Origin of the sequence: Deinococcus koreensis (genome assembly GCF_002901445.1) — a bacterium.
Lineage (GTDB): Bacteria > Deinococcota > Deinococci > Deinococcales > Deinococcaceae > Deinococcus > Deinococcus koreensis.
The window spans coordinates 166,214-223,884 of sequence record NZ_PPPD01000001.1; the positions used below are offsets into that span (position 1 = coordinate 166,214).

A 57,671-nucleotide genomic window follows, 5' to 3' on the forward strand; every position below is an offset into this window, starting at 1 on the left:
AGCAGCCGCGATCCGGACAGCGGCCTGCGCTGGATGTCGGCCTCAGACCTGCCGCGCGAGGGACGGGCCACCCTGCAGGCCATCGCGCGGGGCGGGCCCTTCCGCTACGCCAAGGACGGCGTGACCTTCGGCAACCGCGAGCGCGTCCTGCCCCGGCAGCAGCGCGGCTACTACCGCGAGTACACCGTCCCCACGCCCGGCGAGGGCGACCGCGGCGCCCGGCGCATCGTGTGTGGGGGCCAGAGGGCCACCAGCACCGCCGAGTGCTACTACACCAGCGACCACTACGCCACCTTCAGGAGACTCCGCCCGTGATCCAGGTGTTCGATGAGGCCCCCAACGGCCTGCAACCCGCCCCACACGATCCCCGGATGCTCGCCGCCGGCCATCAGGTCGCCGTGCGCGAGATCAATTTCAGAGACGTCCACGACAAGGAGTCGCTGATGCTGGCCTTTCTGCGTGGCCTGGGCCTGTCGCAGACCTTCGGGCGCAACTGGGACGCCCTGTACGACGTCCTGACCGACCCCGAGTCCCGGCCCGCCAAGTCGGCCGTGCTGCTCTGCAGTTACGCCTCGTTCCGAAAAAAGCACCCTCACCTCTCGGCCGATCTGGAGAGGGTGATGCTGGACGCCCAGGCCACCGCCGCCGAAGCCGGCCGCAGCCTCTGGCTCCTGCTGGAGGAACCCGACAGCGACACCCGGCACTGGTAGTCCCTGAAGAACATGAGTATTCCCACAACTGGTCGATCCGAATTGCTGAGGCACGGATCGACCAGGACTTTCTCTATCTGGCTCTCATAACTCCCGCAGCCTGTTCTTCACGACTGGGTGGCCGGTATGGCACCCCCTCCTCCCCCATCGGGTAAAGATTGGAGAGGGATGAGAACTTGTGAAAGATGAGCACTGAATGTCGTACGATTAATCCACGAACCGCTTCTGAGTTCGCCCGCAATTTACAGGGCGCCCGAAAACGGCGCTCTCATGGGCCGTTATGACCTCTGTCTTTTAGTCGGTCACCTTAGACAGAGCGAGCGAATGGTGAGACCCGCCCAGGAAGGAGGCTTCATGAAGAGAGGCAAGCTCCTACTCCCCGTTCTCACCATGCTCGCTCTGGCGGGGTGTTCGCAGAGTGGAACGCCCACCGCTACCACACCGGCATCCGCGCCTACAGCAGCAGGGCGCCCGAATATCAAACCCCTTTCTGCTGGCACAGGAGACGCCACGGTTGGTGGTACCCAGACAGCTACGGTCACGCTCAGCGGCTGCGCGAATACGACTATCGACCGCACTGTGCGTTACAGGATCACTGGCAAGCAGGACGGCACCGCTACCATCAAGTTCCCTAAGGGGTACATCTATTCCGGCGGAATCTGGATCGCCTCGCCTCCGGTCAATCTGACAAATGCCAGCACTTACCAGGTCTTCACGGTTGCCCCCCGCCCTACCGCCAGTGACGCGGCCCAGAACATTGATGTTACCCTCACCCTCACGATTGGCAGCCACGTCACCGCAAACGCGTCGGCTGACGTTTCGGTAGCTCCCGCCGACATCTCAAACACCAATGCTACGGGCTCGAAACTGACGATTGCGACCAACGCTTACGCCGTTATCGGCACCAGCATCACCGCTTGCGCCCCTCCAGTCGCTAACAACACTGCGCCGGAACTGACCGTGCCAATGGGAATGATGCTTGAAGCGACGGCTGCTTCTACGCCGGTTACTTTCGCGCCGGCCCCTACCGCCTTCGACACTGAAGACGCTGCTTTGAACCTCCCCCTGACCATCAGCTGCACGCCTGCCACCGGCAGCGGCTTTGCGGTGGGCACCACGACGGTTTCCTGCTCAGTCACGGATTCAGGCAAACGTCTGAACGGCAGCGCCGATTCGGCCGGGCCTAAGACCACCACCCTGAGCTTTCCCGTGACTGTTACCGACACCACGAGACCTCTGGTGACAGTGCCCGCGAACATCAGCATTGAGGCGACCAAGCCACAGGGCGCGGACGTAACCTTTGCCCCAGCCACCGCTACTGATCTGGCCAGCGGCGCTCTGACCCCTACTTGTGACAAGGCTAGCGGTGCCACCTTTCCTGTCGGTGTGACGACTGTCACCTGCTCGGCCACTGACGGCGCTGGTAATACCGGCACCGGCACCTTCACCGTGACGGTCACGGACACCGCCAAGCCCGTTCTAGCCACACACCTGGACGTCACGGCTGAAGCCACGAGCGCATCCGGCGCCCTGGTAACGTTCACCAACCCCACTGCGACTGACATCGTGGACACCACCCCGACGGTCAGCTGCGCCCCTGTCAGCGGCGGCACCTTCGCACTGGGCAGCACGGCCGTCAGCTGCACCGCTACCGATGACGCGGGCAACAGCAGCTCCAGCATCTTCAATGTCATCGTGCGCGACACCACCGCCCCGGCACTGGCCCCGCATGGCGCCGTGACGGCCGAAGCGACCAGCTCGGCCGGCGCCACCGTGACCTACACCAGTCCCGCGGCGAGCGACGCTGTGGACGCCACCCCGACGGTCAGCTGTACGCCCGCCAGCGGAAGCACCTTCGCGCTGGGTGCCCACACGGTGAGCTGCACCGCCACCGACGACGCGGGCAACCACAGCTCCAGCACCTTCAGTGTGACGGTGGCCGACTCCACGGCCCCGGTGCTGGCCGCGCACGCGAACATCACCGCCGAAGCCACCAGTGCTGCTGGCGCCGTTGTCACCTTCACCAACCCCACCGCGACCGACGCCGTGAGCACGCCTAACGTCAGCTGCACTCCGGCCAGCGGCAGCACCTTTGCTTTGGGCACGAACACCGTGACCTGCACGGCGACGGACGGCGGGGGGAACGAAGCCACCGGCAGCTTTACAATTACCGTTCAGGACAAGACGCCGCCCACCTTGCACCTGCCCAGTAACCTGACGCTGGAAGCCACCAGCCCGGCCGGCGCCATGGCGACCTTCTCCGCCACCGCCAGCGATCTCGTCTCCGGCAATGTTGCGGTCAGCTGTGAGCCGGTCAGCGGCACGACCCTGGCTGTGGGCAGCACGACCACCGTGGAATGCTCGGCCACCGACGGCGGTGGCAACAAAGCCACCGGCAGTTTCACGATCGCCGTGGTCGATACCACCAAACCTGTCCTAACCCTCTCGGATGACCTGATCAGGGAAGCCACCGGGCCCATGGGCGCCGCCGTGACCTTCAACACCTCGGCCAGCGACCTCGTGTCTGGAAATGTCAGCGTCAGCTGTAACAAGACCAGTGGCGCCACCTTCGCGCTGGGCACCACCCCCGTCACATGCTCGGCCACGGATGATGCGGGTAACACCGCCAGCGGCAGCTTCGATGTGACCGTGCAGGACTCCACCAAACCAGATCTGACCCTCTCCGACAACCTAATCAAGGAAGCGACTGGGCCTGCGGGCGCTGTCGTGACCTTCAGCAACACCGCAACTGACCTCGTTGATCTCACCGTGACTGTGGTCTGTACCCCGATCAGCGGCAGCACCTTCGCCCTGGGCACGGAGAGGGTCGATTGCTCGGCCACCGACGACGCGGGCAACAAGGCCACGGGCAGCTTCACTGTCGAAGTACGCGACACGACCGCGCCCCATCTAACCGTTCCGACGAACCTGACTGAAGAGGCAACCGGGCCCAGCGGCGCCGTCGTCACATTCATCACTAGCGCCACCGATCTGGTGGACGGCCCGGTCGCGGTGAGCTGTACCCCAGCCAGTGGCGGTACGTTCGTCCTGGGCGACACGACGGTCAACTGCTCAGCTACCGACGACGCAGGCAACAAGGCCTCCGGCAGCTTCAAGGTCATCGTTCGGGACACCACTCCGCCCAGCCTGAGCCTGTCTGGCAACCTGTCCGCAGAGGCCACAGGCCCCGGCGGCGCCTACGTCAGCTTCACCAACACTGCGCATGACCTTGTGGACGGCAGCGTCACAGTGACGTGCAAGCTTGGTACCACGACAATCAGCAGCTCCCACACCTTCGCGCTGGGCACCACCACAGTCGATTGTTCGGCCACCGATGCTCACGGCAACCCTGCCAGCGGCAGCTTTAATGTTGTTATCGAGGACAGAACTGCCCCTTCCCTGCGCCTGCCCGCCGCCATTTCACTGGAAGGCGACACCCTCGGTGGACGGAACGTGAGCTTCACGCCCAGTGCGACAGACCTCGTGGACGGCCCGGTCGCAGTGAGCTGCGACAAGGCCAGTGGAAGCCTCTTCCCCGTCGGCACTACCACCGTCACGTGCTTGGCGAAGGATGGCCGCACACCCGCCAACTCCGCCACGGGCAGCTTCACAGTCACCGTGCAGGACGCCACCAACCCTGTCCTAACCCTCCCGGGCAACCTGACCGCAGAAGCCACGGGCCCTGGTGGCGCCGCTGTCAACTTCAGCACCTCGGCCACAGACCTCGTCTCGGGCACCGTCAGCGTCAGCTGTGACAAGGCCAGCGGCGCCACCTTCCCGCTGGGTACCACCACCGTGACCTGCTCGGCAACGGACGGCGCAGGGAACAAAGCCACCGGCAGCTTCGAAGTCAAGGTGCAGGACACCACCGCGCCTGTCCTGGCCGCGCACGCCAACGTCACCGCCTTCGCCACGGCGAACGGTGTCGCGACCGTGACCTACACCAATCCCACGGCTACGGATGCGATCAGCACCCCGACCGTCTCCTGCACCCCGGCCAGTAGCAGCCCCTTCTCAGTCGGCACCAAGGTCGTGACCTGCACGGCCACCGACGCGGCGGGCAATGCCTCGACGAGCACCTTCAATGTGATCGTGGCCTACAACTTCACCGGCTTCTTCCAGCCCATCGACATGGGCAACGTCTACAACACCGTCAAGGTCGGCAGCGCCGTGCCCGTGAAATTCAAGCTGGGCGGCAACCAGGGCCTGAGTATCTTCGCGCCTGGCTTCCCCAACGCCACATCAGTCAACTGCTCGACCAGCACTCTGGACGACATAGAAGAACTCTCGGCCGCTACTGTATCCGGGCTCAGCTACGACGCCACCTCCGGGCAGTACAACTACGTCTGGAAGACCAGCTCGGCCTTCAAAGCGGGCTCCTGTTACCAGTTGAACGTCAAGTTTATCGACGGCAATACGCAGAGCGCCCTCTTCAAGTTCAAGTAAGCCCTCCGCCCTCCTGCGGCCGCTCCGGGACTTGTCCTGGGCGGCCGTTTCCTGTCGGGTGAACGCACCCCGGTGCGCCCGAGCGCCACCCAGGGCCAGGGATGAGGCCGGCTGTGTCCATCCAGAGCGACTTCTCATTCGACCGACAGGATCAGGAAGGGCGGCTCACCTACAGTTCTGCTCAGCGGGCCGGGGGCTGTCTCCGGCCGCTGTAACGCGTCGATTGACGATGCAGAAACGCGGCAGAGGGCAGGATCTGCCGGAGTAGCGAACCTCGGCATCGAGGTCAGGACGGGCTGGACAGTCCCGGAGGAGTAGCTGTTGATGATTTCGATTTCAAATCTGATGACCCCGAAGCTGGTCAGGGTGTCGCTCCAGGCATCGGCCACCGCGCTGCTGTCGCTGAGTCTGATGGCGTGTGCCGAATCCGGTCAGGCGACCGCCCCGACACCGCCCGGGGACGTGGTGACGCTGGGCGCCCAGCCGGGAACCGTGGTGTTGAGCGGCGTGCAGAACGAGGAGAGCGCCCCGCAGAGGGTGACGCTGACCAATCCGGGCTCGGCGCCGGTGCAGATCGACAGCCTGAGCTTCGGCGGCGCCAGTCCTGAGGCGTTCAGGCTCGCCTCGGTGCCCAGCCTGCCCCTCACCCTGGCCGCCGGGCAGAGCGTCGATGTTCAGGTCAGGCTCGCAGCCCGCGCCGTGACCTCTGTGACCGGGGACGTCCTGCGGGCCACCCTGCAGGCGCGGGGCACGGGGATCAGCGGCGAGGTGCCCATCAGCGCCCTGCGCGCGGCTGGGCTGGAGGGCAACTTTGAGCCCTCACTGGCGCAGATCGTCGACACGCTGGGCTACCGCCTGAACGTGGGGACGAACGCCCTGATCCTGGGCACCGATGCCATGCCGCGGGGCGAGGAAGTGAGTGCGCCGCTGTTCCGGCAGGCTGGCGCCGGGAAGGTCACCCTGCGGCCGGTCGCGCGCTACTCGCCGGACGGCCCCTCCCCCTTCGGCCTGTTCACCATGAGCGGCTCGGCGCCGCAGCTCAAGGCCCTGGGCACCCTGGCCACCGGCACGTATCAGACGCTGAATCCGCGGCTGGTCGAAGGTGTGTCCAGCGTCTCGTTCGAGAGCACGCAGAAATTCGGCATCTATCTGGCGGCCAACAGCTACGCGCCCCAGAACACCTACAGCCTGGACGCCGTCAACACCGGATCGACCAGACACGCCGTCCGCGTCTACCCGCTGCGGGATGCGGCCGGACAGCCGGTCGCCAACAGCTACCTGCTGGGCTTCGAACCCTCCCGGAATGGCGACTATCAGGACGTGGTGTTCATTCTGGAGAACGTGGTGCCCACGACCTATCCGTGAGGCCGGCGCTGACCTAAGCACTCTGCAAACCCGCCCATGACCGGGCCTGGCGTCCTGCCGGGCCCGTCGTCCGTGTGCGCCAGGCGGCCGATCCGCCCAGGCGGAGCGTCTGCAGACGTCCATGAGTCGGACTGTTGACGCTCCGTGCCGTCGACCCCCTGCACACGGCTCCTCTGGCCTCCGGAGGCTCAGAGTGACCGGCGCGCATTGAATCTTCATGAAGCTTGATTTTCATGAGGCCCGTGGGTGTACTGGACGGCAAGTCCTGGTCTGGCGCGAGCCCGGTGGTGGAGAGGCTCCACCGGTACAGCGGCTGCGCGCCCCCGGACTGCTCGGGCACCCAGGGGGGCGTATGTGGCACGGGACTTCGCGGAGCGCAGCGGCGGGGAATGGGCAGGGTTCGATGGACTCAGGACGGGCTGCACGCTGGCGCCCCAGGATGCGGCAGCTGTGGTGGGTGGGAGCCCTGGCGCTGGCGGGCTGCGCCCAGCCGGGGTCTCCCGGTCAGCCGGCGGGGGGCGCCGCCCCTGAAGCGGGCGGGGCCTGGACGTGGTCGCGCAGCGCGGAGCCCGGCCTGAGCGCCCAGGTCATCGACGCGGGCGACAACACGCTGAGTTACGAGGCCTGGACGTCGGCCACCAATGGCTGGGGGCCGATCGAGCGCGACCGCAGCAACGGGGAGGCCCGCTCCGGCGACGGCCGCACGCTCACGCTGGGCGGCCAGACCTATGCCCGAGGCTTCGGCGTCCACGCGAATTCCAGCATGAGTTTCGCCGTGCTGGGCCAGTGCCGCCGCTTCACGGCCGATGTCGGCGTGGACGACGAGGTGGGCAACCGGGGCAGCGTGGTCTTCCAGGTCTTCGCGGACGGCGCCAGGCTGTTCGACAGCGGTGTCCTGACCGGCGCCGACGGGGCGCGGCGCGTCGATGTGGACATCGCGGGACGCCGCGAGTTGCGCCTGGCGGTCGGTAGGGCCGGGAGCCCGGACTTCGACCATGCCGACTGGGCCGGAGCGCGGCTGATCGGCTGCGACCCTGCGGCCACGCTGCCCCCGGCGCCACCGCCACCGCCCCCAGGAACGGCCCCGACGATCCGGATCAACGCGGGCGGGCCGGCCCAGTCGGTCGGCGGCGTGAGCTGGACCGCCTGCGACGCCGCGGGGTGCCAGGGGTACGCCGAGGGGGGATTCGCCTACGCGCCGAGTCCGGCGCCCGCCATCGTTGGCGCCGCGGCGCCGGCCAGTGCCGCCCTCTACCAGAGCGAGTGGACGGGCGGGGAGACCCGGGGAGTGCCGGCTGGGGGCACGGCGTTCGCCCTGCGGGTGCCGGTGCCCAACGGCGAGTATCAGGTGCGCCTGCATTTCGCCGAGCTGAACAAACCCGCCGCGGGCCTGCGGGTCTTCGACGTCCTGCTGGAGCGTCAGCTGGTGCTGCAGAACCTCGATATCTTCCGCGAGACCGGGGGGCTGAACCGTCCGCTCGTCCGGAACTTCACGACCCGGGTTCAGGACGGCCGGCTGGATCTGGACTTCATCCGGCGGGTGGAGAACGCCAAGCTGAGTGCGCTGGAGATCCTTCCGGTCGGCACCGGCGGGACAGTCCCACCGCCGCCCGCCCCCGCGCCGCTGGCCTGGACGCCACGGGCCGCCGCGCCCAGCACCCTGTACGAAGGGCAGGGCGCCGCGCTGGGCGCCCGGCTGTATGTCTTCGGCGGCTACGACAGGAACCTCAACGGTCGGCCCATCGCCACCCGCGCCGCCCGCACCTACGACCCCGCCACCGACCGATGGGCAGCGCTGCCGGACGTCCCCGAGTTCCTGACCCACGCGGGCGTGGCCGTCGACGGCACCGCCCTCTACCTCGCCGGGGGCTTCCTGGGCGATCACCCCGGGCCGCATACCGACCACGTGTGGAAATTCGACACGTCGGCGAACACCTGGACGGCCATGGCCCCCCTGCCCGGCGGCCGGGCCGGCGGAGCCCTGGTGCGGCTGGGCCGCGACCTCCACTATTTCGGGGGCACCCAGCGCAGTGGCGGGCGCTACCTTCAGGACTTCGGCGACCACTGGACGCTGAATCTGGACTCGCCCGCCGGGTGGCGCCCGGCCGCGCCCCTTCCCAACCCGCGCAACCACCTGGGCGGCGTGGAGCTGGGTGGGCGCCTCTACGCCATCGGCGGCCAGCACCTCGGCAACGAGGCCAGCGGCAATCAGACCGACGTCCACGTGTACACCCCGGCGACCGACTCCTGGCGGGCCGTGAGTCCCCTGCCGCTGCCGCTGGGGCATATCACCTCGTCGACCCTCGTCTGGCGGGGGCGGATCGTGGTGGTGGGCGGCGTGACCCAGGGCAGCGGCAACGGCGGGATTGAGGGCCGCGAACTGGAGACGGTGCTCAGTTACGATCCGGCCACCGACCGCTGGACTGTTCTGACCCCACTGCCGGGGCCACGGCAATCCTCGGTGGCCGACACCATCGGTGACGCCCTGGTGGTCACGACAGGTTCCACCTCCGCCGGGCCGACGAACACGACCTGGATCGGGCGGTAGGGACAGGCGGCGACGGGGAGCACGGGACGGCTGTTCCGCCCGTGCTCCCCACAAGCGAAACCCCCGCGCGGGGCGGGGGCGGATCATTCCGTGCTGGTGGGACGTGTAGGACTTGAACCTACAACCCGCTGATTAAAAGTCAGCTGCTCTACCGATTGAGCTAACGTCCCTCACCGCGCCCGGTGCCCTGTGGGGCGTCTGGCAGCGGGTGTGAGTATACGGAGGGAGCCGGGAGCTGTCAACGTCTGAAGTTGGGTGGCCCGGACGGCAGCCGGGGCATCTTGCCGCCCGGCCCCTTGCCCTGCATCCGGCCTAGCATCTTCATCATGTCCTTCATCTGCTCGTGCATCTTGAGCAGCTTGTTGATGTCCTGCACGGTGTGACCGCTGCCCGTGGCGATCCGCTTGCGGCGCCGGCCGTCGATGATCTTCGGGTTGCGCCGCTCCTTGAGGGTCATCGAGGAGATCATCGCGTCGATGCGCTGGATCTGCTTCTCGTCGACGTTGAAGCCCTCGGGGAGGGCGCGGCTCATGCCGGGGATCAGCTTCATCAGGTCGCCCAGCGGGCCCATCTTGCGGATCTGGCGGAGCTGGGTCAGCAGGTCTTCGAGATCGAATTCGCCGGGCTTCTTGACATCCATGGCCTTCAGGTCGGCCTGCTGGGCGCGCTCGATGAGCCCCAGCACGTCGCCCATGCCCAGGATGCGGCCCGCCACCCGGTCGGGATAGAAGGGTTCCAGGCCGCTGATCTTCTCGCTGGTGCCGGCGAAGTAGATGGGCTTGCCGGTCACAGAGCGCGCCGAGAGGGCCGCGCCGCCACGCGCGTCGCCGTCCATCTTGGTGATGATCAGGCCCGTGAGGTTCACGCGCTGGTCGAAGGTCTGGGCCACGTTCAGGGCTTCCTGACCGGTCATGGCGTCCACCACCAGCAGGCTCTCGGTGGGGGTCATGGCGGTCTGCAGGTCGGCCAGCTGATCCATCAGCGCCTCGTCGATCTGCAGGCGGCCCGCCGTATCCACGATCACCAGATCGCGGAAATCGGTCTTGAGGTGCTCGTCCACGCGGCGCCGGGTCTCGGCGGGCGACTCGCCGTCGGCGACCTTGAGTACGGGCACGCCGACCTGCCTCGCCAGGATTTCGAGCTGGTCACGGGCCGCCGGGCGCTGGGTATCGGCGGCGACCAGCAGCACGCGCCGGCCCTTGCTCTTGTAGTGCGCGGCCAGTTTGCCCGTGCTGGTGGTCTTGCCCGCCCCCTGCAGGCCGACCATGAACCAGACGTTCCCCTCGGTCTTCAGTTCGGGCTGCGCCGCCTTGCCGCCCAGCGTCTGGATCAGCTCGTCGTGGACGAGTTTCACGACCATCTGCCCGGCGTTCAGGCTGCCCTCGACGGCCTGCCCCACGGCCTTCTCGCTGACCGTGGCCACGAAGTCCTTGGCGACGCCGAAGTTCACGTCGGCCTCCAGCAGGGCCATGCGGATCTCGCGCATGGCGGCCCTGACCTGCGCCTCGGTCAGCTGGCGTTCCTTCCCCACCCGGTCGAGGATGTCCTGCAACTTGTTGCCCAGCGACTCAAACATGTTCCGGAGGCTACCACGCGCCGGGAATCGGCTGTGTTACCCACGCTGCGTCATCCATACTGGAGGGACATGGGCAAGCTCGTCCGAGACCGCGTTCCCGAGCTGTTCGATGGTCACTCCCGACCGCTGGATGAGGTGGAGTACCGCGCCGCCCTGCGCGGCAAGCTGCAGGAGGAGGTGAGTGAATACCTCGAATCGGGCGAGGTGCACGAACTGGCCGACGTGCTGGAAGTGATGCAGGCCCTGGCCGGGCTGGACGGGGTTTCAGCCGCAGGGCTTGAGGACATGAGGAAAAAGAAGGCGGCCGAACGGGGTGCGTTCGATGCTCGCCTCTGGTGGACGGCAACCTAACGCCCGTTAGGCCCGCTGCGCTAAACTCCTCCCCATGTCGAAAGCAGTGATCGTGGCGGCGTCCCGCACGCCGACCGGGAAGTTTCTGGGCACGCTGGCGGACGTGCCGGCCGTCGAACTGGGCTCTCTTACCCTGCGGGAGACACTGCGGCGGTCGGGCGTCCCGGCGGAACTGATCGAGGAAGTCATCATGGGCCAGGTCGTGCAGGCGGGTTGCGGGCAGAACCCGGCGCGACAGGCGGCGCTGCGGGCGGGCCTGAGCGACGAGGTCGGCGCCCTGACGATCAACAAGGTCTGCGGCAGCGGCCTGAAGGCCGTGATCCTGGCCGCGCAGAGCATCCGGGCCGGTGACCAGACGGCCGTACTGGCGGGCGGCATGGAGTCGATGAGTGGCGCCCCGCACTTACTGCCCGGCGCCCGCAAGGGCTACCGCCTGGGCCACGCGCAGGTGCTGGACGCCAACACGCAGGACGGCCTGTGGTGCTCGATCAACGACGAGGGCATGGGCCTGACCGGCGAGCGCGTGGCCGAGAAGTACGGGATCGGCAGAGGCGAGCAGGACGCCTACGCCACCGTCAGCCACCAGAAGGCCATTGCCGCTCAGCAGGCCGGGCGCTTCAGCGACGAGATCGTGCCTGTAACAGTCAAGGGCCGCAAGGGCGACACCGTGGTGGACAGCGACGAGGGGCCCCGGGCCGACACCAGCGCCGAGACCTTGGGGCGGCTGAAGCCCGCCTTCAAGCAGGGCGGCTCGGTGACGGCCGGCAACGCCCCCGGCCTGAACGACGGCGCCGCCAGCCTGCTGGTTATGGCTGAAGAAGTGGCGCAGGCGCACGGCCTGACCCCGCTGGCCGAGATCGTGGACTACGCCACGGGCGGCCTCGCCCCCGAGTGGGTGATGATGACCCCGGTGCCGGCCACCAACAAGCTGCTGCAGAAGCTGGGCTGGAGCGTGAACGACGTCGATCTCTGGGAGCTGAACGAGGCCTTCAGCGTGCAGAGCCTCGCCGTGAGCCGCGAACTGGGTCTCGACCCGGCGCGCGTGAACGTGAACGGCGGCGCGGTCGCCCTGGGTCACCCCATCGGCGCGAGCGGCGCCCGCATCCTGGTCACGCTGCTGCACGCGCTCAGGCAGCAGGACAGGGAGGTCGGCGTGGCGACCCTGTGCATGGGCGGGGGCAACGGGCTGGCGCTGGCCGTGCGGCGGGTCTAACCGTCGAAAAGTCGAACCGTCGAACAGCGAATGCTTGTTGTGGTTAGACCTTTAGACCGTTCGACCTTTAGACTCCCTCCCATGCCCACCCTCTGGATCATCGAGAGCACGTACCTGAAGGGCGGCGACGAACTGGCCGCTGTGACGCCCCGGCACCGCGCCTGGCTCGATCAGCACTACCGCACGGGCGTGTTCCTGACGAGTGGGCGCAAGCTGGACGGCACGGGCGGCATTCTGGTCGCGCAGGCCGAGGGCCAGGACGAGCTGGAGGCCATCTTCAGGGACGATCCCTTCGTGCTGGAGGGCTGCAGCACCTACAGCTACACGGCCTTCACGCCGGTCAAGCGCGGCCGGGCGCTGGAGCTGGAAGGCGTGGCCCTGGTGGAGTGACATGATTTTCGTCCAGTCAAGAACCGTTATCGTGTGGGTCTACGCTGGGCTGCTGGCGGTCGTCCTGACGGGCATGATCTTCACGGATACCACTTCGTCCCCGGACGCCTTGCCGATCTTCGGCATCCTGGGCGTAATGGGGGTGCTGGTGGCGACCCTCAGTCGCCTGAGCGTCACCCTGAGTGACGACACCCTCAGCGTGTGGCTGGGCCCAGGCTTGTTCCGCCAGGCCATTCCACTTTCCGATATCGCCGGAGTGAGCGTGGTCAACATCTCCTCCCCTTTCGCCGTGGGTCTGCGTCTGCTGCCCGACGGGTGGCTGTACTCGCTGGGCGGCCAGGAGTTCACGGAGGTTCGTCTGATAGGCGGACGTCGCTTGCTGGTCGGTCTGGGAGCAGCTTCCGGTCTGTCGGAGGCAGTGCGCCGGAGCCTCCGACCTTGAGAGCAATCAGGAGTCATCTATGAAATTCGGAGTCATCGGAGCAGGGCAGATGGGCGGCGGTATCGCGCAGGTTGCGGCGCAGAGCGGATTCGACGTGGTCGTGCAGGACGTGGAGCAGGCGTTCCTGGATCGCGGCCGGGGCGTCATCGAGAAGAGCCTGGCGAAGCTGCACGAGAAGGGCCGGCTGAGCGACACGCCGGACGTGGTGCTCGGCTGTATCGCGTTCACTACCGACCTGCACGCCTTCGCGGACGCCGATCTGGTGGTCGAGGCGATCGTGGAGAACGAGACGGTCAAGGCCGACCTGTTCCGGCAGCTGGGCCACATCGTGAAGCCCGAGGGCATCCTGGCGAGCAACACCAGTTCGATCCCGATCACGGCGCTGGCGTCGGCTTCAGGCCGCCCGGAGCGCTTCATCGGGATGCACTTCATGAACCCGGTGCCGCTGATGGCGCTCGTCGAGGTCATCCGGGGCCACTCCACCAGCGACGAGACGGCGCGCATCGTGACCCGGACGGCCGAGCAGATGGGCAAGACACCGCTCTCGTGCAACGATTTCCCCGGCTTCGTGAGCAACCGCATCCTGATGCCCATGCTGAACGAGGCCATCCAGTGCGTCATGGAGGGGGTAGCCGAGAAGGAGGCCATCGACGGGATCATGCGGCTGGGCATGAACCACCCGATGGGGCCGCTGACGCTGGCGGACTTCATCGGGCTGGACACCTGCCTGAGCATCATGGAGGTGTTGCACAAAGGGCTGGGCGACGACAAGTACCGCCCCTCACCGCTGCTTCGCAAGATGGTGCAGGCCGGGCTGCTGGGCCGCAAGAGCGGTCAGGGCTTCTACACCTACTGAGCCGCCGTGCGGTGGCCTGCAACGAATCCTGAAGTCTAGACGTCTGGTTCTGCTCTGGCCGTACCTGAAGGTCACCTTAAGGTCTCGTCAATTTGGTGGATTCCGGAGTCAGGAGGGTTCCCCTATCCTGGACTCATGAACGTCATCCGCCACTTCAGCGATACGCGGACGGAACAGGGCCGCGTGCGGTTTCTGCTTCAGTCCGGCCGTGTCCACCTGACGGCGGAGGGACAGGGCTGGGCCCATTCTTCACGGCACACCAGCCTGGAAGAGGCCGCGACCTTCCTGGCGACGGTGGCGCAGGTGCCGGGCGGACTGTACCGGCAGGCCCTCGACGATCTGGAACGGCAGCTGCAGCTGGAGCAGGAATTTCACGGCGCCGCCTGACCTGATCGGTTTCCTGTAGGACACAGAGGCGTGCCCTGGAGAATGGGCGCCGCTGGCAGCAATCCGCCCGCGGCGCCCCTCGCCTTTGCCCGAGCGGCCGCCTTACACTGAGCCATGACCACCCTGCCTCCCCGGTCTGGGATTCATCCGGCAGCCGCCACCAGCCCCGCCGCCGAATACCGGACGACCACGCGCGAGAACCTCATCACCATGGCGCTGGGGTGGTGGCTGGTGGGCGGGCTGTTCCTCGACGGCTGGGCCCACAACCAGTTCGGCGAGACGCTGGAGACCTTTTTTACGCCCTGGCACGCGGTCTTTTACAGCGGGTTCCTGGCGGTGGCCGGCTGGTGCCTGTTCCTGGCCTCGCGGGGCTGGCGCCTGGGCCGGCGCGGACTGGCCGCCTTTCCGGCGGGCTACGCGCTGGCCGGGCTGGGCGTGCCGCTGTTCGGGGTGGCCGGCGCGGGCGACCTGCTGTGGCACACGGCCTTCGGTATCGAGGTCGGGGTGGAGGCGCTGCTCTCCCCCACCCATCTGATGCTCTTCGGGGGGGCGCTGCTGATCCTGGCCTCGCCGCTGGTGGCTGTCTGGAGCGCGCCCGTCGGCCGCTCGGTGCCCGGAGGCACGCGCTGGGTGGCGGTGCTCTCGGCCACGTCGCTGCTGGCCACGACGGCCTTCATGCACATGTACATGTGGGGCCTGCTGATGGTGCCGCAGGGGCTGGGCTGGGTGCAGACGCGCGGCGAACTGAGCGCCACCTTGCTCACGGCGCTGATCATGACGGCGCCCGTGCTGCTGCTGCTGCGCCGCTTCGCGCTGCCCTTCGGGGCCATCACCCTGATGTACACGGTGACGAACCTGGGCATGGCCCTGATGATCATGCCCGGCGACTGGCGGGTGCCGCTCGTGGCCCTCGCCTGCGGGCTGCTGGCCGACCTGCTGCAGGTCACGCTGAGGCCCTCGCCTGTCCGCGTGCTGAGCCTGCGGGCCTTCGCCTTCCTGTTGCCGCTGTGCGTGTGGGTGCCCTATCTGGGCGGCGCGGTGCGGCTGGGCCTGAGCAACCTGAGCCTGGAACTGTGGCTGGGCGTGGCCGTCATGGCGGGTCTGGGCGGCCTCGCCCTGAGCACCCTGATCGTGCCGCCGGCCCTGCCCCCCGAGGCCCTGGAGGACTGACCCGCAGCCGGCGCCCCTCTAACCGGCGCCTCTCTGACCGGCGCTGAGGCCCTGGGCGCCAAAGTGGCGCTGGCGTTCCCGGAAGGCGGCCTTCTGGGCGGGCGTGGTCTGCCCGTGGCAGTGCTCGCAGCTGACCCCTTCCTCGTAGAGCGGGTGGGTTCGCTGCCCGGGCGCGAGCGGCCAGCCGCACGAGTGGCACATCAGCGCGTGACCCGGCTCCAGCCCGTGCCCGACCGTCACGCGGCCGTCGAAGACGAAGCATTCGCCCTCCCAGCGGCTGCGCTCCTCGGGCACGTCCTCCAGGTACTTCAGGATGCCGCCGTGCAGGTGGTAGACGTCCTGAAAGCCGCGCTGGAGCAGCAGGCTGGTGCTCTTCTCACAGCGGATGCCGCCCGTGCAGAACATCGCCACGCGCCGGCCCTCCAGCTCGGAGCGGTGGTCGTCGAGCCACTGGGGGAACTCGCGGAAGGAGTCGATTTCAGGGTTCAGCGCCCCCTGGAAGGTGCCGGCCACCACCTCGTAGCGGTTGCGGGTGTCGATCACCACCACCTCGGGGTCGGCCAGCAGGGCGTTCCAGTCCTCGGGGCTCAGGTAGGTGCCCACCTCCTCCCGCGGGGCGACCGGCACCCCCAGGGTCACGATCTCGCGCTTGAGGCGCACCTTGAAGCGCCGGAAGGGCCGCTCCCGGGCGGTGGACTCCTTGGCTTCCAGATGGCTGAAGCCGGAGCCGCGCAGGAAGTCCCGCAGGCCAGTCACCGCCTCCAGCGACCCCGCCACCGTCCCGTTGATGCCCTCGGGCGCGACGATCAGCGTACCGCACAGGCCTGTGGCGCGCCCCAGCTCCAGCAGCCGGTCACGGAGCCCGGCGGGATCGTGGACGTCGTGGAACTGGTAGAGGGCCAGGACGGCGAAGGGGGCGGACGGGGCCTGGGGGAGCGGGGGCTGGGTCATCGGGGGCTGGGTCATGGGGGGCTGGGTCATGGGAACGTCACTGGCCTGGGGCCACGGTGAGGGACAGGATACCGGGCCGGGTGGAGTCTAGGTCAGGCGGCGCATTCTTCCCCACCCCGGCTCTGCTAGCCTCCTTGCCGTGAGCACGCTGCTGGCTGCCGAATCGCTCTCCGTGGTCTTCGGAGAGCGGCCGGTGCTGTCCGGGGTCGGCCTGAGCGTCTCGACCGGCGAGCGGGTGGCGCTGCTGGGCCGCAACGGGGCGGGCAAGACCACGCTGCTGCGCGTGCTGACCGGCGAGGTCGTGCCGGACGAGGGAACGGTGTGGCGGGAAGGCGGCCTGCAGGTGGCCGTGCTGGCGCAGCACCACGCGCACCCGGCGGGGGTGACCGTGCGCTCGCTCATCGACGCCGCCCACCCCTACCGCGAGCTGGAATCCGAGCTGCTGGCGATGGAGGCCGACCTGGGCGATCCGGCGATGCTCGACGCCTGGGCGGCCCTGCACGCCCGGCTGGACGATGCTCAGGCTTTTGCCTGGCCGACCCGCGCCGCGCGCATCCTGGGCATGCTCGACCTGACACGCTTCCTGGGGCGGGAGGCCGCCACGCTCTCGGGCGGGGAGCGCACGCGGCTGGCGCTGGCCCTGGCGCTGGCCCGCGAACCGGAGCTGCTGGTGCTGGACGAGCCGACCAACCACCTCGACATCCGCATGCGCGAATGGCTGGAAGGCGAGCTGCGTTCCTTCCGGGGCGGCGTGCTGCTGACCAGCCACGACCGCGATTTTCTGGACGCCGTGGCGACCCGTTCGCTGTGGCTGGAACACGGCGAGGCCCGCGAGTATCCCGGCGGCTATTCACGGGCCAGCACCGTACGCGAGCTGGAGCGCCGCACGCAGTCCCGCGCCGCGCGGCTGGGCGAGCGCGAGGCGGCGCGGCTGTCGGGCAGCCTGGAGCAGCAGAGCCGCTGGGGCCGGCGTTCCCGGGCGATGAAGACCCGGGCCGGGCGGGTCGAGGTGCCCGAGGCGCCCCTGCCCGAGCGGCAGCTGCGGATGCGGCTGCTGGCGGGTTCCTCGCAGGCGCGGCTGGTGGCCTGGGGCGAACATGTCTCGAAGAGTTACGGCGAGCGGGGGGTGCTGTTCGACGTGAACTTCCGGCTGCGCCAGGGCGACCGCGTGGCCCTGATGGGCGCCAACGGCACCGGCAAGACCACCCTGATGCGGCTGCTGGCCGGCGAGACCGCGCCCGATCCGGGGCCGCCCGAGCCGGTGCTGCGGCTAGGGGGCGGGGTCAGCGTGGCCAGCCTGGATCAGATCTGGCACGGCCTGAACGCGGGCGAGGGGCTGTACGCGCAGTTCGAGCGGCGCTTCGGCAGGGCCGCCAACACGCTGCTGGGCCAGGCCGGGTTCACGGCCGCCGACTGGCCCAAGACCCCGCATGTGCTCTCGGGCGGCGAGCGGGCGCGGGCGGGGCTGGCGCTGGTCAGTGCGCTGCGGGCCGACCTGCTGCTGCTCGACGAACCGACCAACCATCTGGACGTGGAGGCCCTGCAGGCGCTGGAGGCCGCCGTCCACGCCTACTCGGGCGCGGTCGTGATCGTCACGCACGACCGGCGCTTCGCGCGCGAGGTCAGCACCCGGCAGTGGCTGATCGAGGACTCCCAGCTGCGCGAGACCCAGGGCTGGGGCAGCCGCGACTTCCTCGACCCGGCCCGCACGCTGCAGGGCGATCCGCCGCCCCCGCCGCCCCGGCCCACGCCCCGGCAACGGCTGGTGCCGGTCGAGAGGCAGCTTCTCGACATCCGCGCCCAGTTCGACGCGGTGCCCCGGCCCAGCGGCCGCGAGGAAGCCCGCCTGCGTTCACAGGCCCACGCCCTGCAGCACCACCTGTACGAGCTGTACGCCGAAGCTTTCGGCGCCCCGCAGTACGACCTGCAGGTGCGCGAGCCGCCGCTGACCGTACGCGCCCAGCGCTTCGGCGATGGCGCGGCCGGTGGGGGAATGTTCTGGGCCGCGCACGACGAGACCTGCCCCCATCTTGCCTGGGACGGCGTGACCCTGCGCTGGAACGGCCATCCCCCGGCCTGGTACGGCGCGGCGCTGCTGGGCGGGACGCTGCGGGTGCTCTTCGAGCGCTGGAACGTGGGGCGGGCGCAGCTCGGCGAGGGCGGGCCGGTGGTCACGCGCCGGCAGTATTTCGAGCGGATCGGGCTCATCCGGTAGCGGGCTAGGGGGGCCTCCCCTCGGGCTCGCCGCTATGACTGAAGGGAGTGGCGCTGAAGGCTGTCTCACTCGCCCCCTGGCTTCCCCCTCCCCCTGCAGACAAGCCGGGACGCTGCGAAGGTGAGGGCCGGGAGGGGGGGTGGACGAAACCCGTGAGGGCTCTCCACGACGGCACGGCCTGACGGGGCAGTGGCCCGGGCATCTCACGACAGCCATTCCGAGGAAGGGCGTGAGGTTTCCAGCCACGCGCGCCTCTGCCAGCCCCTGCCCACCGGCCCGTCAGTCGGTTCAGGCGACCTGCCATCTGCCCTCCCCTCCCCCTCCGCTATACTTCCGCGCATGGACGACCTCATCAAAGGACGCCTCGGGGGCGACAGCGGATATGACATCCGCTGCGTGATCGACGGCGATACGATCAAGGGCCGCGCGGGCGGCAAGTTGCACGGCAAGGACATCGACCTGGAGATCACCGAGCGTGGCGTGCAGGGCAGCGTGGGCGCCGACTCCGTGAAGATCGAGCTGACCGACGGTGAACTCAGGGGCAATGTGGGCAGCCAGAAACTCACGCTGCGTGGCGTCGACCGGGTGACCGGCTTCATGGGCGAGCCCATCGTGGGCTGGAACGTGGTGGCGCAGCAGACCGGCGAGAAGCTGGTCGGGCAGCTGGGCAGCACGGTGCTGGGCCGCCCCTTCGAGCTGGAGCTGGGCAGCGCGCCCGGCTGGGTGGGCACCCTGGTCGCCGTGGTGGCCTTCTACGCCCTGGAACCCCGCGCGAGCGTGACCGTCGGGCGCTGACACAGCAGACCTGAGAGCCGCGCCGGGGACGCCGGGCGCGGCTTTTCATTGCTGGACGGGATGGGGCGCCTCAGCGGGCGAACAGGCGGTAGGACACGCCGAAGCGCAGGCGGGTGGTCTTGTCCGTGTTCTCGACACCGATGCTGACACTGGTGCGCGGATTGATGTTGTAGGCCGTGCTGAAGCTGGGCCGCAGCGACTGGAGATCCAGGCCGTTCAGGGTCGTGCTGACCCGGAAGGTGAAGCGGTTGTCCGGGGTGTTGTAGGTCGCGTCGATCAGCCCCCGCCCGCTCAGATCGACCTGATACTGCAGGTAGAGGTCGCGGGTCAGGTAGGAGCCGAGGGTCACGGTGGCCCCGAAGCTGCCGTCGGCGTTGGAGATCTGGGGCGTGAACCGGAACACGTTCAGCCCGAAGGCGCGGGCGATGGTGCGCTCGACCTCGCCCAGCACGTACAGGTTCAGGGCGGTCTGCAGGGCGCTGCTGCCCAGGGCCCCCAGGTTGCCGGGCAGGGCGGTCAGGTTGGGCACCCCGGTGGCGACCAGCGCGTACAGTTCGGGCTCGCTGTAGGCCGTGCCCGTCGCGGGATCGCTGCAGGCGGCCCCCTGGGTGGTGCAGCTCAGGGTGGTCTTGAGGTCGAGCACCGTGTCGCCCCGGGCCCGGGCCACGAACTGCCCGGCGAGGTTCACGGTCACGGGCACGACCTGGTTGGTGGTCGAGGCCGGCACGCTGCCCCGCGCGGTGATGTCGAAGCGGGGGTAGAGGCTGTTGCCGTCGAAGGTCACGCGGCTGTCCTGCAGGGTGAACTCGTTCTCACGCAGGGAGATGAAGCCGCGCTGGGACCTGATCTCGCCGCTCAGCAGGGGCCGCGAACCGCTGCCGGACAGCACCAGGCCGCCGCTGAAGTCGGCCCGCACCAGATTCTCGTCCACGCGGATGCCGCCCGGCGCGCGGATGGGAATGTCCTCGAAGACCAGCCGGTCGAGCAGGGGACGCGCCGGGGGCGCCGCCTGACCGTCCTGGGTGGGCCGCGGGAAGGACGTGTACACCTCCGGCAGGGGGCTGGCGTAGTTGTCGGTGGTGCGCCCGTCGGTCGTGCTGGTGGTCTGGCCCGGCGCCGGGATGGTCGAGGGCGCGTTGACCCGGCCCAGCGTGAGCCGCAGGAAGTCGGCCGCGCCCGTGACCCGGATCAGGCTGCCGTCGTCCACCGCCCGCAGGTCGGCGTTCAGGGAACTGTCGCGGCCGTAGACCACGCCCAGCGGCAGGTTGTAGTTGCGGGCCGTGAGGGTCAGGTTCCAGCGCGGAGCGATGTCGCCGCTCAGGCTCAGGGTGCCGGCCGTGGCGGCGGGGGCCGCCGGGGTGCCGGGGGTGGTCGAGCGGCTCTGGACGTCCAGCGCCCAGCGGCTCTCGGTGACCTGCTTCAGGGTGGCGGTGGTGTTGGGCAGCGCGCCCAGCGCCTGGGGAGCCAGCAGGCCGGCGAAGGCCACGCTGGTGCCGCTGAGTCTGCCCAGGGTGAGCTGGCCCCGGATGTCCACCCGGCCGTTCGTGCCCACCGTGCCGCCGGTCAGGACGTCGCCGCCCGCCGTGAACGCGCCGCTGTCGGGCAGATCCCCGGCGAATCGCGGCACCTGCACGCTCAGGCCCGCCACGCTGCCCGTGATGTTCGCGGCGCGCATGGCGGCGCGGGGCCGCTCGTAGGTGCCGGCGGCGCTGAGGGTCAGGCTGCCCTTGAGGCTGGTGTTCATGTCGGCCAGCGCGGGCACAAGCTGAAGCACGGGCGTGAAGGTGGTGTCGGTGAACTGCGCGGTCAGGTCGACCCGTGAGCGGGTGTACTGGCCGCGCACGTCCCAGGTGCCGGCGCCGGCCAGCTGCACGTTCACCGAGCGCAGCTCGCGGTCGGCGAAATCCAGCGAGCCGCTGCCGATCAGGGTGTCGGTCTGCGGGCGGCCGTCCACCATGCTCGTGGCGCTGACCCGGATGCGCTCGGCCACCAGGGTCGCGCTGCCGGACGGCGGGTCGGCCAGCGGGAAGCGGAAGCGCACGACGCCGGTCAGCACGCCCTCGCCGGGGGTGGTGCCGGCCACCGCGCCCACCACCGCGCCCAGCGGCAGCGCGCGCAGGCTGCCCTGGCCGAAGACCTGACCGCCGTTCAGGCCAGCCGTGAACTCGGACTCGCCCAGGAAGCCCCGGATGCGCCAGTCGCCGGACACCTGGGTGCCCTCCAGGCGGGCCGGCAGGGTTCTGGGGCCGATGTTCAGGGCGGCCGAACGCAGCACGAAGGTGCCGCCGCCATCGCGCAGGTTCGCCTCGCCGCTGAGCTGGCCCGAGAGGCCCGGCGCGATCTTCAGGTCACGCACCTCCAGTTCGTCCAGCACGGCGCGCACGGCGTAGCCCTCCTCGGTGGGGCGCAGGGCCAGCACGCCCCCCAGGGACGGCAGCAGGTCGGCCACGCCCCCGGAGGCGTCCACGCTGGCCGAGCCCACCCGGCTGGTGGCGGCCAGCTTCGCCTGGAAGGTCTGCCCGCTCAGATCCACGCTGCCGCCCAGCACCAGGCGCTGCCCCGCCACGTCGGCCGGGAAGGCGGCGAGCTTCACGGCGCCGCTGAGGCCCCCGCGGTCGGCGCCGACATTCACGTCCAGGGTGCCCGACTCGCGGCTCAGGCGGCCGCTGATCCGGCCCGTCCAGGGGCCGGGCCCGGCCTGACCCTGGGCCGGCGGCCCCTGCACGGCGCTGAGGTTCAGGGTGCCGGCCGGCAGCGTCGCCACCGCCTGCACGCTGGGCCGCCCGCCGCGCAGGGCGACGTCCGCGCTCAGGTCGCCGTCCAGCGCCACGCCCAGGTAGGGCACGTCGTAGGGGGTGCTGAGGCCGGCGACCTTCAGGGCGAGGCGCCCGTCCTGGGTGGTGGTGCTGACCTGCCCGCTGGCCGTGATCAGGCCGTCGAGTCCGCCCAGCCCCAGGCGCGCGAGCCGCAGCCCCGGCAGGTTCGCGGCGAGCTGGCCCTCGTTCCAGCTCAGGGTGCCGTCCTTCTCGCCGTCGCTGACGGTCAGGTCGGCGCGGCGCAGGCTGGCGGTGCCCCCCGCGCGCCACTCGCCCCGGCGCACCGAGAGCAGCAGCTGCGGATCGGCCAGGGGGCCGCTGGGGGTCACGCTCAGGCTCAGCTCGGGGCGGCTGAGGCTGGCGGCGCCCAGCCAGCGCCATCCGCCCCCGGCGTCCGGCCGCAGCTCCACCACGCCGCTGGCACTGGCCCCGGGGCCGTCCACGAGGCGCAGCTGCGCGCCGCGGGCATCGGCCAGAATCCGCGCCCCCGCCCCCAGCAGGCCCGCCTCGCCGCCCAGCCGCGGGAAGGCGAAGGGGCCGCTCAGGCGCAGGGCGGCCGGGCTGGTCAGCACGCCCTGGGGGCCGCCGGACACGCGGGCGGTGCCGTGCCAGCCGGTGAAGGGATCGGCCTGCACGTCCAGGTCGGCACGCAGGCTCTGGGGGCCGGTGACGTTGCCCTTCACGCTCAGGGCGCGCGCGGCGTAGGTGGCGCGCAGGGCGCCGCCGAGTGGGCCGCTGGCGGCGACGCTCACGTCTGCCGTGCCGTCCAGGGAGGCGCGGCCGCTCAGGGTCACGGTGCTGCCCGCCGCCCCGAGCTGCACACCGTCCAGGGCGAGGGTTCGGCCGCTCAGGGTAGCGACCGTTCCCCCACGCTGGGCCAGCGTGCCGCTCAGGCTGGACAGGGTGCCCGCGAAGGTGCCGCTGAGGTCGTCCAGCGTGACCCCGGATACCGCCACCCCACGGGTGCCCACGCGGGCGGCCAGGGTCGGTGCCGCCAGCGTGCCGCCCAGGGTGGCCGTGACGCTGGCGGCGCCCGTGGCCGACGGCAGCAGGGGCAGCGGATTGAGGTTCAGGGCGCCCGTCAGCGCCGGCACGAAGCCCACGCCGCCCCCCAGCGAGAGGGTGCCGCCGCCGAGCTGGCCCGCGTACAGGGTGTAGGCGCCGCTGCCGTCGCCCGAGAGGGTCAGCGGCTGGGTCATGCCCGGCACGCTGGCCCTGACCGTGCCCGCCAGCCTGGGCCAGACCCCGCTGAGATTGATGCCCGCCGTCGCGCCGCCGCTGGAGAGCGTGCCGTAGAGCTTCGCCCGCACCCGGCCCGCGCTCAGGTCGAGGTCGCGCAGATCGGCGTAGAGGGTGCCGCTGGCCGCGCCCCTGGGAACGAGGCGCAGCAGGGCGTGGGGATCGCGGGCCCGGCCCGAGAGGGTCAGGTGGGCGTCCAGGGCCGCGGTGCGGGCGTCGGCCGTGCCCTCCAGGGCGGGATTCAGGAGGTCGCCGCGCAGGGTCAGGTCGGCGCCCAGGGTGCCCCGGCCGAAGGAGGCGGCGCCCACGTACTCGGTGCTGAGGTCGCGCACGGTCACGCGGACGCCAGCGGGCAGGGCCCCCTGGGCACTCAGCACCCCGCCGCGCAGGCTGCCGCTCAGGGCGGTCTGGAACTGCGTGGGCGTGTAGAGGGCCGAACCGTACAGGCTGAAGGGGCCGGCCTGTCCCTGCTCGCCCCGCAGCGCCACGCTCCGCAGCGTCACCTCGCGGGGGCCGCCGGCCAGCGTGCCGTGGGCCTCGACGGTGCCGGCGAAGGTCAGGGCGTCCACGTCCAGTCCGGGGGGCAGCAGCCGGGCCAGCCGCACGGTGTCGGCGCGCAGGGTCAGGTCGTAGCGCCCGGCCGCCAGGGTGCCGCCGCCCGCCACCCGCTGCCCGGCGAGGCGCAGGCTGAGGTCGCCCGCCCGGTAGGTCGCGCCCAGGTCGCCGCTCAGTTCCCCGGCCGAGTCCTGCACCTGCCCCGCGAAACTGGCCACCAGCGCGCTCCAGCTCGCGCCGCCCAGCGTGGCGTCACCCGTCAGGCGCAGCTGGTTGGGGCGGCCCCAGAGCGCGGCCAGGTCGAGGGCCGAGAGGGTCAGGGTGCCGCCGGGCCGCAGGGGCAGGGCGGCGGGCAGGACGCCCGTGAAGCGGGCCTGCGCGGGAAGCTGGCCGATCATGCCCGCGATCCTCAGGGTTCCGGCGCCGTCCAGCACCGCGTCCAGCGGGCCGCCGGGGATGTCGCCCACCGCGCGCAGGGTGCCGCTCCAGCCCCGCCGTACGTTCCAGCCGGTCTGGCCCCTGAGTCGGACGGTCGTGTCGCCGCCCAGCACCACGGTGTCCAGGGTCAGGCGGGTGTCCAGCAGCCCGCCCAGGGCGCCGCTGCCCAGCCGGCCGCGCACGGGCCCGGCGAGCGGCCGCCCGCTGAACTCGGCCTTCCAGTCCGGCCCGAGCAGGTGCGCCGTGACCCGTGAGCCGCCGGCCTGCAGCCCGCTCCGGCCGTTCACGAGCACCCCCTGCACGCTCAGGTCGGGCCGGCCCGGCTGGCCCCGGAGCTGGGCGGTGTAGGTGCCCGGCAGCCCGTCCTCTACGGCGGCGCGGGCGCTCAGGTCGAGCCGGGGGTAGAGCGGCCCGCTGGCCCGGAGGCGGGCGCTCAGGCCGCTCTGGGCCAGGGTGGCCGTACCCCCGGACAGGCGCAGCACCCCACCCCGGTAGCTCAGCGGGGCCGTGAACTGCACGCCCGACGCCTCACCGGTCACCGCGAGCCGCACGTCCGCCAGCGTGCCGCCCAGGCTGGCGCTGAGCTGGCCGGGCAGGCCGGTGAGCGGGCGCAGGTCGCTCAGGCTGGCGACGCCGCTGGTGCGCCAGGCGGACAGGGCGGTGCCCGGGCCGCGGGTCAGCGCCACGTCCAGGGCGGCGCCCGCGACGGTGCCGCTCAGGCGGACGGCGGTGCGGGTTCCCGTGAGACCGCTGCCTACCACCCGCACGTTGACCGCCTGTTTCTGGTAGGTGCCTGACACGCTGAGGTTCAGCGCCGTGCTGGCGCTTCCGTTGAGGGTGCCGCGCAGCCCTTCCCAGCCCAGGGTGGCGTTCGCCTGCGGGTAGAGCGGCCCCACCACCCGCACCGGCACGCCGCCCAGGGTGCTCGTGAGGTTGGCGCTCAGCTGCCCGCGCGACAGGCTCACCAGTCCCACGGCCCGCTGCCCCTGCGCCGCGATGTTCACGCGCGCCCGGCCGCTGGCCTGGGCGAAGTCCAGATCCGGCACGCTCAGGCTGAGGGTGGCGCTGCCGCGGGCGCCGGCATACAGCGGCTGCAGGGCGCGGGCGTCGAGCACCGCGCCGTCGATGCTCAGCGTGCGGCCCTCCAGGCGCACGGGCAGGCGGGTGCCGGGGTGAGTCAGGGTGCCGGACGCCGTGAGCCCACCCTCTCCGGACACCCCGGGCCAGGACACCCGCGCGCTCAAGCCCAGCGGCTCGTTCAGGTAGCGCGCCCCCTGGGTCTGCAGGGCCGCGCCGCCGGCCGTGATCTGGGCGATCAGGCGGCCCGGCACGATCTCCTGGCGCAGCGCGGCGGGCAGCAGACCCCGGAAGGGCGCGAGGTCGCTGCTCAGGGTGCCGCCCAGAGTCGGGAGCAGGGTGAGGCGGCCGGCGAGCGGGCCACTGGGCAGGGCGGCCAGCCCGGCGCCGGTGCCCACGACCTCCACCCGGCCCGCCCGCCCCGAGAGCGCGTAGGCCGCCGCCAGCGCGCCACGCCAGCGCCCACCCTGGTAGGTCAGGCCGCCCACCGTGGCCCGCGCCCCGGTCAGCGAGGCGCGCAGGGGGAAGGTCTGGGCGGGCACGCTCAGGCGGGCAGGGTCGCTGCCGTACGCCTGCGGCCGGAGGGAGACGAGGCCCCGCAGATCCGCCACGCCGCCGCTCGCCTGGGCGGTGAAGGAGGGGCCAGTCACGCGGACGTTCAGGTTCGAGACGGTGGCCGGCAGCGTGAGGCGGCCGCTGGCGGTGACGCTCTGGCCCGCGATCACGCCCACCGCGCGGATCAGCCCGTCCGCCGCCGTGACGGTCAGGGGCCCGGCGCTCAGGCGGCCGCTCAGGATGTTGCTGCGGGCCTTCAGGTCGCCGGAGAGCGGCTGGCCGGCCAGGGTCAGGCCGCGCGCCCTCAGGTCGAAGTCGGTGAAGCCGCGCAGGTCGATCAGCGCCGTGCCACCCCGGCCGTCGCGGACGTTCAGGCGGCCCCGCGGCTCGGTGCCGCGCCCGGCGACCCGGCCGTCCACATACAGGCCGCCCTGGCCCGGGCCACCCGCGACCGGGCCGCGCACGTTCACGCTGTAGCGGCCCTCGGGCAGGGCGGCCGTGCCGCGCGCCTGCAGGCCCTCGCCGTCGGTGAGCAGCACGTTCAGGCCGCTCCAGGGGCCGCTCAGCGCCACCGTGTACTGGTCGAGCACGCCGCGTGCCTCGACCGCCCCCCGCCAGCCCGGGCCGCCCGCTCCCGGCCCCCAGGTGGCGCGGCCCTGGATGCGGCCCTCCTGCCCGAAGGCGGTCAGGGCCTGCTGGCCGGTCACGCGGGCCAGACCGGTGGCGGCGTCGTAGGTCACGTTCAGGTCGCCCCAGGTGCCCGAGACTGCCAGCCTGGGGGTGAGCGAGCCGCTCAGGTTCACCGTCTGGGCGGGGATGGTCACGCCGCTGAAGGCCAGCTCGCCCGTGCGGCCCCCCACGCGGGCACGCAGGTCGCCGTAGCTTCCGTCCAGCGAGGCGGCCAGCGTCTGCCCCTGGGCGCTGAGGGTGCCGCGGGCGGCCACGTCCGGATAGACCCGCCCCGCCAGCCGGGCCGAGGCGCCGGCCAGGGTCGCGGTGAGGTCGGCCGTGACCGGGCCGCCCGCGCGCCGCAGGGTGCCCCGCACCTGGGCCCCGGCCACAACGGCGCCCAGCCGGGCCGTTCCGCCGGTGCCCGCCAGATCCAGGTCGAGGGTACCCGCCAGCGCGGGGACGGACGGCCCCAGCAGGGTGCCGAGCAGGGGACGCAGCGACCCCAGGTTCACGCGCCCGCGGGCGGTCACGTTCTGGCCGTCGACCTCGCCCCGCACCGTGTCGCCGGCCGTGGTCAGGGTGAAGCGCACGCGGTCGTCCACGCTCAGGACTCCCCGGATGTCGCTGCCCTGCACGCGGGCCGTGGTGAGGTACGGGGCGCTGAGCTGGGTATCGGCCAGCACCGTGACGCCCCCGACCGTGCCGCGCAGGCTCGCGGCGGTGCCGCGCCCGGTGGCGCTCAGGTTCAGGCCCCCGCCCCGGGCGCGCAGGGTGCCGAAGGCCTTGAGGGTGGTGGTCACGGTCAGGTCGCCGTCCAGCCGGAAGCCGGCGGCGCGCAGGTCGCGGGCGTTCACGCGGAACGAGTCGCCCTGCCAGCTCAGGCGCTGGCCGGCGGGCTCGAAGGTGCCGCGCTGGCGCGTGTAGTTCAGGGCCAGGGGGCCGCTCAGCGGGGCGTCCAGTCCGGGCACCCGCGCGGTCAGGCGGCCCGTCACGTCGCCGCCGATCAGGTCGATCTGGCCCTCGCCGTCCAGGCTCAGGCCCGCGCCGCTCAGGTTCCGGGCCGTCCAGCGCCCCCTGAAGTCCCGATCCAGATTCAGGGTGGCGGTGCCGAAGTCGGCGCGCAGGCCGGCCGAGTCCAGCGCCGCCGTGCCCGCCAGGGCGAAGGGCCCGGCCTGCCCCCCGCTGAGCACGGCCCGAAGGTCGCTGGGGGTGCCGCGCAAGGCGACGCGGGCCCGCGCCGCGCCGTAGGTGGGGTTGAGCACGGCGTCCAGTCGGGCGCCGCCGAGGGCGAAGGTGCCGCGCAGGGGGCCGCCCAGCCCCTGACCGCTGAAGCTCAGGCGGTTGGCCGCGTCGATGGTGGCCTGGATGTCCAGCGGCTTCTGTCCGAAGGCGCCCACCAGGGAGGCCCGCCCGGCGCGCCCGAAGGCCCAGCGGCCCTCGAGGCGCTGCGCCGCGCCGGCCAGCGCCGTATTGGCGCTGAAGGCGAGGTCGTTGGTCTGCGTGGCCGTGGCGCCGTTCTCGCTCAGGAAGGTGTATTCGGCGTTGGCGTCGCTGAACTGCACGCCCGCGACCGTGCCGGCGCCCTGCGCGTAGGCCTTGACCCGCACCGTGCTCCAGCCGCCCGCCGTGACCCGCAGCTTCAGCCCACCGCGGCCGCTGCTGCCCAGGGCTTTGGCCAGCGCACCCACGGTGGGCGTGGCGTCGGCGGTCAGCGTCCAGTTCTGTGCCTTCAGGTCGACCCCGCCCTGGGCGGTCACCGGCCCGTCCCAGCCCGTGCCCGCCAGCCTCAGCCCGATGTCGTCGCCCCGGTGGGTGGCGGCGCCGGAGAGGCCGGTCACGGTCACGAACATCGCCTCGGGCACGCGCAGCGCCCCGCCCGAGAGCTTCAGGTCGCCGCGGATGGGGCCGTCGTTCAGCACGTAGCGGCCCGTGATGCGCCCGGCCGTGACCCCCTTCCAGTAGTGCCGCAGCACCCGCGCGTCCGAATCGAGGTCGACGGTGAAGACATTCCCGGCCGCGCCCTCGCTGACCCGCACGGCGGCGTTCAGGTCGCCGTCGGCGGTGCGGCCCCGTACGTCCAGCGCGCCGCCCCGGCCGGGCTGCACCCGGAAGCGGCCGTCGGGCACGTTGATGCCCTTGCCGTCCACGTTCACGCGGGTGTCCTGCACGTCCAGGCCGCTCAGCACGACCTTCCAACCGCCCCCGCCCCCCGCCGCTCCCCCGGTTCCCGAGACCAGATCCCGGAGCTTCAGATTCACGGCCGCGCCCCTGGCCCGCACGTTCAGGCGCAGGGTGCGGGTCAGCGGGTTCACGGACGCCACGCTCACGTCCAGCGAGTCGGCCCGGGCCTCGACGCCCGGCAGCCGGATCACGGCCCCGCCGAGATGGGGCGCCCAGAGTGGCCCGCCGACCGACTGCGCGCTGATCCCCGCCGGCCCGCCGAGCTGCCGCAGCAGCACGCCGCCGAGCACCGTCGGCAGCAGGGCCAGTCCGAGCAGCACCACGGCCAGCAGGCCCAGCACCACCCACGGCCAGACCCGGCGGCGGCGCGGCCTGGCCTTCGGACGGGGCGGGCTGAGCGCCTCGGGGGCCTGTTCCGGCTGCTGTTCGGGCGGCTGGGTGGGGTTCTCGGGGGTGTCGGTCACGCGACCACCAGCTCAGACCAGTGACCCCTTTTTTCCATGTCGAGAACGCCCAGCCGCATCGACCGCATTCTATGCACCCGCGGGTGAGGCGTGCATTCGCCCCTGCCTCACCCAACCGTCAGCTTGGCCGCGAAGCCGGGGGCGGCCAGCCGTTACCATGCTGCACATGCGTCTGACCGCCCTCGTTTCCGGAACCGTGCAGGGCGTGGGGTTCCGCCAGTATGTCCAGCGCCGGGCCCGTGACTTCGGGCTCCACGGCTACGCCGAGAATCTGATCGATGGCCGGGTCGAGGTCGTGGCCGAGGGGCCGGAGGACGACCTGAGCCGGCTGCTGCACTGGATCCGGCGCGGCCCGCCCCACGCCCGCGTGACCGACGTGCAGACCCAGCAGAGCGAGGCCACCGGGCTCAAGGACTTCCACATCTACTGAGGCAGGGGGCTGAAGGCAGATGGCTGATGGCTGAGAGCAAGGGAGTAGGTGGCAGGCGGGGCGATTCGGCCTCAGAACAGGGCCCCCGCATGTGAGGCGATCAGCCGGGCGGCGTCGGCCGGGCCCAGGGCGGACGTGTCGATCCGGATGGCGTCCGGGGGCGGGGGCAGGCGACCCGATTCGCCCAGCGTGCGCCGCAGGATGGCGGAGTCGCGCAGCTTGGCGCGCTGCCGGCGCTCCGGGAGGGTCATCCGGCGTTCCAGCTCTGTCAGATCGCAGTCCAGCCACACCGGAACGTAGGCCGCGTTCCTGGCCTCCGCCACGCCGCGCAGCAGCGTCAGGGCCTCCGGGCCGGACGGGCGGCTGGTGAGGTAGCTCGTGAAGATCTGGCTCACGTCGCGCGGGGCGAGGCGGGCGGCCTGCAGGCCGATCAGGCGAACCTGCGAGGCCAGCGCGTGGATTTCTGGCGTGATGGGCCGCAGTCCATCGGCACCGTAGGGCTTGAACACCGCGTCGTTGAAGAGGTGGTTGTCGAGCAGCACGGCGCCGGTCAGCCGGGCCAGTTCCAGCCCCACTGTCCGCTTGCAACTCCCCGGCGGCCCGACGAGGTGGTAGACGACCGGACTCAGAACAGCGCTCCGGCGTGCGAGGCGATCAGCCGGGCCGCGTCGGCCGGGCCGATGGCGGAGGTGTCGATGGTGATGGCGTCCGGAGGCGGGGGTAGATTCCCGGCGCCGTCCATCAGCTCGCGCAGCTTCGCCGGGTCGCGCAGTTTCAGCCGCTCCAGGCGCTCCGGCAATCCCATCCGCCGCTCCAGTTCGGGCAGCGGGCAGCTCAGCCAGACGGGCACGAAGGGCACCCCGCGTGTGGCCGCGAGGGTTCTCAGCCGCTCGACGTTCTGCCACTCGCGCTCCTCGGCGGTCAGGTAGTTGGTGAAGATGTGGGCCAGCGTGCGCGGCGCGTGCAGGGTGGCGGCCCGTACGGCCCTGCGGATCTCGAAACACAGTTCCCAGACCTCGGCCGGTACTTCCGTGTCGCTGCTCACGCCCGCCGCCAGGAATACCGGATCGTTGGTCAGGTGGTTGTCCAGCAGCGCCGCGCCGGTCAGCGCCGAGAGCGCCTTGCCCACCGTGCGCTTCCCGCTCCCCGGCGGCCCGACGAGGTAGTAGAGGTGACTCATGGGCGCAGTGTCTCCCATGTCGGGGCCAGGGACATCGGCCGTCTGGCCGACCCGGCTGCCTCCACGCGACATTTCAGAGAGAAACGCCCCCGCACACGGCAGGGGCGTCCTCTCCAGACCGCCGAGTCCTATTCCAGGACGGCTTCGTGGACGATCTCCACGTTGCCCTTCATGACCCGGCTCAGGGGGCACAGCTCGGCTGCCTGCGCGACGTGCTTCTCGAATTCGGCCTGATCGATGTTCCCGACCTTGCCGCGCACCATCAGGCGCATGGTGCTCACCTTGAAACCGGCCCCCTCCTTGACCATCTCGCAGGTCGCGTCGGTGCGGACGTCCTGCGGGTCGTGACCGTGGGCGGCCAGCAGGGCGCTGAGCTGCATGGTGAAGCATCCGGCGTGGGCGGCGGCCAGCAGCTCCTCGGGGTTGGTGCCCACCCCGTTCTCGAAGCGGGTGCCGAAGGAGTACTGCGCGTCCTTCAGGGCGCCGCTGCCGGTGCTGATGTTGCCCTTGCCGCTCTTGAGATCGCCCATCCACTGGGCACCCGCCTTCCTCGCGATATCTGCCATGATCCCAGTCTGCCGCGCACACACGGGCGCTGTCCCCAGACGGGGGTTTACATCGACTTCATGGAGGGCCGTACACTCGGGCCATGCACAGTCAGGAATGGGCGGTGGCGGGCGCGCCCGTCAGGGGATACCTCTGGGCGGCCGATCCGGCGAGAGGCGCGGTGCTGCTCTCGCACGGCTTCGGGGAATACGCCGGGCGCTACGTGGAGCGCTACCACGGCCTGATTCCCGAGCTGGTGCGGAGTGGCCTGAGCGTGTATGCCTACGACCAGCGCGGGCACGGGGCCTCGGGGGGGCGCAAGGCGGTGGTGGACATGGCGCACCTCGTCGCGGATCACCTAAAGGCCCGCGAGGCGCTGCGGAGCCAGCCGGGGCCGCTCTTTCTGCTGGGCCACTCGATGGGCGGGCTGATCTCGGCCGCCAGCGTGGCCCGCGACCCGCGCGGCGTGGCCGGCGTGATCCTCTCCAGCCCCGCCCTGCTGGTGGGCGAGCACGAGCCCGCCTGGATCAAGCGGCTGGCGCCGATCATCGCCCGGATCGCGCCGGGGCTGACCACCACGGATCTGAGCACCGGCAGCCTGTCGCGCCTGAGCGACGAAGTCGCCGCCTACGAGGCCGACGAGACCATGTACCACGGCAAGGTGCCGGCCCTGACCGCCGCGAGCATGCTCGGCCTGAGCGGCGCCCTGTGGTCGGACTACCCGCGCTGGACGGTGCCCACCCTGGTCATCCACGGCACCCACGACCGCATCACCGATCACCAGGGCAGCGTGAGGTTCGTGGACACCATCGCCTCGGCCGACAAGACGCTGGTGCTGGAGGAGGGCGGCTTCCACGAACTGCTGAACGACGAGCCACGCGAGAAATTCAGGGAGCTGCTGGTGGACTGGCTGCGGGAACGGGCGCCGCTGTCCGGGGATCGTCCGACGTCCTGAAGCAGCGTCGGGACACCTGCGGAGTGTCGACCACGCCGCCCCCTCCAGCCCTCAGTCCGCCGCGCTCGGTACCCGGCTGCCCGCCTGCTCGGGCACGCCGTCGCGCACGCTGGGGTGGATGCCGAAGTCCTCGGCGATCAGGCGGGCCGTCATCTTGGCCGACATCATCACGGAGGGGGTGCCGCCGCCGGGCTGGGCGCCCGCGCCCACCATGTACAGGTTCCTCACGTCCTCGGAACGGTTGTGGGGGCGGAAGAAGGCGCTCTGGATCAGCACCGGCTCGGGGCCGAAAGCGTTGCCCAGGTACGAGTCCAGGGTGCCCGCGAAGTAGTCGGGCGTGATGAACTCCGAGTGCGTCAGGCGGGCACGCAGGTTGGGGATGTAGCCGCGCTCCTCCAGAAAGTCGTAGACGCGCTCGACCAGTTTCGGCCCCTCGACCGTCCAGTCCAGGCCGCTGGCGTTGTGGGGCACGGGCACGAGCGTATAGGCGGCGTGGTGGCCCTCGGGCGCCAGGCTGGGATCGGTCAGGGTGGGCACGTGCAGGTACTGGCTGAAGTCCTGGCCCAGCACCTTCTGGCCGAAGATCTCGGTGAGCAGCGCCTCGTAGCGCGGCCCCAAGATGATGTTGTGGTGCCGCAGCTGCAAGTCGGCGCCCTCCCGGCGGAAGCCGAAGTAGATGACCAACAGGCTCATGCTCTGGCGGGCGGCCTTCACGCGCAGGTCGGTGTTGACCAGCCGGGCCGCCGCCGGCACCCGCCTGAGGTAGGTGTTCGCCCAGTCGCCGTTGCTGACCACGATATCGGCGCGCCGCTCCTGGCCGCTCTCCAGCCGCACGCCCCGCGCCACCCGCCGGCCGACGGGCGCCCTGACCGCCCGGCCCCGGTCGTCCGTGACCAGAATCTCGTCCACGCCCTGGCCGTACTCGATGGTGCCGCCCAGCTCCTCGAACTTCTGCACGAACGCCCGCACCAGCGCGCCCGTCCCTCCCATGGCGTAGTGAATGCCCCAGGTCTTCTCGACGAAGTGGATCATGGCGTAGATGGCGGGCACGCTGAGCGGATTGCCGCCGACCAGCAGGGTCTCGAAGGAGAAGACCTGGCGCATCTTGGGGTTCTCGAAATACTTGCTGGTGAACGAGAACAGCGTCCGCACCGCGTCCAGGCGCATCAGGTCGGGCACGACCCGCAGCATGGAGGGCACGTCGCCGAAGTGGGTGTAGCCCAGCTCCAGGAAGCCGCGCTCGAAGATGGCGCGGGCGTCCTCGTGGAAGCGCTCGTAGCCGGCCAGATCCTCCGGGGCCAGTTCGCTGATCTGCCGGCGTGTGCTCACCGGATCGCCGTCGTAGTCGAAGAAGGTGCCGTCGTCGAAATAGATGCGGTAGAAGGGCAGGATGGGCACCAGCTTCACGTAGTCCCGGGTGCGCGGGCCGCCGCTCTCGCCCTCGCGCACCCGGGCGTCCTCGGCGAGCACCTGCGCGGGGTAGTCGGGCTCGGCCAGCATGGCCTTGTCGCGTTCCAGCGCGAACAGTTCCTCGATGAAATGGGGCACGGTGATGACGGTCGGCCCCATGTCGAACACGTAGCCGTCCTCGGTGCGCTTCTGGTAGGCGCGGCCCCCGGGGGCGTCGAGGCGTTCCAGGATGGTGGTGTCGAAGCCCAGGCTCTGCAGCCGGATGCCCAGGCTCAGGCCGCCGATGCCCGAGCCGATGATCAGCGCGGTCTTGCGCGGGGTGGGGGGAGTGGGAAGGGTCATGCCGGGGATACCTCCCGCCACGCGCGGGGCGCGGCGAAATCAGGGGAAGCGGATGGGGAGGCCGGCGGGCCGGGAGGGGCCGCCGGGCCGGAAGGGGTCAGGGAACGGGCGCGCCGCGCAGCTCCCACCACACCTGGGGCAGCAGCAGCAGCTTGCGCGGGCCGCTCACGTAGGCCCGGCGCCCGAAGTTGTCGAAATCGTTGCGGGCCAGATCGTCGAGGATGCCCTCGTAGGCGCGGGCAGCGGTGGCCACGGCCAGTTTGGCGCTGCCGTGCAGCATCGGGATCCCGGCGCGGCCCTGGGCGTACCACTCGCGGGCCAGGGCCGAGAGTTCCTGCATCAGCGCGCGGTACTCGGGGGTGACCTCGCCGCGCTCCAGGGACTGCCGGCTGACCCCGTGGCGGGCCATCAGGCTGGCGGGCAGGTAGACCCGGCCGCGTTCCAGATCCTCGCCGACGTCGCGCAGGATGTTGGTCAGCTGCATGGCCTGCCCCAGCTTGAGGGCGTGATCCAGCGTGCCGCTACCGCCCTGGTAGCCGCTGATGGGCGCGATCATGAACCCCACGACCCCCGCGACCCGGCGGCAGTAGAGGCTCAGATCGCGCATGTCCTCAAAGGTGTGGCCGCGCACGTCCATCAGCAGCCCCTCGTGCAGCTCCTGAAAGGCCGACAGGGGGATGGCGTAGGTGCTGACGGCCCAGGCCAGGGCCCGGTCGACCGGGTCTCTGCCCGGCTGGCCCTGGAAGGCCCGCTGGGTGCGCTCCCACCAGTCGCTCAGCGCGGCCTGGGCATGGTCGCCGGCACTCTCGTCGGCGATGTCGTCGCCGCAGCGGCAGGCCGCATAGACCGCCCAGACGGCCTGCCGCTGACGGGCGGGAAAAAAACGCGAGCCCAGGAAAAAGGTCTTGCTGTGGGCCCGCGTCACGTCCCGGCAATGATCCACCGCCTGCTTCAGGGTGGCAGGCGCGTCGGGTGGGGAAGTTCCATCAGTCACAAGGTTGTCCTTGGGGCGAGTGTACGGGGTGCCGGGGGCCACAGACCTCCCACTTTCTTACAGACTTCTTTCACGGCCTGTCCAGCTTCAGGTTTGATCAAGCCCAGGAATGGGGGCCGCTTTCTGATATCGCTCGAAGCGTACCGCACCCATGCTCAGACCATCGGTGAGCGCACATCCGGGCAGCTGCCGAGCCACCCAGGCCGGATCAGGAAAGCTCAGCCCCCCCAGGGCGGGCCGGGCCAGCAGGGCCTGCAGCGGCCCGCCCGTGCGCTGAAGGTACATCAGCCAGAGCTGGCCGCCGGGCCGGATCACGCGGGCCAGCTCGCGCAGGAAGCGGGCGGGGTCGTGGGTCTCGTTCAGGGTGGCGCCCACGGTCACGCCGTCGAAGCGGTCGGCGGGCAGGTCGCTGCGCTCAATGTTCAGCTGGGCCCAGTCGATCTCTGCAGCCGGCTGCTGGCGGGCGCCCTCCCGGAGCATGGCCGGGCTCAGATCCGCCGCGAGCACCCGGCAGCCGGCCGCGGCCAGTACGCCCGCATAGAAGCCCGTGCTGGTGCCGGCGTCGAGCCACCACTGACCGGCGGCGGGGCGGCAGCGATCCCGGAACAGGGCCGCCTCGCGCCGCAGCCCGAACGGTTCTCCGGCCAGCAGGCCCAGCGACACCCGGCGCCAGGAGCTGTAGCCCAGTGCCGTCAATGGAGAGAAATTGCTGCGCTGCGCCGCCGTCAGCCCTGCTCCCGCGCCGGGCTGCACCGCCACTGCGCCGGGCTGTGCCATCTTGTTCAGGTTTTCTTTGCGGTGCGAGGAAACGGGCATACGAGTCATTATGCTGGGGCAATCAGGCCGGCCCGGTCACGCCAGTCGTGGTGACGGGGAGGCCAGGAGCGGAGGGTGGCATGGAAGAACGAAAGAGTATGGGAAGCGCACTGGTCGATGTGGTCGACGCGGGCGTGACCCTGGTAAAGTCCGAGATCAACGGAGTGGCGCGCAGGGTCGGCGACATCGCCAAGGCCAAGGGCATCGGCGTGGTGCTGCTGCTCGCGGCGGTGGGGCCGCTGGTGATGGCCCTGATCTTCCTGATCCTGGCCGTGTTCTACGGCCTGATCCGCCTGGGCGCCGGGCCGTGGTTCGCCGCCCTCCTGATCGCGCTGCTGAGTCTCGTGGTCACGGGCGCCTTGATCTTCATCGGCCTGAAGCGGCTGGGCGCCGAGGTGAAGACCGAGGAGCCGCTGGCCCGGAGGAAGGACATGGACGATTTCGACGACGATCAGGTGTACTCGGCAGGTGACGCTCCCTCGGGCGCGGCGAACCGCCAGCCGGACATGAACCCGGGCAAGGCCCCGGCGAACGCGGCCGGCCAGGACTGGAAGATCTCTCCGGACGCCCCGAACGCCGCGCGCTCCGGCAGCCGTCCCAACGACAGCGTGGAGGTGCCCCGCGACCCGCAGAAGCAGGCGGCGGGTGAGAACCGAGTCGTGGCCGAGCGGGCGGGCAGCGCCACCGTGCGCGTCGAGAAGGGGACGACCACCGTGCCGGTCTACGAGAGCAATCCGGACGGCAGCGCCAGCAACTACGGCAGTGAACTGAACGACAAGCTCGACAGCCATGGGCACGCAAAGAAGCACCATGACCCCAAGCTGCAGGAGCCCGTGGTGCTCAAGGACGCTCCGGGCATCCCCGTGACCACCGCACCCACCTTCCGCGACGACATGATGAAGGGGAAGAACTGATGGCCGGCGACTCCCAGGCGAACCTCACCGAGCGTGAGGAGGCGCGTGAACGTCTGCGCGCCAGTATCGACGCGCTGACCGAGCGGGCCAGCCTGCAGGTGCAGATGGAAAAGGAGCCCCTGAAGATGCTGGGCGGCGCCTCGGCCGTGGGCGCCCTGCTGGGCATGGTGGTCGGCCGCCAGTTCCGCCGCAGCCGCAAGATCTATGTGGACGCGGCCAGCCCGGTCAAGCACCAGAAGGCCCTCATCAGGGCCCAGAACAACAAGTCTGGCAGCAGCGTGGGCGGGGCGCTGGTGGCCACCCTGGGCACCCTGGCCCTGAAGACCCTGACCGAGAAGGTCATCACGCCGCGCCTGGAGGGCTATGCCAACGGGCTGCTGGAGCGCTCCGGTCAGGCCCCGGCGGGCGGTTCCGGCAAGGCCGGCACCCCCGGCCCACAGGCCAGCCGGGCGGTCACGAGCCCCGCGGCGGCGTTCGAGGCGCGGCGCTCCACGCCGCTGGCAGCGAGTCTGGCGCCAGCCAGCGCCCCGTCCAGCCCCCCCGCCGTCAGCCCCGCCCGGGCCTCCGACACGGCGAGCACGCCGGCTGGACTGGCCCCGGTCACGGGTGCCCCGGCGACTGCTCCCGCCACCGGCACCCCGGCGGCCCACGCGGGCGTCCTCCCGCACCCACCCAGCCAGGTGGAGGCCAAAGCCCAGGGCAGCGTGATCGACCCCGAGCAGATGGCGAACCCGAACCGCCGCTGACCAGGCGGCCGGGGAGCCGGTGCCCGACTCCGCCCACCCCCGATGGTGGGCGCTTTGCCTGTCCGGACGTGGGGGGCCTGCTACCGTAGATCCCATGACCGCCCAGCGCAGCACCCGCCAGCGTGACGTGATCGCGCGTGTTCTGGAGGGCGCCGAGGGCCCGCTGGCCGTAGGTGACGTGCTGGAACGGGCCCAGGCGACGGCCCCCGGCGTCGGGATCGCCACCGTGTACCGCACCCTGAAGCTGCTGTGCGACCAGGGCCGCGCCCACCCGGTCACGCTGGACGGCGACACGCTGTACGAGGCGAGCGGCAAGGGCCACCACCACCACTTCTCCTGCACCCGCTGTGGCCGGGTCTTCACCCTGCATTCCTGCCCGGTGGCCCTGCCCAGCGGCACGGTCTACCCTGGCGGTTTCGTGGTCGAGACCCACGAAGTCACCCTCTACGGACGGTGCCCCGAGTGTGTGGCCGCTGGCTGAAGGACGGCCCGCACAGAGGTCGGATGAGACGCGTAGGCCCAGACGTCCGCCTCCGCTCGTTTCAGCGCCGCAACTGACCGAGCAGGCGCTGGACGATCTCGGTGTTCATCCGGTCGCTGAGATAGGGATTCCAGCCGGGATCGGCCAGCAGGGCGTCGAGCACCGGCCGGCCGCCCGGGACGGTCAGGGCCAACACGGCGAGGGGCAGCCTGGCCGGGCCATCGGGGGTCGCCAGCCGCGCCCGGCTGAGCAGGAGGCGGGCCCGCTGCTCCCGCTGCGCGAGGTGACGTTCCAGCGCCGCCTGTCCACCCGAGTCCAGGGCCGACTGCACCGCCTCGACCAGCCGGCGGGCCTCGCCGGGGGTCAGGCGGGGCTTCCCGCTCAGCTGCGCGAGATCGGCGCCCAGAGGGGCGCGCGCCTCCGGCCGCACCCGCACGGCGCCCCGGCCCAGCAGGTCGCTGAGCGCATGGACGGTCTGGAGCAGCGTCACCGTGGCCTGAGCAGCGCCGAGGTTCGCCGTCATGGACGCCGGACGAGCCGGAGTCGGCCCAGGAGGGGACGGCGGCTGGGGCACGCGGGCCAGCGCCCCCGGGGACAGGGCCACGACCACGCACAGCCCACGGGCGAAGGCTCGGAACATGGGTTCACAGTACGGGCGCTCGATGACGCCCGTCTGAACTCCGGCGTCCGCGTCCCCGTCCACTCCCTCCGACCCGTCCGATCCGCATCACATGGCCAGGGCGGGCCGACCCAGCCGTCTGCGCTGGCACCGGCCCGCCCTGTGCCCTGGCATCCCTTCAGCCCGGGCAGACCCGCTCAGCGGCCCAGTCTGAGGGCGCGCTGGGCGGCGGTTTCTTCCGGGAAGATCACCAGCCCCTTCTGCGGGCGGAAGGTCGGGCTGTAGCGCGCTTTTTTGCCCTGGGTGCTCAGGCCGTTCAGGTTCTCGTACCAGCGGTAGGGCTGCACGTTCACGCCCGCGCCCCTCGCGGCGTCCAGCACCTGCCGATAGCCCTGGTGCGCCAGCTGCGCCGCGCCCAGGTAGTCGAGCGCGTCGTACTTCTGCTGGGCCTCGCGGAACAGCGCGTCGGCGCCCTGCACGCTGGTCTTGAGCGCCGGCGCCTTCTGGGCCTGCCGGCTCAGTTCGAGGATGGCGTTGGCGTTGTTCAGGTAAGCGGCGCTCAGGTACCGGTACTGACTGTCGAGGTTGAACTGCCCGAAGGTGCGCGACAGGTCGTTGTAGGACATGATCGTGGCGCTCTGGTCTCCGGTGTTCACGAACAGGAAATCGCCGCTGGGCCCGTAGGAAACGTCCTGCTCGCTGTCGTAGCCGTCGTGCGGGTGGGACAGGCTGAGGTGGTGGCCGATCTCGTGCACGGTGGTGTCCGTGAAGCCGTAGCCTCCCAGTTTGGTCGTCTCGGGGGTCAGGAACGAGTAGACGAAGCTCTGGGTGCCGGTCTCTCCGTCGTCGTAGGCGATACCCAGCAGGCTCTCCTGGCTCTCCTTGTCGTCGTTGAAGGCGTAGACGGGCAGCAGGTAGCGGCCGGCGGGCGCCGCCTTGTAGGCCTGACGCAGCTCGTTCACGCCGTAGCGGAACAGGGGCTCACCCGCGAAATCGGCGTAGTCCGGCGCACAGACGTCCTCGATCTTGACCGGGAAGAAGCACTTGTAGACGGTCGCCAGATCCCCGCTCAGCGGCGCCTGCTTCACCGTGGTGCTGAAGGTCGTGAAGGGCTGCAGCACCTTCACCCGTGTCTCCACGAGCTTGGCATCCAGGACGGTGCTCGGCGCGGCCGCCCCCGCGCCCTGCTCGACATGCAGATCGAGCTGGATCTCCTCGGGCAGCTGTGGAGGCGTCAGCGCCGCGCGGTAGATCGGGCTGGGCGTGAACAGCAGATTGATCGCCGTGTAGCGGGCGACCCGTGCCAGATCGGGGCTGACCTTTCGCGCGTAACCGAGGCTGGCCTTGCGGGTGCCGTATTCCCAGATGGGCGGCATCCGGTAGTCCGGCACCTTGTCTCCGTCGACATCGGGGTTGGTGACGTCGTAGGCCTGCGTCCAGGGATCGGGGTTGGCCGAGAGGTCGTAGAACCACACGCGCTGAGCCGGTGCCTGGTCGCGCACACTGCCGCCCCAGGCGATCAGGCGCCGACTGCCCCGGGCGCCGAAGGGAGCCTTGGTGTCGGTGTCGGCGGCCTCGGCCCGCGTGTAGCTGTGGAACTTGAAGTCCGGACGGTCGTACCAGTTCACGAAATAGGTGGTGTACTCGCCGGGTTTCACCCCGACCCTGGCCCCGTTGTCGGCCAGCCAGTTCTCGGTCTCCCGCGCGTCGATTTCCAGGTTCCCGGTGATCTCACGGTTGATGTTGCCGGCCGGCGCCTTGCAGTCCGGTTCCTCCGTCTCGGGGTTCAGTCCCTGGCAGTTGTACTGCCGCTGCTGAAAGGTCAGCGGCTTCTCCTCGCCCTGCTTCATCACATACCCGAAGAAGGCGTCCTCGAAGGCCTGGTCGGCATAGGTGTAGGAGTAATCGAAGTCGAAGGCGTTTCCGGTGGGCTCAACGCGCCCGTAGGCGCTGGGAAAGCGGTTCACGGCGGTGTACGTCTTCGGCAGGATCTGGTCGAAATCGCCCGTGCTGATCTGCCGGGCAGTCGCCACCTGCCCCGGCGGGGTCTGCCGGTAGCCCACGAAGACGATGTTGACCTTCAGTTTCGTCCTGATGGTGGCCTGCTGGCCGGGCTGCAACGTGGTCAGGCGACCGAAGTCGGTGTCGGTGCCCGGAGCGCCGCCGGGCGTGTTCTGACCCGCGCAGGCGGTCAGCAGGGCGCCCAGCAGGGCAGCGGCCAGGACGGTCTTGTTCATGTGGACTCCTGAGGGGCCAACCGGCCCCAGGGTGGCGGCGAGGCCACGGGTCGGGGGACGACGTCTCGACTGGTGGGCTGAACTGACGCTGGAACTGGGTTGAGCAGGAGGAAGTGTAACCGGATGTGGCGGCTCACGAAGTGGGCAACCGTCTTGACCTCCTCGCCCGGCCGGCGTTAGGCTGTCCTGGCTTTCCGCGTGGAAGCGACCCCATCAAGAGCGCCCGAGAGACCTGGCTCGCAGACGGCGCGGCAACCGAACCTCATGACGTTACGGTGCCAAGGCCAGCCCCCCGGGCATGGGTCGACGATGACCGCCGGGTGGGATCGATCGGGAAGGTCACGCGTGATGATCCACACTCACACAGCGCCCCTTCTCGCCTCACCGAGAGGGGGTGTGCCATTTTCTGGCCCACTCCCGCACCGCCCCAGATCCAGTGTCCTGGAATCAGCGCGAGGAGGCCCCGCCATGGCCCACAAGTTCGAGACCCTGCAGGTTCACGCCGGCCAGAAGCCGGACCCGACCACGGGCGCCCAGCAGGTGCCCATCTACCCCACCAACTCCTACGTGTTCGAGTCGCCCGAGCACGCCTCGGCGCTGTTCGGACTGCGCGCCTTCGGGAACATCTACAGCCGCATCATGAACCCGACCAACGCCGTGCTGGAGGAACGCATGGCCGCGCTGGAAGGCGGCGTGATGGCGCTCTCGGTGGCCAGCGGGCACGCCGCGCAGTTCCTGGCGATCACGAACGTCGCGCAGGCGGGCGACAACATCGTGTCCACGCCCAACCTGTACGGCGGCACGGTCAACCAGTTCCGCGTGACCCTGCGGCGCCTGGGCATTGAGGTGCGCTTCACCGGCAAGGACGAGCGGCCCGAGGACTTCGCCGCGCTGATCGACGACCAGACGCGCGCGGTGTATCTGGAGACCATCGGCAACCCGGCGCTGAACGTGCCGGATTTCGAGGCCATTGCCGCCGCGGCGCACGCGCGGGGCGTGGCCGTGTTCGTGGACAACACCTTCGGCGCCGGGGGCTATTTCTGCCAGCCCCTGCGGCACGGCGCGAACGTGGTGCTGCACTCGGCCAGCAAGTGGATCGGCGGGCACGGCAACGGCATCGGCGGGATCATCGTGGACGGCGGGAACTTCGACTGGGGCAACGGGCGCTACGGGCTCATGACCGAGCCCAGCCCCAGCTACCACGGCCTGAACTTCTGGGAGACCTTCGGCGAGGGCAACCCGCTGGGCCTGCCCAACGTGGCCTTCCTGATCCGTGCCCGCACGGAAGGGCTGCGCGACCTGGGCCCGACCCTGGCGCCGCAGCAGGCGTGGCAGTTCCTGCAGGGGCTGGAAACCCTGAGCCTGCGCGCCGAACGCCACGCCCAGAACACGGCGGCGCTGGCCTCCTGGCTGGCCGCGCACCCGGACGTCCGGAAGGTGACCTACCCGGGGCTGAGCAACCACCCGCACTACGACCGTGCCCAGCACTACCTGCCGCGCGGGGCGGGCGCGGTGCTGACCTTCGAACTCCGGGGCGGGCGCGCGGCCGGCGAGGCCTTCATCCGCTCGGTGAAGCTCGCGCAGCACGTCGCCAACGTGGGCGACACGCGTACGCTGGTCATCCACCCCGCCAGCACCACGCACTCGCAGCTCGACGAGGTGACCCAGCTGAATGCCGGAGTCACCCCCGGTCTGGTGCGCGTGTCGGTCGGCATCGAGCACATCGACGACATCCGCGAGGACTTCGCGCAGGCGCTGGCGGCGGCGCTGGAACAGGCCACTACCGAACTGGCCGGGGGGGAGGGGTGACGGCCCTGTCGCACCCGGCCCCGACCGCGCCCCTCACGCCCACAGACGACCCGACCCCGGAGGACTGTGCGCCGCAGACGGTCACGCTGTTCCGCCGTGACCCCCTGCTGCTCGACTCCGGCCACGCCCTGAGCGACATTCAGGTGGCCTACCACACCTACGGCGAGCCGCGCCCGGACGCGACCCTGGTGCTGCACGCCCTGACCGGCAGCAGCGCCGTGCACGAATGGTGGCCGGAGTTCCTGGGCAGGGGGCGCCCGCTCGACCCCACGCGCGACTACGTGGTCTGCGCCAACGTCCTGGGGGGCTGCGCGGGCACGACCAGTGCCGCCGACCTGCAGGGCACCCCGCTGACCCTGCACGACATGGTGCGGGTCGGGCGGGCCCTGCTGGAGCACCTGGGCGTGCGCCGCGTGCGGGTGATCGGCTCCAGCATGGGCGGGCTGCTGGCCTACGCCTGGCTGCTGGACTGCCCCGATCTGGTGGAACGGGCCGTAGTGATCGGCGCTCCGGCCCGCCACTCCCCCTGGGCCATCGGCCTGAATTCGGCGGCCCGCGCCGCCATCCGCGCGGCCCCCGGGGGCGAGGGACTGAAGGTGGCCCGCCAGATCGCCATGCTGTCGTACCGCAGCCCGGAGAGCTTCGCGCTGACCCAGAGCGGCGCGCGCGTGCCCGGCGTCCCCGCCATCACGTCTTACCTCGACCACCAGGGCGAAAAGCTGCAGCGGCGCTTCTGCGAGCACAGCTACCTGACCCTGACCGCCGCCATGGACGCCTTCCAGCCGGGCGACGCCGAACTCCGCCGCATCCAGACCCCGGTGCTGGCCGTCGGGATTTCCAGCGACGTGCTCTACCCGGCCGCCGAGGTGCGCGCTCAGGCCGCCTTGGTGCCCGGCAGCACCTACTGGGAACTCGACTCCGTTCACGGCCACGACGCCTTTTTAATGGACGCGCAGGACTTGCCGGACGTGGTGGGGGCGTTCCTGCACTCCTAAGTGGGTTCACTCTAGGTGCAGGTGTTGAGGGTCAGAGGCGCCGGATGAACATGGCCAAATTCCTTGAAATAGTCCTCCAGCACAGGCTCCAGCTTCTCCTCAGCTCCGTTGACCCCATACAGAGACGCTGAAACATTGACGGCTACCTTAAAACGGGCCGGGAAAGTCGTAGTAGCGTAGATCCTGTTTGGCTCGGCGACGTCCAGTTTGTCAACGATGGGACTGCCCACAATCATCCTGAACGAGATGGGGCCGCTGGGCAGCGTAGTGTTCTGGATTCCCCGATCTTCAACCACCAGAGTCAGCTCCACCCTGCTGTCGACCTGGGGCAGACACAGCGAGTCGGGTTCAAAGTGAAAACCGTAATCGATGATGCGTCCCAGGCGCACGCAGGTCACTTCGGGGTTGACCCAATCAGCATGGTCGAAATTGATGCCGTCCCCGGCATCCGCCACCACGAGCTTCAGTTGCCACCCCTCGGTCAGATCCACGTCGACGTGCCGGGTGGCGCTCGCCCCGGTCATGGTGCCGCTGGCATACTTCTGGACGCCATCTACCAACACCAGAAAGTTCACGCTGCCGCGGTTCCCCACCTCGTCGTCCACCCCGACATCGGCGGTAAAGCGGGTACACCCCGCATCGTTGTAACCCTGCAAGTTGAAGACCATCTCGCTGTGAGCATGCGTGCCGAAGCCCCAGGCATAGGACGTGCCGTTCAGGGTGAGCGGCCGACCGTCGTGGGGGCCCTGTTCGCCGTTGCTGCGGTTCAGCTCGATTGGCCCCCAGCCGCTTTTCGCCGCCAGGATGGTCTCGTACTGCAGTGTGTTCCTGGTCGGGGTCAGGCGCTGAGCCATGAGCTGCCCAGCAGGGGCGGTGTAGCTCCACGGATAGGCCCGGCCTCCTGCATAGGGGCCGACTTCCGGGCCACCAGCCGGGGTCTCCATGCCACACGCTACCAGCAGACCGCTCAGACCACAGGCGAGTAGTACCAAACGCACGGGACGGAACATGTCGTCCTCCTGACCCCACAGGGAGAAGTCGCTCGGCAGCGCAACAATGTGGGATTTCTTGCAGTTTACCGCGACGCACTTCAGAAGGGATGTGGACGAGTCCACCGAATCTTGGGCGACGTCATCATGGCCGGTGCCGGGGGTGCCAGGCCACCAGGAGTCCGCTGAGGCCGATCGCCTTCACCTATACCGACGATCCTCAGCAGGTGCCCCTGACTGCCCAGGCCCGCGCAGCGAGCGCGATGGTGCCGTCCGCAGCGGGGACGAGGCGGGCCTGAACCTCGGCACGAACCCTCTCCCGCGTGTCGTCGTCCAACGACGCCAGGTAGGCCGGTGCGGGGCCCTGCCTGCCCAGAAAAGGTGTCCAGTAGTCGCTGAAATCCCTGAACACAGTCGGAATATCGATGGCGTGCACAGCCACGTCCTTCAGATGGTGCTGTCGCCAGAGGTCAGTCAGCGCTTCCGGCCGACAGATCGGAAAGCGGTCTCGTTCGTCCAGGGCTCCGTCATTCGGATTCACTCGGGCCACCGCGTCCCAGAACACCCGCATCATCTCCATGCCCTCGGCATAGTCCCAGACGTAGGCGGCGACGGTTCCACCGGGGCGCGTGACCCGCATCATCTCGCGCAGCATGGCCGCGTGATCGGGCACGAAATTGAGCACCAGCCCCGAGACGGCCACGTCCGAGGAAGCGTCGGCCAGTGGCAGATCCGTGGCGTCGCTCACGACGAAATGAGCGCGCGGGTCGGTCATCTGGGTTCGCACCGCCTCGATGAAGCCCTCGGAGCGGTCGACGCCTGTGACCGACGACGGAGTGCAGGCCGTGAGGATGCCCGCTGAGAGCGCTCCGGTGCCGCAGCCGACATCCGTCCACGCACCCCCGTCGGGCAGGGCAAGCCAGTCGAGAAACCGCCGGGCCACGGGCCGGCTCCAGCGGCCGACGTACCGCTCATTGGCGTCCGACGCTCCCCAGTTCTCCAGCGGCTGAGTGCCCATTGCTGGCCCTCCTCGACGTGATGCACAGGGTCGGAACCCAGCGTACTCCCCCGGCGGGGCGGGCGATGTGACCGTCAGCCCCCCGTGAACAGCCGACCCACCGCGCGGATGAACTCGTCGCGCCGCTGGAGCTGCTCGGGCGTGTAGCGTTCGCGCAGCCGCGCCTCCTTGAAGGCGGCCACGTCCTCGCCGGGCCCAAGCGCCCAGGTCTCCAGCGGCGTGCAGGCGATCTGCATGTCGTGGCCCCACTCGTTCGCCGGCAGCCCCGCCGCCCGCGCCGCCAGAGGCCACGTCGCGTCAATCAACCGGTTCCCGCCGGATTCGTGCAGCACGAGGTAATTGTGAACGTCGATCACAGGCTCGCCTTCCCAGGCCGCCAGCTCCGGCGCCGCGCCGTCCGGGAGGCGGATTTCCTGTGTGCAGGCGTAGATGGTGGACTCCAGCCCCAGTTCGGAGTACAGCGCGGCCAGCAGCTCGTGTTTGGTGCTACAGGTGCCGCGCCACTCGCGGATCACGGTCTCGGGTTCATGGCCGCTGGCCCGCGCATACGGCAGGTCGCGCACGAGTTCGAACAGGTCGCGTTCGTCGGGCAGCGCGTGGCCGGAGCGCTGGCCCCGGCGCACGGCCTCGGCGTGGAGGAGTTGGGCGAGGGGACGGGTCATGGGAATATTGTGGCGCAGCTAAAACGTGAAGTCAGCGACACCGGGGGACAGCCGATTCAGGCTTTGAATTCACGGAAGACACGACGTCTTGACAGACCCTTGAGCAACCAGGAATTGTGGTCAACCATTTGCCGTCTGGCCGGGCAGCGGAGCACCACAGTCCTGACACTCCCAGCTTTCGTCAATCTGCATCAAAAAATTGCCCGTTCGATAGCTTTGCTTGGCAATGGCAATACAAGCAAGAAGCGACGTCAACCCTTCCTCATTGCCTGCCACCTGGTCTAGTGCTTGAATCGAAAGATCATTCAGCCTGGCCCGATCCAGATCGAACTGCTTTTTGGTTGATTCATCGACCACCGGGGCATCGTCTTCGACGCTTGAAGAAAGTATCAGAGCGACAAGCTGGAGAAGGTTTCTTTGTCCTTCCGGGGGTGCAAGCAGAACAGCGTCCAACAGGTAAGGGACAGCCGGATATGAAGCCGAATACACGTCACCCTGGTGCCAAAGCGAGCTCCACAAAGAGAACATTGGCTCTGCATCCCCGACCCATGAATCAATCGGGCACTTGAGCTCTTCGAGCAAGAGCGGAATGTTCTCCGCAGAGCCATAGGCATGTTTGAGATCATGCCAACGGGAATCATCAAGCGGTATTGGGCTCATCCTCTACCCAAAATACCCCAGCAGATCGATCAGCGTCCGCGCATAGTCGTCCGGCTTGATGCCGCGCTTCTCCAGCTTCACGCTGGGCGGGAAGGTCTGCACCTCCGTCTTGTGAGGGAAACGCTTCAGGCCGGCGGCGTCATAGTCCAGCGCCTTGTAGGCGAAGGTGATCTGCAGCTCGGTCATGGTCTCCCCCACCGACAGCACGCGCTTGGCGGCGGCGGTCAGCCTCAGCTTGGCGAGGTCGATGAAGTTCTGCACCTCGGGCGTGGGCGGGCCGTACTTCTTGCGGAGGTCGCGTTCCACCCGCGAAATCGCCTGCAGCGTGCGCGAGTCGCTCAGGCGGCCGTAGGTGGCGATTCGCGTCTCCTCGTCGGGCACCCCATCGGCACTGGCAAAGTATTCGGGGCTCAGGCGGGCGTTGATGGGCAGGTCGATGGAAATGTTGACCGGCGCCTGCATCTTCTCGCCCTTGAGCTTCGCCACGGCCTCGGCCAGCATCTCGGTGTAGACGTCGATGGACACGGCCTGCACGTGCCCGTGCTGCTCCTCGCCCAGGATGTTGCCCACGCCCCGGATCTCCATGTCCTTCTCGGCCAGCAGGTGCCCGGAGCCGAGATCCTGCAGGTCGGCAATCGCCCACAGGCGGCGCTGGGCGTTCTCGGTCAGGCGCGGCGGGTAGAAGAGGTAGGCGTAGGCACTCACCGAGCGACGGCCCACCCGGCCGCGGAGCTGGTAGAGCTGCGCCAGCCCCAGCCGGTCGGCGCGCTCGATCAGGATGGTGTTCGCCTCGGGGATGTCCAGGCCGGTCTCGACGATGGTGGTGGAGAGCAGCACGTCGAAGGCCCCCTGCTCGAAGCCCAGCATGATCTCCTCGAGCTCCTCCTCGTTCATGCGGCCGTGCGCCACGCCGATGCGCGCCTCGGGCACGAGGTTCCGCAGGTAGAGGCTGCGGGCGCCGATGGAGGCGATGCGGTCGTGGATGTAGAAGACCTTGCCGCCGCGCTCGATCTCGCTGATGATCGCGTCGCGCACGGTGACCGGGTCGAAGGGCGTCAAGACCGTCTGGATCGGTCGGCGGCCCTTGGGCGGCGTCTGGATGGAACTCATGTCGCGCAGGCCGACCATGCTCATGTACAGCGTGCGCGGAATCGGCGTGGCCGAGAGGGCCAGGGTATCCACCGCCTTGATCCCCTCCGGAATCTCGATCTTCCCCTCTTTGGACACCGGCGGCAGTCCGCGCAGCGCCCGCAGCTTCTCCTTCTGCGACACGCCGAAGCGGTGTTCCTCGTCCACGATGATCAGGCCCAGGTCACTGAACTCGATGTCGCCCGAGAGCAGGCGGTGGGTGCCGATCAGGATGTCCACCTTGCCAGCTTTCAGGTCGCCCAGGATCTGCCGGGCGTGCTGCGGGCTGGTGAAGCGCGACAGGCCCTCGACCCGTACTGGCAGCCCCTTGAAGCGTTCCACGAAGGTGGACGTGTGCTGCTCGGCCAGCAGAGTCGTGGGCACCAGGATGGCGACCTGTTTGCCGTGGCCCACGACCCGGTGCGCGGCGCGCAGGGCGACCTCGGTCTTGCCGAAACCCACGTCGCCGGAGATCAGGCGGTCGGCGGGGTTCGCCTTCTCCAGATCGCGCATGGTGTCTTTCAGGGCGGTCTGCTGATCCTGGGTCAGGTCGAAGGCGAAGTTGGCGGCGATCTGGGCGTCCCATTCGGGCTGCGGCTCGAAGGCGTTGCCCGGCGTGACCTGGCGCGCGGCGTACTGCACGAGCAGCTTGCCGGCCACTTCCTCGGCGTTCTTGCGGGCCTTCTCCTTGGCGCGGGCCCAGTCCTTCTTGTCGAAGGAGCTCAGGCCGGGCGGGTCGTCGGTGGTGCCGGGGTGTCGGCGCAGCACGGGAAGCTGCTCGATGGGCACACTCAGGCGCGCGCCGCCCCGGTAGGCCAGGTTCAGGTAATCGCGCGTGACGCCCAGCACCTTGCGGGTTTCCAGGCCCTCAAACTGGCCGATGCCGTGCTCGGGGTGGATCAGGTAGTCCCCCACGTGCAGGCCCAGCGCGTCCGTGACCGGCTTGCCGCCCAGCCGTTTGCCGCGCAGCGCCGAGCCCCCCTGGAAGCCGTAGATCAGGTCTTCAGTGATCACAACGGTGCGCTGTTCGGGGATGACAAATCCCCCCTCGCCGCCGGCCCGCAGGAAGCCCAGGCCGCCCTCGTCCACGCGGGCGAACTTCAGCCAGGGAATGTCATGGGTGTTCAGGAGCTTGTCGGCCAGATAGGCGGCGGTGCGGTCGTGGCGCACCAGGATCAGCACCCGGTAGCCCGAGGCGCGCCACTCGGCGATGTCGCGCTCCAGGTCGTTCAGGCGGGCGCGGTAGAAGGGCAGCGTGACCAGCCCGGTGTCGAGATCCGGCAGCTCCAGCGGAGAACGGCCGAAGGACGTGACCTCGCGCCCGGCCAGCTTCGGCCAGAGGGTGTCGGTCAGGATGCCCAGCGCCGAGGCGTAGAACTCGGGCGAGTCCAGAAAGACCCGGCCCGGCAGCAGTTCCAGGCGGGTGGCGTCCCACTTCGTCTCGGTCAGGTACTCGGCGGTGGGTTCCAGCGTGAAGGTCTGCGCCTTGGGGCCGGTCAGGTCGCCGGGGGCCAGCAGGCGCAGGGTGTCCAGCTCGTCGCCGAAGAACTCGGCGCGTACCCAGACCCCCTGCTCCGCGTCGGCCGGCACGCCGGCGCCCGGTTCCAGCCGCAGCTCCAGCGTGTCGCCCTGGATCTCGAAGCCGGGCTCCTCCCCGCGCTCGTAGCCCAGGCGCTCCAGGCGCGAGAGCAGCGCCTCGCGCGGATACTGGGCGCCGACCTTGAGGGTCAGGGCGTGGTCGTCCGGGCGCGAGGGAAAGAGGTCCAGGGCGGTGTTCACGTCCAGCACCACATGCTCGTGCTTCGCGTCCCAGTCGCGCAGGCCGGGGTTCACGGTCAGGGGGGCGCCCAGCACGCCCGCCGAGACGTAGTGGCCCAGGCGATCCGGGGTGGTGAGCAGCACCGCCGGCCCCGGGTACGCCGCGAACAGCGCCGCGCGGGCGACCTGCGGGAGCAGCAGCAGATTCCCAGCAGGGGCGGCAGGCAGCAGTTTCGACAGATTGGGCGAGGCGACAGTCACCTGAAGAGTTTACGCGGGCGGGGCGGGGGCAACCGAGAGCAAAAAGACTTACAGAAGGCGGGGCGCCGTCAGTACTCCGGCGGCAGGGAGTAGGCTCAGGCCCTGCGGGGAACGGGACGGGGCGCCGCTGCACAGGCCTGACTTTGGCCGGCTGCCGACCTGTGTCCACCCTTTCAATCTGGGAAGCTCCTGAAGGCTTGGCCCGGGCACGCTTCAGCGCGGCTAAACGCGCCCGGGGCCGCGCCTGGGCCAGACTGTTCGACATGAAACGTTCGGTGGTCGCCGCCCTGCTGCTCTCCCCTGCGCTGGCGGCCTGCCTGTCCCGGGCCGAGGCCGCTCCGCCCGCCCGGGTCACCCTGAGTGGCGTCGGGCACGAAGGTCAGGCCCTGAACAACTGCGGGCCGGTGACCGCCAAGATCATCCTGGGCTATTACGGCACCAGGGTCACGCAGGCGCAGGCGGCCCAGGCGTTGAAAGACGACTCCAGAGATGTCGAGGTCTCCACCCAGGAACTCGCGGCCTACCTTGAAAGGCAGGGGCTCAACACGGTGATCCGCTATGCCGGCACCCAGGCGCAGGTGCGGGCGCTCGTAGCCGCCAAGCTGCCCGTGATCGTGCAGCAGCGCCTGAAGGTCGGCGACAACACCTCGCACTTCCGCACCGTCTATGCCTATACCCCCGAGAGCTTCACCGCGAGCGATTCGCTGCTGGGCGCCAGGCTGACCCTGAGCGAGAGCCGCTTTTAGGAGCTGTGGAACTACTACAACGGCGAGTATCTGCTGGCCTATCCCCCCGCACGGGAGGCCGAGGTCAGGGCGATCCTGGGCCGCGACTGGGACGAGCGGGCCAACTGGACGCGGCTGCGCGACGAGATGGGCGCCCGGACACAGAAGTCCGGAGCCACGGCTTTCGACTGGTGGGGGCTGGGGCAGGCCCGGCTGGCGCTGGGGCAGGCCACCGAGGCCGCCCAGGCTTTCGACCGCGCCATAGAGATCGGCGTGCCGCTGCAGTACCACTGGTACCGGCAGGGTGCGCTGCTCGCCTGGAACCGCACCGGGCAGGCTGCCAAAACGCGCGACGTGGCGGCCCGGATTCTCAGACAGCAGCCGGGCATCAAGGAAATCGAGGCGGCCCTGGACGGAGCGGGCGCCGAGTAGGCTCGCGTGCAGGAGGGCCGCCCACCCGGTTCTGCGGCGCTGTGTCTCCGGCGCTGTGTCTCTAGCGCCGGAGTCGCCGCACATGAACCAGAGGGAAAGTCTGCCGCACACCGCCTCCCCTATGCTTCCTCTGTGAAGACGACCGGGCGAACGCGGCCGCACGCCCTCCTGCGGATGCTGGCGGGGGTGGCCGCCGGCCTCACCGTCGGCCTCCTGACCCCGGCCAGATGGCTGCCCGAGGCGCGGCTGCTGATCGGCTGGGTCACCCTCTGTGCCACCGTGATGGGTCAACTCTGGCCGCTGATGATGCGGGCCGGCCCCGCCCGCACCCACGCCCTGGCGACCCTGGAAGACGATTCGCGCGCCGTGGCCAGCTCCGTGACCCTCACGGCCGCGCTGGTGAGTCTGGTCGGCGTGGGCTTCCTGCTCTCGGCCGCCCACGATTCCAGGGGCCTGGAGGAAGCCGCCCTGACCGCCCTGGCGGTGCTGACGGTCGCGGCCTCGTGGCTGCTGGTGCAGACCGAGTACACCCTGCATTACGCCCGCCTGTACTACCGCGACGGCCGGGGCGTCCAGTTCCTGCACGGCGACGGGCAACTGGACGAGCCGACGTACTGGGACTTCGCGTACCTGTCCGTGACCATCGGCATGACCTATCAGGTCAGCGACACGAACCTCAACACCCGCGCCATGCGCCGCCTGCTGCTGGGGCACGCCCTGCTGTCGTTCGTGTTCGGCACGGTGATCATCGCCGTGACCATCAACGGGGTGGCCGGGCTGATCCAGTAACGGGAGAAACAACGGACACGGCCCCCGGAGCGCTCCAGGGGCCGTGATTCGCTGGACGCTCAGCCCAGGCGTTTGAGGGCCCGGTCGGCCAGCACGTCCACCAGATGGGCGCGGTACTCGGCGCTGGCGAAGCGGTCGCCCAGCAGACCTCCGGCGTCCACGAGGCCGGTCATGGCACTCTGGCCGCCCTTCAGGCCCTCTTCCAGCTTGCTCAGGCGCTGGGCGCGTTCGGCGGCGCCCGTGAACGCGGCGCGGATTTCCCCGCCGGCGTGCCGGGCCACGGCCACCCCGACCACCGCGTAGTGGCTGGCCGGGTGCCGGAACTTCTCGTAGGCCGATGCCTGGATGGTCGCCGGAATGCGGATGTGGGTCAGCAGTTCGCCCGGTTTCACAGCGCTCTCGAACATCCCCACGAACATGTCGTCGGCGTGAACGGTGCGCTCGCCGCCCATGCCCCGGATCACGAACTCCACGCCCAGGGCCAGGGCCGCGGCCGGGTAGTCGGCGCTGGGGTCGGCGTGGGCCAGACTGCCGCCGATGGTGCCCCGGTTGCGAACCATGGGGTCACCGACCCAGTGGGCGACCTCCGGGAAGAGCGGCAGGTCACTGCGCAGCACCTCGGCGTGGGTGGTCATGGCCCCGACGACGAAGGTGTCCCCCTCGCGCCGGATGCCCCTGAGTTCCTGCAGCCCGAAGATGTCGAGCAGGGCGGGCGGCTGCGCCAGGCGCAGCTTCATGGCGGGCAGCAGCGAGTGGCCCCCCGCGATGATCTTGAGGTCAGGATTGGCGGCCAGCGCCTGCAGCGCCTGCTCGACGCTCTCGGCCTTCTGGTAGTCGAAATTGGCTGGATACATGGGGGCCTCCGGAAATGTTGATGGTTGAAAGTAGATGGTTGATGGTCGAAAGCTGGTTTTTCCATCTACCATCAACTATTGACGATCACCGTTTCAGTCGTCGGCGGCCTGCGGCATGTCGCTGCGGGCATCGCGGATGGCCTTCCAGACCTTTTCGGCGGTGAAGGGCATGTCCAGGTGCTTGATGCCGCATTCCTGCCACAGCGCGTCCATCACGGCGCTGGCGACGGCGGCGGTGGAGGCGATGGTGCCGGCCTCGCCGATGCCCTTGACGCCCAGCGGGTTGTGCGGGCTGGGGGTGACGGTGTGGTCGATCTGGAAGGTGGGCACATCGTCGGCGCGCGGCATGGCGTACTCCATGTAGGAGCCGGCCAGGAAGTTGCCGTCCTCGTCGTAGGCGGCGTCCTCGAGCAGGGCCTGACCCACGCCCTGGGCGATGCCGCCGTGTACCTGCCCCTCCACGATCAGGGGGTTGATCAGCGGGCCGCAGTCGTCCACGCAGCCGTAGTTCCGCAGCTTGACGTGGCCGGTGTCGGTGTCGATCTCCACCACGGCGATGTGGGTGCCGAAGGGGTACACGAAGTTCTTGGGGTCGTAGAAGGCGGTGGCCTCCAGGCCGGGTTCCAGATCGGCCGGGTAGTTGTGCGCTAGGTGGGCCATCAGCGAGATGTCGAAGAAGCTCTTGCTCTTCTCGGGCGCGCCCTTGATGCGGAACACGCCGCCCTCATGCTCGATGTCCTCTTCGCTGGCCTCGAGCAGGTGCGCGGCGATCTTCTTCATCTTCGCCGTGATCTTCTGCAGGGCCATCTTCAGGGCCGAGCCGCCCACCGCCGCGCTGCGCGAGCCGTAGGTGCCCCAGCCGTAGGGCATCCGCCCGGTGTCGCCGTGGATCAGGTCGATGTCCTCGATGGGAATCTGCAGCTCATCGGCGGCGATCTGCGGGAAGGCGGTCTCGTGGCCCTGCCCGTGGCTGTGCGAGCCGGTGTACAGCTCGACCTTGCCGGTGGGATGCACGCGCACCAGACTGCTTTCCCACTGCCCGGCCTGCGCGCCCAGCTGTCCGACCAGCGCCGAGGGGGCCAGCCCGCAGGCTTCCAGGAAGGTGATCAGGCCCACGCCTAAGACCTTGTTGCTGCCCTTCATGCGCTTCTGTTCCTCGCGCAGCGCCGGGTAGTTCATCATGCCCATGGCCTTGTCCATGGCGGGTTCGTAGTCGCCGGAGTCGTACACCAGCGCCACCGGGGTCTGGTACGGGAACTCGTCGGCCTGGATGAAGTTCTTGCGGCGCAGCTCGGCCGGATCCATGCCCAGCTCGTGCGCGGCCATATCCACGATGCGCTCGACGAGGTAGGTGGCCTCGGGCCGGCCCGCTCCCCGGTAGGCATCGACGGGCACGGTGTTGGTCATCACGCCCGTGACCTTGGCGTGGATGACGGGCATCTTGTATACGCCGTTCAGCAGCGTGCCGTACAGGTAGGTCGGCACGGCGGGCGCGAAGAGCGTCTGATACGCGCCGAGGTTCGCCAGGGTGTTCACCCGGAAGCCCAGGATCATGCCGTCGTCGCTGACCGCGAGCTGCGCCACGGTCTCGTGGTCACGGCCCTGGGCGTCGCTGACGAAGGCCTCGGAGCGGCGGGCCGTCCACTTGACCGGGCGGCCCAGCAGCCGCGTGGCGAGCAGCACGATGACCTCTTCCTGATACTGGAAGATCTTGGTGCCAAAACCCCCGCCCACGTCGGGCGAGATCACGCGCAGCTTGTGCTCGGGGATGCTCATCACGAAGGCCGCCAGGATCAGGCGGTGGATGTGCGGGTTCTGCGAGGTGGTGTACAGCAGGTATTCGCCGCTCGCCGGAGTGAACTGCGCCATCGAGGAGCGCGGCTCGATGGGGTTGGCGACCAGCCGGTGGTTGCGGAGCTTCACGCTGACCTTGCGGGGCGCGGCGTTGAAAGCCTCGTTGGTGGCGGCCTCGTCGCCGATCTCCCAGGTGAAGGCCACGTTGCCGGGCACGTCGTCGTGCACCAGCGGCGCGCCGTCGGCGAGGGCGGCGCTGGCGCTGGAGACGGCGGGCAGCGCCTGATACTCGACTTCCAGCGCGGCGGCGGCGTCCTCGGCCTGGGCGCGCGTCTCGGCGATCACCACGGCCACGATGTCGCCCACATGGTTCGCCTCATCCAGCGCGATGGCCGGGTGGGCCGGGGTCTTGAGCTCAGGGAGCAGCCAGCCCACCGGAATGCTGCCCAGCCCGGCGTCCTTGACGTCCTGGCCGGTCAGGACATGCACCACGCCGGGCATGTCCTTCACGGAGTCCTTGTCGATGCCCGTGATCTTCGCGTGGGCATAGGGACTGCGAACCATCGCCGCGTGCAGGGCGCCGGGGATCACGATGTCGTCGGTGTAGTTGCCGGTGCCGGTGATGAAGCGCGGGTCTTCCTTGCGCTTGAGGGCCTGACCGAAATACTTCTCGCTTCTGTCCGTCATGGGGTGGAGCCTCCCTTGGAGTGGGCCAAGAGCCGTGAGCTCTGGGCTATGAGGGGTGAAGCTGTTGCTCAGAGCTCAGAGCCCAGAGCCCGCCTCAGTCGTCCGCCGCCTGCCCGGTCGCCTGTTTGCCCGCCATGGCCCCCGCCGCGTGCTGCACGGCCCGCACGATGTTGTGGTAGCCGGTGCAGCGGCAGAAATTGCCCTCCAGGTGGTGTCGGATCTCGTCTTCACTGGGGTTGGGGGTGTGCTTGAGGAGTTCGGCGCTGGCCATGATCATGCCGGGCGTGCAGAAGCCGCACTGCAGGCCGTGTTCCTCCCAGAAGCCGGTCTGCAGCGGGTGCAGGTCGCCCACGGTGCCCAGACCCTCGATGGTCGTGACCTCCAGGCCCTGGGCCTGCACGGCCAGCACGGTGCAGCTCTTCACGGCGTCGCCGCCGATGTGCACGGTGCAGGCCCCACACTGGCTGGTGTCGCAGCCGACATGGGTGCCGGTCAGGGCCAGCTCCTCGCGGAGAAAGTGGACGAGGAGCGTCCGGGGCTCCACGTCGCGGGTATAGGACTTGCCGTTCACCTGAAGCGTGACGTTCATGCGTGCCTCCGATACAGAAGGTGGATATGCAAAGCGCGGTTCCAGACCTAATTTTTCTGACCGCTTCCATTGAACCACATGAAGGTTGGAAAAGGGTGCTCAGGGGGTCAGCCAGGCGGGGGCATCCCCAGGGGCGCTTCACGGGGCGAGACGGGCGCTGGCCTGGGCGCGGCGCGCTCCGGCAGGTACCGCAGCGCCAGCCCCGCGAAGAAGCTCAGCAGGGCCAGCAGGGCGAAGGCAGGCCACGTCTCCTGCCATGCCCAGCCGGCGCCCAGCGTCTCGGCCCCTGAGCCGCCAGCCTCTTCCAGCACAGTCTTTAGGGGCTGCGCGGTGGGAGGCAGGCCCAGCGCCGCGCTCAGGGGGCCCGCTCCCGCGCTGTAGCCACCGGGGAGCGGGGCGTACAGGCGGGTCTGGTACTGCCCCCGTTCACCGGGCTGGAGGGTCAGGAACCAGGTTCCCTGCGGGCCGCTCAGCTCCAGGGTGGGGGTGGGCGCCGAGACCACGAGGTCGGCGCCGTCCCGGACGAGTGTGGGACGCGCCGGATCGTCGGTGCCCAGCGGGCCGGGGCCGCGCACCAGGGCCGCGAGCCGGGCCGGGAAGTCCGCGCGGCGGGCGAGGCTGTTGCCGGCGTCGGTGGGCAGCGCCGCCAGGGCGCTCACACTGCCCAGGCCCACGCGCCAGGTCGCGGCCAGCGGGTCGGCCGGCTGCTCAGCCCCGGCCTGAGCAGCCCCGCCCTGAGCAGGCGTGATCTGGCCCAGCGGGGTCGCACCAGGCTTCAGGGTGGTGCGGGCGTAGCGGCCCAGCGTGAGCGGGGTGCCGTCTGGCCAGCGGGCCGCGAAGGCGCCGGATTTCACGGCGCTCTCGCCCTGATCCAGCGTGTCGCGGGCCAGCAGGCTGGGCACGTCGCGCCAGTCCTGCGCCTGGGCGAAGCGGCCCTCGCCCCACAGCGCGATGTCCCGCATCAGGGGGATGTGCATCCCGCTGCCCACGCTGACCGTGGAAACCGTGATGCCGGTGGCGCGGATGCGGCGGATCAGCCGGCGGTATTCCTCGGGGCTGAAGATGCCGCCGTCCACCCCGTCGGTGAGCAGAATCAGGTGCTTGCGCGAGGCGCCCGACTTCAGCAGTTCCTTGAGGGTCGCCTCCAGGGCGCGCTTGACGACCGTCCCGCCCTCGGCCTCGATGCGGCCGATCTGGGCGCGGATCTGGGCCTGGTTCGAGGCGCGGGTCAGCGGCACTGCCAGCTTGGGCGCCGAGTCGAAGGCGATCACCGCGATATCGCTCTGCGGGGAGAGCAGCAGGGCGGAATTCAGGGCCGCCGACTTGATCAGGTCGAGCTTGGTGACCTCGCCGCCCACCCGTTCGTTCATGGAGCCCGACTTGTCCAGGGCCAGCCCCAGGGCCAGGCGCGGCAGGTCACGAGGCACCCGGCCCGAGAG

General features: G+C 70.0%; 44 protein-coding genes, 1 tRNA gene and 2 riboswitches (2 of these 47 running past the window's edge). Of the genes, 24 read left to right on the top strand and 21 right to left on the bottom strand.

What is annotated here, in order from left to right:
- The 5 genes from CVO96_RS00790 to CVO96_RS20945 form a co-directional block, all read left to right on the top strand.
- A protein-coding gene (locus tag CVO96_RS00790; protein WP_103309255.1) for a guanyl-specific ribonuclease crosses the window boundary here: on the top strand, nt 1-315 show its 3' portion. Its footprint begins 171 nt before the window's first position; only the last 315 of its 486 coding nucleotides appear in the window; its start codon lies off the left edge, out of view; it ends in the stop codon at nt 313-315.
- Nucleotides 312-710 (top strand): barstar family protein, encoded by a 399-nt coding sequence (locus CVO96_RS00795; protein WP_103309258.1) that lies wholly within the window; start codon nt 312-314, stop codon nt 708-710. The genes CVO96_RS00790 and CVO96_RS00795 overlap by 4 nt, the downstream gene beginning before the upstream one ends.
- 264 nt (nt 711-974) lie before the next feature.
- Nucleotides 975-1,058: riboswitch (cyclic di-GMP riboswitch) on the top strand.
- A 6-nt stretch (nt 1,059-1,064) separates the two neighbouring features.
- Nucleotides 1,065-5,156: an HYR domain-containing protein gene (locus CVO96_RS00800; protein ID WP_103309261.1), complete on the top strand. Its 4,092-nt coding sequence runs from the start codon at nt 1,065-1,067 to the stop codon at nt 5,154-5,156.
- A gap of 324 nt (nt 5,157-5,480) precedes the next feature.
- Complete coding sequence (locus CVO96_RS00805) at nt 5,481-6,521, top strand: hypothetical protein (RefSeq protein ID WP_133161716.1); 1,041 nt, start codon at nt 5,481-5,483, stop codon at nt 6,519-6,521.
- Between the two features lie 439 nt (nt 6,522-6,960).
- Nucleotides 6,961-9,069, top strand: coding sequence for an NPCBM/NEW2 domain-containing protein (locus CVO96_RS20945; RefSeq protein WP_165795161.1), 2,109 nt, complete (start codon nt 6,961-6,963; stop codon nt 9,067-9,069).
- 94 nt (nt 9,070-9,163) lie between these two features.
- On the opposite strand, the gene CVO96_RS00820 is transcribed toward CVO96_RS20945, so the two are convergent.
- Together CVO96_RS00820 and ffh are read right to left on the bottom strand one after the other, a co-directional pair.
- A tRNA-Lys gene (locus CVO96_RS00820) sits at nt 9,164-9,239 on the bottom strand.
- Between the two features lie 68 nt (nt 9,240-9,307).
- A complete protein-coding gene (gene ffh, locus CVO96_RS00825) occupies nt 9,308-10,645 on the bottom strand; it encodes a signal recognition particle protein (protein WP_103309266.1) in 1,338 nt (445 codons plus the stop codon).
- A 69-nt stretch (nt 10,646-10,714) separates the two neighbouring features.
- Between ffh and CVO96_RS00830 the strand changes: the two genes are divergently transcribed.
- The 7 genes from CVO96_RS00830 (at nt 10,715) to CVO96_RS00860 (ending at nt 15,454) form a co-directional block, all read left to right on the top strand.
- Entirely contained in the window at nt 10,715-10,996 is a 282-nt protein-coding gene (locus CVO96_RS00830) for a nucleoside triphosphate pyrophosphohydrolase (protein WP_103309270.1), read from the top strand.
- 34 nt (nt 10,997-11,030) lie between these two features.
- Nucleotides 11,031-12,209, top strand: coding sequence for an acetyl-CoA C-acetyltransferase (locus CVO96_RS00835; protein ID WP_103309272.1), 1,179 nt, complete (start codon nt 11,031-11,033; stop codon nt 12,207-12,209).
- A gap of 81 nt (nt 12,210-12,290) precedes the next feature.
- Complete coding sequence (locus CVO96_RS00840) at nt 12,291-12,599, top strand: YciI family protein (protein WP_103309274.1); 309 nt, start codon at nt 12,291-12,293, stop codon at nt 12,597-12,599.
- A gap of 1 nt (nt 12,600) precedes the next feature.
- A complete protein-coding gene (locus CVO96_RS00845; protein ID WP_103309277.1) occupies nt 12,601-13,041 on the top strand; it encodes a hypothetical protein in 441 nt (146 codons plus the stop codon).
- 19 nt (nt 13,042-13,060) lie between these two features.
- The gene (locus tag CVO96_RS00850) at nt 13,061-13,897 is read left to right on the top strand and encodes a 3-hydroxyacyl-CoA dehydrogenase family protein (RefSeq protein WP_103309280.1); all 837 of its coding nucleotides are present in this window, start codon (nt 13,061-13,063) and stop codon (nt 13,895-13,897) included.
- A gap of 135 nt (nt 13,898-14,032) precedes the next feature.
- Nucleotides 14,033-14,284: a hypothetical protein gene (locus CVO96_RS00855; RefSeq protein WP_103309283.1), complete on the top strand. Its 252-nt coding sequence runs from the start codon at nt 14,033-14,035 to the stop codon at nt 14,282-14,284.
- Between the two features lie 114 nt (nt 14,285-14,398).
- A complete protein-coding gene (locus CVO96_RS00860; RefSeq protein WP_103309286.1) occupies nt 14,399-15,454 on the top strand; it encodes a hypothetical protein in 1,056 nt (351 codons plus the stop codon).
- An 18-nt stretch (nt 15,455-15,472) separates the two neighbouring features.
- Here CVO96_RS00860 and trhO read toward each other — a convergent pair whose 3' ends face one another.
- Entirely contained in the window at nt 15,473-16,435 is a 963-nt protein-coding gene (trhO, locus tag CVO96_RS00865) for an oxygen-dependent tRNA uridine(34) hydroxylase TrhO (RefSeq protein WP_243398100.1), read from the bottom strand.
- Nucleotides 16,436-16,544: 109 nt separating this feature from the next.
- Here trhO and CVO96_RS00870 point away from each other — a divergent pair, with 109 nt between their 5' ends.
- Both CVO96_RS00870 and CVO96_RS00875 read left to right on the top strand, forming a co-directional pair.
- Complete coding sequence (locus tag CVO96_RS00870; RefSeq protein ID WP_103309289.1) at nt 16,545-18,620, top strand: ABC-F family ATP-binding cassette domain-containing protein; 2,076 nt, start codon at nt 16,545-16,547, stop codon at nt 18,618-18,620.
- A 339-nt stretch (nt 18,621-18,959) separates the two neighbouring features.
- The gene (locus tag CVO96_RS00875; protein WP_103309291.1) at nt 18,960-19,415 is read left to right on the top strand and encodes a hypothetical protein; all 456 of its coding nucleotides are present in this window, start codon (nt 18,960-18,962) and stop codon (nt 19,413-19,415) included.
- A gap of 70 nt (nt 19,416-19,485) precedes the next feature.
- Here CVO96_RS00875 and CVO96_RS00880 read toward each other — a convergent pair whose 3' ends face one another.
- Nucleotides 19,486-29,412 carry a translocation/assembly module TamB domain-containing protein gene (locus tag CVO96_RS00880; RefSeq protein WP_243398102.1) on the bottom strand — a complete coding sequence of 3,309 codons (9,927 nt, stop codon included), beginning with the start codon at nt 29,410-29,412 and terminating at the stop codon, nt 19,486-19,488.
- Nucleotides 29,413-29,578: 166 nt separating this feature from the next.
- Between CVO96_RS00880 and CVO96_RS00885 the strand changes: the two genes are divergently transcribed.
- A complete protein-coding gene (locus CVO96_RS00885) occupies nt 29,579-29,842 on the top strand; it encodes an acylphosphatase (RefSeq protein WP_103313222.1) in 264 nt (87 codons plus the stop codon).
- A gap of 71 nt (nt 29,843-29,913) precedes the next feature.
- Here the strand turns inward: CVO96_RS00885 and CVO96_RS00890 are convergent, their stop codons facing one another.
- The 3 genes from CVO96_RS00890 to CVO96_RS00900 all read right to left on the bottom strand — a co-directional run bounded on the left by CVO96_RS00890 (nt 29,914) and on the right by CVO96_RS00900 (nt 31,588).
- Nucleotides 29,914-30,417, bottom strand: a complete 504-nt coding sequence (locus CVO96_RS00890) for a hypothetical protein (protein WP_103309295.1) — start codon at nt 30,415-30,417, stop codon at nt 29,914-29,916.
- Between the two features lie 50 nt (nt 30,418-30,467).
- Nucleotides 30,468-31,022, bottom strand: coding sequence for a P-loop nucleotide/nucleoside kinase family protein (locus CVO96_RS00895; protein ID WP_103309297.1), 555 nt, complete (start codon nt 31,020-31,022; stop codon nt 30,468-30,470).
- A gap of 128 nt (nt 31,023-31,150) precedes the next feature.
- Nucleotides 31,151-31,588 (bottom strand): OsmC family protein, encoded by a 438-nt coding sequence (locus CVO96_RS00900; RefSeq protein ID WP_103309299.1) that lies wholly within the window; start codon nt 31,586-31,588, stop codon nt 31,151-31,153.
- A gap of 83 nt (nt 31,589-31,671) precedes the next feature.
- Here CVO96_RS00900 and CVO96_RS00905 point away from each other — a divergent pair, with 83 nt between their 5' ends.
- Nucleotides 31,672-32,523, top strand: a complete 852-nt coding sequence (locus CVO96_RS00905; RefSeq protein WP_103309301.1) for an alpha/beta hydrolase — start codon at nt 31,672-31,674, stop codon at nt 32,521-32,523.
- Between the two features lie 51 nt (nt 32,524-32,574).
- Here the strand turns inward: CVO96_RS00905 and crtI are convergent, their stop codons facing one another.
- The 3 genes from crtI to CVO96_RS00920 all read right to left on the bottom strand — a co-directional run bounded on the left by crtI (nt 32,575) and on the right by CVO96_RS00920 (nt 36,085).
- Nucleotides 32,575-34,275 carry a phytoene desaturase family protein gene (crtI, locus tag CVO96_RS00910; RefSeq protein ID WP_103309303.1) on the bottom strand — a complete coding sequence of 567 codons (1,701 nt, stop codon included), beginning with the start codon at nt 34,273-34,275 and terminating at the stop codon, nt 32,575-32,577.
- 97 nt (nt 34,276-34,372) lie between these two features.
- On the bottom strand, nt 34,373-35,269 hold the full coding sequence (locus tag CVO96_RS00915; RefSeq protein ID WP_243398103.1) for a phytoene/squalene synthase family protein: 897 nt from the start codon (nt 35,267-35,269) through the stop codon (nt 34,373-34,375).
- A gap of 87 nt (nt 35,270-35,356) precedes the next feature.
- A complete protein-coding gene (locus CVO96_RS00920) occupies nt 35,357-36,085 on the bottom strand; it encodes a class I SAM-dependent methyltransferase (protein ID WP_103309308.1) in 729 nt (242 codons plus the stop codon).
- An 80-nt stretch (nt 36,086-36,165) separates the two neighbouring features.
- Here CVO96_RS00920 and CVO96_RS00925 point away from each other — a divergent pair, with 80 nt between their 5' ends.
- The 3 genes from CVO96_RS00925 to CVO96_RS00935 all read left to right on the top strand — a co-directional run bounded on the left by CVO96_RS00925 (nt 36,166) and on the right by CVO96_RS00935 (nt 38,226).
- Entirely contained in the window at nt 36,166-36,999 is an 834-nt protein-coding gene (locus CVO96_RS00925) for a phage holin family protein (protein WP_103309311.1), read from the top strand.
- Nucleotides 36,999-37,745, top strand: coding sequence for a hypothetical protein (locus CVO96_RS00930; RefSeq protein WP_103309313.1), 747 nt, complete (start codon nt 36,999-37,001; stop codon nt 37,743-37,745). The genes CVO96_RS00925 and CVO96_RS00930 overlap by 1 nt, the downstream gene beginning before the upstream one ends.
- A gap of 94 nt (nt 37,746-37,839) precedes the next feature.
- Nucleotides 37,840-38,226 carry a Fur family transcriptional regulator gene (locus CVO96_RS00935; RefSeq protein ID WP_103309314.1) on the top strand — a complete coding sequence of 129 codons (387 nt, stop codon included), beginning with the start codon at nt 37,840-37,842 and terminating at the stop codon, nt 38,224-38,226.
- A gap of 61 nt (nt 38,227-38,287) precedes the next feature.
- Here the strand turns inward: CVO96_RS00935 and CVO96_RS00940 are convergent, their stop codons facing one another.
- Both CVO96_RS00940 and CVO96_RS00945 read right to left on the bottom strand, forming a co-directional pair.
- Entirely contained in the window at nt 38,288-38,866 is a 579-nt protein-coding gene (locus CVO96_RS00940; RefSeq protein ID WP_133161717.1) for a hypothetical protein, read from the bottom strand.
- A gap of 176 nt (nt 38,867-39,042) precedes the next feature.
- Entirely contained in the window at nt 39,043-41,082 is a 2,040-nt protein-coding gene (locus CVO96_RS00945) for a zinc metalloprotease (RefSeq protein WP_103309318.1), read from the bottom strand.
- 210 nt (nt 41,083-41,292) lie between these two features.
- A riboswitch (SAM riboswitch) is annotated at nt 41,293-41,398 on the top strand.
- Nucleotides 41,399-41,550: 152 nt separating this feature from the next.
- Here CVO96_RS00945 and CVO96_RS00950 point away from each other — a divergent pair.
- On the top strand, nt 41,551-42,891 hold the full coding sequence (locus tag CVO96_RS00950) for an O-acetylhomoserine aminocarboxypropyltransferase/cysteine synthase family protein (protein ID WP_103309320.1): 1,341 nt from the start codon (nt 41,551-41,553) through the stop codon (nt 42,889-42,891).
- A 5-nt stretch (nt 42,892-42,896) separates the two neighbouring features.
- Nucleotides 42,897-43,886, top strand: a complete 990-nt coding sequence (locus tag CVO96_RS00955) for an alpha/beta fold hydrolase (RefSeq protein WP_165795338.1) — start codon at nt 42,897-42,899, stop codon at nt 43,884-43,886.
- A gap of 11 nt (nt 43,887-43,897) precedes the next feature.
- Here the strand turns inward: CVO96_RS00955 and CVO96_RS00960 are convergent, their stop codons facing one another.
- From CVO96_RS00960 to CVO96_RS00975, 5 genes are all read right to left on the bottom strand, one after another.
- The gene (locus tag CVO96_RS00960; RefSeq protein ID WP_133161718.1) at nt 43,898-44,896 is read right to left on the bottom strand and encodes an NPCBM/NEW2 domain-containing protein; all 999 of its coding nucleotides are present in this window, start codon (nt 44,894-44,896) and stop codon (nt 43,898-43,900) included.
- Between the two features lie 199 nt (nt 44,897-45,095).
- The gene (locus tag CVO96_RS00965) at nt 45,096-45,893 is read right to left on the bottom strand and encodes a class I SAM-dependent methyltransferase (RefSeq protein WP_103309326.1); all 798 of its coding nucleotides are present in this window, start codon (nt 45,891-45,893) and stop codon (nt 45,096-45,098) included.
- Nucleotides 45,894-45,967: 74 nt separating this feature from the next.
- A complete protein-coding gene (locus CVO96_RS00970) occupies nt 45,968-46,555 on the bottom strand; it encodes a hypothetical protein (RefSeq protein WP_103309328.1) in 588 nt (195 codons plus the stop codon).
- Between the two features lie 120 nt (nt 46,556-46,675).
- A complete protein-coding gene (locus CVO96_RS20675; protein WP_133161719.1) occupies nt 46,676-47,215 on the bottom strand; it encodes a hypothetical protein in 540 nt (179 codons plus the stop codon).
- Between the two features lie 3 nt (nt 47,216-47,218).
- A complete protein-coding gene (locus CVO96_RS00975) occupies nt 47,219-50,362 on the bottom strand; it encodes a DEAD/DEAH box helicase (RefSeq protein WP_103309330.1) in 3,144 nt (1,047 codons plus the stop codon).
- Between the two features lie 263 nt (nt 50,363-50,625).
- Here CVO96_RS00975 and CVO96_RS00980 point away from each other — a divergent pair, with 263 nt between their 5' ends.
- From CVO96_RS00980 to CVO96_RS00990, 3 genes are all read left to right on the top strand, one after another.
- Entirely contained in the window at nt 50,626-51,108 is a 483-nt protein-coding gene (locus CVO96_RS00980; protein WP_133161720.1) for a C39 family peptidase, read from the top strand.
- Between the two features lie 126 nt (nt 51,109-51,234).
- Nucleotides 51,235-51,519, top strand: coding sequence for a hypothetical protein (locus CVO96_RS00985; RefSeq protein ID WP_103309334.1), 285 nt, complete (start codon nt 51,235-51,237; stop codon nt 51,517-51,519).
- Between the two features lie 132 nt (nt 51,520-51,651).
- Entirely contained in the window at nt 51,652-52,308 is a 657-nt protein-coding gene (locus CVO96_RS00990; protein WP_243398105.1) for a DUF1345 domain-containing protein, read from the top strand.
- A 59-nt stretch (nt 52,309-52,367) separates the two neighbouring features.
- Here the strand turns inward: CVO96_RS00990 and CVO96_RS00995 are convergent, their stop codons facing one another.
- From CVO96_RS00995 to CVO96_RS01010, 4 genes are all read right to left on the bottom strand, one after another.
- Nucleotides 52,368-53,162 carry an FAD binding domain-containing protein gene (locus CVO96_RS00995; RefSeq protein ID WP_103309338.1) on the bottom strand — a complete coding sequence of 265 codons (795 nt, stop codon included), beginning with the start codon at nt 53,160-53,162 and terminating at the stop codon, nt 52,368-52,370.
- A gap of 93 nt (nt 53,163-53,255) precedes the next feature.
- Nucleotides 53,256-55,643 carry a xanthine dehydrogenase family protein molybdopterin-binding subunit gene (locus CVO96_RS01000; RefSeq protein ID WP_103309340.1) on the bottom strand — a complete coding sequence of 796 codons (2,388 nt, stop codon included), beginning with the start codon at nt 55,641-55,643 and terminating at the stop codon, nt 53,256-53,258.
- A 94-nt stretch (nt 55,644-55,737) separates the two neighbouring features.
- Nucleotides 55,738-56,232 carry a (2Fe-2S)-binding protein gene (locus CVO96_RS01005; protein ID WP_103309343.1) on the bottom strand — a complete coding sequence of 165 codons (495 nt, stop codon included), beginning with the start codon at nt 56,230-56,232 and terminating at the stop codon, nt 55,738-55,740.
- 107 nt (nt 56,233-56,339) lie between these two features.
- On the bottom strand, nt 56,340-57,671 hold the final stretch of the coding sequence (locus tag CVO96_RS01010) for a VWA domain-containing protein (RefSeq protein WP_103309346.1). It continues 2,850 nt past the right edge of the window; 1,332 of the gene's 4,182 nt are visible here — the last part of the coding sequence; its start codon lies beyond the right edge, outside the window; its stop codon occupies nt 56,340-56,342.

What these genes read in the sequence shown, in the direction of transcription:
- CVO96_RS00800 (WP_103309261.1), top strand. Translation starts at nt 1,065, where the DNA reads ATGAAGAGAGGCAAGCTCCTACTCCCCGTTCTCACCATGCTCGCTCTG.
- CVO96_RS00805 (WP_133161716.1), top strand. Translation starts at nt 5,481, where the DNA reads ATGATTTCGATTTCAAATCTGATGACCCCGAAGCTGGTCAGGGTGTCG.
- CVO96_RS20945 (WP_165795161.1), top strand. Translation starts at nt 6,961, where the DNA reads ATGCGGCAGCTGTGGTGGGTGGGAGCCCTGGCGCTGGCGGGCTGCGCC.
- ffh (WP_103309266.1), bottom strand. Translation starts at nt 10,645, where the DNA reads ATGTTTGAGTCGCTGGGCAACAAGTTGCAGGACATCCTCGACCGGGTG.
- CVO96_RS00830 (WP_103309270.1), top strand. Translation starts at nt 10,715, where the DNA reads ATGGGCAAGCTCGTCCGAGACCGCGTTCCCGAGCTGTTCGATGGTCAC.
- CVO96_RS00835 (WP_103309272.1), top strand. Translation starts at nt 11,031, where the DNA reads ATGTCGAAAGCAGTGATCGTGGCGGCGTCCCGCACGCCGACCGGGAAG.
- CVO96_RS00840 (WP_103309274.1), top strand. Translation starts at nt 12,291, where the DNA reads ATGCCCACCCTCTGGATCATCGAGAGCACGTACCTGAAGGGCGGCGAC.
- CVO96_RS00845 (WP_103309277.1), top strand. Translation starts at nt 12,601, where the DNA reads ATGATTTTCGTCCAGTCAAGAACCGTTATCGTGTGGGTCTACGCTGGG.
- CVO96_RS00850 (WP_103309280.1), top strand. Translation starts at nt 13,061, where the DNA reads ATGAAATTCGGAGTCATCGGAGCAGGGCAGATGGGCGGCGGTATCGCG.
- CVO96_RS00855 (WP_103309283.1), top strand. Translation starts at nt 14,033, where the DNA reads ATGAACGTCATCCGCCACTTCAGCGATACGCGGACGGAACAGGGCCGC.
- CVO96_RS00860 (WP_103309286.1), top strand. Translation starts at nt 14,399, where the DNA reads ATGACCACCCTGCCTCCCCGGTCTGGGATTCATCCGGCAGCCGCCACC.
- trhO (WP_243398100.1), bottom strand. Translation starts at nt 16,435, where the DNA reads ATGACCCAGCCCCCCATGACCCAGCCCCCGATGACCCAGCCCCCGCTC.
- CVO96_RS00875 (WP_103309291.1), top strand. Translation starts at nt 18,960, where the DNA reads ATGGACGACCTCATCAAAGGACGCCTCGGGGGCGACAGCGGATATGAC.
- CVO96_RS00885 (WP_103313222.1), top strand. Translation starts at nt 29,579, where the DNA reads ATGCGTCTGACCGCCCTCGTTTCCGGAACCGTGCAGGGCGTGGGGTTC.
- CVO96_RS00895 (WP_103309297.1), bottom strand. Translation starts at nt 31,022, where the DNA reads ATGAGTCACCTCTACTACCTCGTCGGGCCGCCGGGGAGCGGGAAGCGC.
- CVO96_RS00900 (WP_103309299.1), bottom strand. Translation starts at nt 31,588, where the DNA reads ATGGCAGATATCGCGAGGAAGGCGGGTGCCCAGTGGATGGGCGATCTC.
- CVO96_RS00905 (WP_103309301.1), top strand. Translation starts at nt 31,672, where the DNA reads ATGCACAGTCAGGAATGGGCGGTGGCGGGCGCGCCCGTCAGGGGATAC.
- crtI (WP_103309303.1), bottom strand. Translation starts at nt 34,275, where the DNA reads ATGACCCTTCCCACTCCCCCCACCCCGCGCAAGACCGCGCTGATCATC.
- CVO96_RS00920 (WP_103309308.1), bottom strand. Translation starts at nt 36,085, where the DNA reads ATGCCCGTTTCCTCGCACCGCAAAGAAAACCTGAACAAGATGGCACAG.
- CVO96_RS00925 (WP_103309311.1), top strand. Translation starts at nt 36,166, where the DNA reads ATGGAAGAACGAAAGAGTATGGGAAGCGCACTGGTCGATGTGGTCGAC.
- CVO96_RS00930 (WP_103309313.1), top strand. Translation starts at nt 36,999, where the DNA reads ATGGCCGGCGACTCCCAGGCGAACCTCACCGAGCGTGAGGAGGCGCGT.
- CVO96_RS00935 (WP_103309314.1), top strand. Translation starts at nt 37,840, where the DNA reads ATGACCGCCCAGCGCAGCACCCGCCAGCGTGACGTGATCGCGCGTGTT.
- CVO96_RS00940 (WP_133161717.1), bottom strand. Translation starts at nt 38,866, where the DNA reads ATGTTCCGAGCCTTCGCCCGTGGGCTGTGCGTGGTCGTGGCCCTGTCC.
- CVO96_RS00945 (WP_103309318.1), bottom strand. Translation starts at nt 41,082, where the DNA reads ATGAACAAGACCGTCCTGGCCGCTGCCCTGCTGGGCGCCCTGCTGACC.
- CVO96_RS00950 (WP_103309320.1), top strand. Translation starts at nt 41,551, where the DNA reads ATGGCCCACAAGTTCGAGACCCTGCAGGTTCACGCCGGCCAGAAGCCG.
- CVO96_RS00960 (WP_133161718.1), bottom strand. Translation starts at nt 44,896, where the DNA reads ATGTTCCGTCCCGTGCGTTTGGTACTACTCGCCTGTGGTCTGAGCGGT.
- CVO96_RS00965 (WP_103309326.1), bottom strand. Translation starts at nt 45,893, where the DNA reads ATGGGCACTCAGCCGCTGGAGAACTGGGGAGCGTCGGACGCCAATGAG.
- CVO96_RS00970 (WP_103309328.1), bottom strand. Translation starts at nt 46,555, where the DNA reads ATGACCCGTCCCCTCGCCCAACTCCTCCACGCCGAGGCCGTGCGCCGG.
- CVO96_RS20675 (WP_133161719.1), bottom strand. Translation starts at nt 47,215, where the DNA reads ATGAGCCCAATACCGCTTGATGATTCCCGTTGGCATGATCTCAAACAT.
- CVO96_RS00980 (WP_133161720.1), top strand. Translation starts at nt 50,626, where the DNA reads ATGAAACGTTCGGTGGTCGCCGCCCTGCTGCTCTCCCCTGCGCTGGCG.
- CVO96_RS00985 (WP_103309334.1), top strand. Translation starts at nt 51,235, where the DNA reads ATGGGCGCCCGGACACAGAAGTCCGGAGCCACGGCTTTCGACTGGTGG.
- CVO96_RS00995 (WP_103309338.1), bottom strand. Translation starts at nt 53,162, where the DNA reads ATGTATCCAGCCAATTTCGACTACCAGAAGGCCGAGAGCGTCGAGCAG.
- CVO96_RS01000 (WP_103309340.1), bottom strand. Translation starts at nt 55,643, where the DNA reads ATGACGGACAGAAGCGAGAAGTATTTCGGTCAGGCCCTCAAGCGCAAG.
- CVO96_RS01005 (WP_103309343.1), bottom strand. Translation starts at nt 56,232, where the DNA reads ATGAACGTCACGCTTCAGGTGAACGGCAAGTCCTATACCCGCGACGTG.